Genomic DNA, 57,375 nt, shown 5'->3' on the forward strand with positions numbered 1-57,375 from the left:
GCACCCCTTTTCAGCGCCAGGTCTGGCAGGCGTTACGCGAAATCCCCTGTGGCCAGGTGATGCACTACGGCCAACTGGCCGAGGCGCTCGGTCGTCCCGGCGCCGCGCGCGCGGTGGGCGCCGCCAATGGCGCCAATCCGGTGAGTATCGTGGTGCCCTGCCATCGGGTCATCGGGCGCAACGGCACCATGACCGGCTATGCCGGCGGCGTACAGCGTAAAGAGTGGCTTTTGCGTCATGAGGGCTATCTGTTGCTTTGACTGAAAATGCCTTTTCTGGAATTTTCAGGTAATTTTACAATCAAAAGTGGCGTAATAATCTGTTTTTAATCAAATAGATACACAAGCGATTTGATTTACCCTGCTGATATTACGTGTTTCCGGGCCTGAAGACTTACCTGCTGATCAAAAAGATGTTAAAATTGACCAATATCAATTAAGGCCTGAGCAGACATATGATCCCTGAGAAGCGAATTATTCGACGCATTCAGTCTGGCGGTTGTGCAATCCATTGTCAGGATTGCAGCATTAGCCAGCTCTGCATCCCCTTTACTCTGAACGAGCATGAGCTTGATCAGCTGGATAATATTATCGAGCGGAAAAAGCCTATCCAGAAAGGTCAAACCTTGTTCAAAGCCGGTGATGAGCTGAAGTCGTTGTACGCTATTCGCTCCGGGACCATCAAAAGCTATACCATCACCGAGCAAGGTGATGAGCAGATCACTGGCTTCCATCTGGCGGGCGACCTGGTGGGCTTTGACGCCATCGGCACCGGTCTGCACCCGAGCTTTGCGCAGGCGCTGGAAACCTCAATGGTCTGCGAGATCCCCTTCGAAACTCTTGACGATCTTTCCGGAAAAATGCCCAATCTGCGTCAGCAGATGATGCGCCTGATGAGCGGTGAGATTAAAGGCGACCAGGATATGATCCTGTTGCTTTCCAAAAAGAATGCCGAAGAGCGCCTGGCCGCGTTTATCTATAACCTTTCTCGTCGTTTCGCCCAGCGCGGCTTCTCACCACGTGAGTTCCGGCTGACCATGACCCGCGGCGATATTGGCAACTATCTCGGCCTCACCGTCGAAACCATCAGCCGTCTGCTGGGCCGTTTTCAGAAAAGCGGCATGCTGGCGGTGAAAGGCAAATATATCACTATTGAAAACAGCGATCTGCTGGCCCAGCTGGCCGGACAGGCGCGCAACGTCGCTTAATCTCTGCGCAATACCTGGTCACGATCGGCAATTTTTTCAGATTTGTTGATCTGACCAGGCTCCTCCCCTGTTTCAATTCATCCATATAGGTTATCTTTTTAATAACTGACGGTAGCTGCAGTTGTAAGGAGACCCTGTATGGCGAAGTATCAGAGCATGCTGGTAGTAATCGATCCTAACCAGGACGACCAGCCGGCGCTAAGGCGAGCGGTGTACCTGCACCAACGGATTGGTGGACGCATCAAAGCCTTTTTGCCGATCTATGATTTTTCCTATGAAATGACCACCCTGCTGTCGCCGGACGAGCGGACGGCAATGCGCCAGGGCGTCATTGCCCAACGAACGGCCTGGATCCGCGAGCAGGCGAAATTCTACCTGGAATCGGGCGTGCCGATTGACGTGAAAGTGGTGTGGCACAACCGCCCCTTCGAAGCGATTATTCAGGAGGTGGTCAGTGAGAAACACGATCTGCTGCTGAAGATGGCCCACCAGCACGACAAACTGGAGGCGGTGATCTTTACCCCGACGGACTGGCATCTGCTGCGTAAATGCCCTTGCCCGGTGTGGATGGTCAAAGACCAGCCGTGGCCGGAAGGCGGCAAAGCGCTGGTCGCCGTCAATCTCGCCAGCGAAGAGAATTATCACAACACCCTTAACGAGAAGCTGGTTCGCGAGACGCTGTCGCTGGCGGAAGAAGTCAACCACACTGAAGTGCACCTGATCGGTGCCTACCCGGTGACGCCGATCAATATCGCGATAGAACTGCCGGATTTTGATCCCAGCGTCTACAACGACGCGATCCGCGGCCAGCATCTGCTGGCGATGAAAGCGCTGCGGCAGAAGTTTGGCATCGATGAAAAATTCACCCACGTCGAAAAAGGACTGCCTGAAGAGGTGATCCCGGACCTCGCCGAGCATCTGCAGGCGGGGATCGTGGTGCTGGGAACGGTCGGACGTACCGGCCTGTCGGCGGCGTTCCTCGGCAATACCGCGGAACAGGTTGTCGACCACCTGCGCTGTGACCTGCTGGTGCTGAAACCGGAGGCCTACCAGACGCCGGTGGAACTGGACGACGACGACGACGATTAACCGCTACCACTCATCTTCCCCCGCCTCGCGGGGGATTTTTTTGCTTGCTGCCAGCCAGGCACAAAAAAAGGGCCGTTGGCGGCCCCTGTCACTGTCCAGCGAGAATGGCTTAGTGGATACCCAGACGCCAGGCCAGATCGATCTCTTCTTTCAGCTCCAGCGAGGAGAGCGCCATCAGGTCAGCAAACTCCAGCTCCAGCAGTTTAAGTTTTTTCAGATACTGCGCTGGGGTCATGACGGTAGTGTCGCGGCGTAAGAATTCGATGGCCATCTGCGTTGGGGTTAACTCGGTATCCATAATATCCTCTGTCTGATGTAAGAACCGGAACATTATATCACCTCTTGCCGCTTATTTTGTGAACAATTCCAGGCATCCCCCTGCATATAAAAAAGCCGTCTCACAGGAGACGGCTTATAAACAAACGTTGTAAAACAATTATGTTACATTACAGCGCTTTCAGGATCGCATCGACGCTGGCTTTAGCATCGCCAAACAGCATATGAGTGTTCTCTTTAAAGAACAGCGGGTTCTGTACGCCGGCGTAACCGGTGTTCATTGAACGCTTAAAGACCACCACATTCTGCGCTTTCCACACCTCGAGCACCGGCATGCCGGCGATCGGGCTCTTCGGATCGTCCTGCGCCGCCGGGTTGACGGTATCGTTGGCGCCGATCACCAGCACGGTGTCGGTGTCGCTGAAATCGTCGTTGATCTCATCCATCTCCAGCACGATGTCGTAAGGCACTTTGGCTTCCGCCAGCAGGACGTTCATATGCCCCGGGAGGCGCCCGGCCACCGGATGAATACCAAAGCGTACTTTGATACCCCGCGCCCGCAGCTTCTCGGTAATTTCTGCTACCGGATACTGCGCCTGAGCCACCGCCATACCGTAGCCCGGGGTGATGATCACCGAGTGCGAGTTTTTCAGCATCTCCGCCGTCTCTTCGGCACTAATCTCGCGATGCTCGCCCACTTCTTCATCGCCGCCGCTTGAGGAACCATCGGTGCCGAAGCCCCCGGCGATCACGCTGATAAAGGAGCGGTTCATCGCCTTACACATAATGTAAGAGAGGATGGCGCCGGAAGAGCCCACCAGCGCGCCGGTGACGATCAGCAGGTCATTACTCAGCATAAAGCCCGCCGCCGCTGCCGCCCAGCCCGAGTAGGAGTTGAGCATCGAGACCACCACCGGCATGTCCGCACCGCCGATAGAGGCCACCAGGTGCCAGCCAAAGGCCAGCGCGATCGCGGTCATCACCAGCAGGCACAGGACCTGGGTGCCGGTGCTGTCAGAGCGAACAAAAATCACCATCAGGATGAAGGAAACCACCAGCGCCGCCAGGTTCAGCTTATGGCGATTGGGCAGCATCAGCGGCCTGGAGGAAATTTTGCCGCGCAGTTTACCAAACGCCACCACCGAACCGGTGAAGGTCACCGCGCCGATGAAGATCCCGAGGAACACTTCGGTCAAATGAATATTGACCAGAATTTGCTCCATACCGGTTTCATGCTGCAGGTAGCTGTTGAAACCCACCAGCACCGCTGCCAGACCCACGAAGCTGTGCAGGATAGCCACCAGCTCCGGCATTTCGGTCATCTCGACCTTCTTCGCCAGACGAATACCGATCGCCCCGCCGATCACCATCGCAAGAATAATCCAGCCGACGTTGCCGGCGTCCGGCCCCAGGATGGTAGCGATCAGGGCAATGGCCATCCCGGCGATGCCGAAATAGTTGCCCTGCTGCGACGTTTCGTGTTTCGACAGGCCCGCCAGGCTGAAAATAAACAGGATTGCAGCAACAATGTATGCAGCCGTTACTAATCCACCAGACATGTGCTACCCCTTATCCTTTGCGAAACATTTTCAGCATGCGCTGAGTCACGGTAAAACCACCGAAAATATTAATGCTGGCGATCAGCACCGCGATAAAGCTCAGGAAGCTGACCCAGCCGCCGTGGCCTATCTGCAACAACGCGCCAACCACGATAATGCCAGAAATGGCATTGGTCACCGACATCAGCGGCGTATGCAGCGCATGGGAGACGTTCCACACCACGTAGTAACCCACCACGCAGGCCAGCGCGAAGACGGTGAAATGGCCGAGGAACTCTTTTGGCGCCACGTTGGCCAGCCAGCCGAAGAGAATAATCGCCAGCGCCATCAGCGCATATTTGCGCCACGGCGACGCCGGTTTCACCGCTTCTTTCGGCGCTTCCACTTTTTTCGCCGCTGCCTGCGGCTGAGCGGAGACCTGAATCGGCGGCGCCGGCCAGGTGATTTCACCTTCGCGAACAACGGTCACACCGCGCACTACCACGTCATCGAAATCGATAACGATATTGCCGTCTTTCTCTTTGCACAGCAGCTTCAGCAGGTTCACCAGGTTGGTGCCGTAGAGCTGGGAGGACTGGGTCGGCAGACGGCCAGGAAGATCGGTGTAACCGATGATTTTCACGCCGTTGGCGGTGGTCACCACTTCGCCCGGTACGGTGTACTCACAGTTGCCGCCGTTTTGCGAGGCCAGATCGACCACCACGCTGCCCGATTTCATGGAGTCGACCATTTCGCGGGTGATCAGCTTCGGCGCCGGTTTGCCCGGGATTAACGCCGTGGTGACAATGATATCGACCTCTTTCGCCTGCGCGGCGAACAGCGCCATTTCAGCCTTAATAAAGGCCTCAGACATCACCTTGGCGTAGCCATCGCCGCTGCCCGCTTCCTCTTTAAAGTCCAGCTCGAGGAACTCGGCGCCCATACTCTGCACCTGCTCCTTCACTTCCGGACGGGTATCGAAGGCGCGAACAATAGCGCCCAGGCTGTTGGCGGCGCCAATCGCCGCCAGACCGGCTACCCCGGCGCCAATGACCATCACCTTGGCGGGCGGAACCTTGCCTGCCGCCGTAATCTGCCCGGTAAAGAATCGACCAAATTCATGCGCCGCTTCAACGATAGCGCGGTACCCGGCGATGTTGGCCATTGAGCTGAGCGCATCCAGCGACTGGGCGCGGGAAATACGCGGCACGGAATCCATCGCCATTACGTTGATATTACGGGCCGCCAGTTTTTCCATCAGCTGCGGGTTTTGCGCCGGCCAGATAAAACTAATCAGCGTGGTCCCCGGATTCAGCAGGGCAATTTCATCGTCATTCGGAGCATTGACCTTAAGGATGACATCAGACTGCCATACCTCGTCGCCGGTCACGATTTCAGCTCCTGCCTCGGCAAAGGCCTCATCGTCAAAGCTGGCCAGCTTCCCGGCGCCGCTTTCTACCGCGACGCTAAAGCCGAGTTTGAGCAATTGCTCAACGGTCTTCGGCGTGGCGGCGGCCCGGGTCTCCTGGGCTAGCCTTTCTTGTGGTACACCAATACGCATAGTTTTCCCTTCCATCGGTTTTTGATGATGGTTTACTTTTCTGCCCAACAACGCCAGGACGGCAAAATCTTCCTCGCCATCTTTCGCTGTCTACAAAATGAAACAGTAACAAACTTTTTATAACCTACTGAAAATACCGATTGTGATCTACTACGATAAAACACAAATTTTGATTTTATTGCTTATTGTCAGCTCAGATGGGTCCGGGCAGCAATATTTACCTGAATTTGCCGCCCAGGCCTGATAATCCGCTTATCCTGCGGTATAAAACGCCATTTATCGCCATTGAGATCATTGTGTTAACATTACATTAACTAATAAAAGTGGTATTGATTATCGTTTTTGCTGGTCAAGCGCCTGTTTTTTCAACATATCGAAAAATGTTATCTTTCCGTAGTATACGATTCGGGCGGCAAGCAAAAATTGACGCAGACAGTCACGGCGATTAAATGCAATAATCAAACGTTTTCAGTCAACAACAACACCAGTATATGGTTTGCGCAAGGCAAAGGATTATTTTTATGAAGCTTAAAAACACCCTCCTGGCGTCTGCTCTCCTGACAACCGCCACGTTGTCTGCCCATGCAGCGACCGAGTTGACCCCGGAGCAGGCGGCTGCGCTGAAGCCCTACGATCGCGTTGTCGTCACCGGCCGGTTTAATGCCATTGGCGATGCGGTACAGGCAGTATCGCGCAAAGCCGACAAAGACGGCGCGGCCTCATTCTATGTTGTCGACACGTCGGACTACGGCAATGGCGGCAACTGGCGCGTCACGGCTGACCTTTATAAAGAAGACGCGCCGAAAGCGGATGCGCCGAAGAATCGCATTATCAACGGCGTGATGGAGTTGCCGAAAGATCAGGCCGTTGAGCTGATGCCTTACGACACCGTCACCGTTCAGGGCTTCTATCGCAGCCAGCCGGAAGTCAACGACGCCATCACCAAAGCGGCGAAAGCAAAAGGCGCCTATGCGTTCTTTATCGTCCGCCAGGTTGACGCCAACCAGGGCGGCAACCAGCGCATTACCGCTTATATCTACAAAAAAGATGCTGAAAAACGCGTGCTGCAGAGCCCGGACGCTATCCCGGCTGACTCTGAAGCTGGCCGCGCAGCGCTGGCCAAAGGCGGCGAAGCGGCGAAGAACGTGGAAATTCCGGGCGTTGCCACCACCGCCGCGGTGGGTTCGGGTACCGGCGTTGGGCGTTTCTTTGAGACTCAGTCTTCGAAAGGTGGACGTTACACTGTCACTCTGCCGAACGGCACTAAGGTCGAAGAAGTGAACAAAGTGACTGCGGCGCAAATGGTGCCGTTCGATAACATCCAGTTCACCGGCAACTACGGCAACATGACCGAAATCTCCTATCAGACGGCGAAACGCGCGGCGAAGAAAGGGGCGAAGTACTACCACATCACCCGCCAGTGGCAGGAACGCGGCGGCAACATCACCATCAGCGCCGATTTGTACAAATAATCGCTGCTGGCTGGCTAAAAAGGCGGCGCATTGCCGCCTTTTCATTTTTTTTCATCCCCCGCCATTGCATGGCCCCCGGACACTCCGTAAAATCCCGCGCCTTAGCGCAATCCTCCATTTTTATGCGATTTCGCAAAATAAATATTCTGGAACAGCCATTTTCACCTCGGGAATGCAATGGAAAAGAAACTGGGCCTGAGCGCCCTGACCGCCCTGGTCCTTAGCTCAATGCTCGGCGCTGGCGTATTCAGTTTGCCGCAAAATATGGCTGCCGTGGCCAGCCCCTCCGCTCTGCTCATTGGCTGGGCCATCACCGGCGTCGGGATCCTGTTTCTCGCTTTCGCCATGCTGCTGTTGACCCGTATTCGTCCCGACCTCGACGGCGGGATCTTCACCTACGCTCGCGAAGGATTCGGCGAACTGATCGGCTTCTGCTCCGCCTGGGGATACTGGCTGTGCGCGGTGATCGCCAACGTCTCCTATCTGGTTATCGTCTTTTCGGCGCTCAGTTTTTTCACCGATACCCCTGAGCTGCGCCTGTTTGGCGATGGTAATACCTGGCAGTCTATCGTTGGCGCGTCGGTTCTGCTGTGGATCGTCCACTTTCTGGTCCTGCGCGGTGTCCAGACGGCAGCGGGGATTAACCTGGTGGCCACCCTCGCCAAGCTTCTGCCGCTGGGCGCCTTCGTCGCGCTCGCCGCCCTGGCCTTTCAGCTGGATACGTTCCGCCTCGATTTTAGCGGCCTGGCGCTGGGCGTGCCGGTATGGGAACAGGTCAAAAACACCATGCTGATCACCCTGTGGGTGTTTATCGGCGTGGAGGGGGCGGTAGTCGTGTCCGCGCGGGCGCGGCACAAGCGCGACGTTGGCCGCGCGACGCTGCTGGCGGTGCTGTCGGCCCTCGCGGTGTATCTGCTGGTCACCCTGCTGTCGCTGGGCGTTGTGCCGCGCAGCGAACTGGCCGAAATGCGCAACCCGTCGATGGCGGGACTGATGGTCAGGCTGATGGGGTCATGGGGGGAGATCGTCATTGCCGCCGGGCTGATCGTGTCGGTGTGCGGCGCTTATCTCAGCTGGACCATCATGGCCGCGGAGGTGCCTTTCCTCGCCGCCACTCATAAAGCCTTCCCGCGCCTGTTTGCCCGTCAGAATAGCAACAACGCCCCCTCCGCCTCATTGTGGTTGACCAATATCAGCGTTCAGGTATCGCTGGTGCTGATCTGGCTGACCGGATCGGACTACGGCACGCTGCTGACCATTGCCTCTGAGATGATTCTCGTGCCCTATCTGCTGGTCGGCGCCTTTCTGCTGAAAATCGCCACTCGCCCGCTGCATAAAGCGGTGGCTATCGGCGCCTGTATTTATGGCATATGGTTATTATACGCGTCGGGGCCTGTGCATTTGCTGTTGTCGGTGGTACTTTACGCTCCGGGTCTTCTGGTCTTTTTGTACGCCCGACGTACGCACCAGCACGATCGTTCGCTCAAACGCCGCGAAGTGGCGCTAATTGGTTTATTGCTGGTTGCCGCTGTGCCGGCAACGTGGATGCTGGTGGGGTAAGCGGTCGCCCTGCCGCAGAACGCATAGGAGATACCCATGGCTGAACAACAGCCCCGCCCGATTCTGATCACAGGAGCAGGCCGCCGCATCGGCCTCGCTCTGGCACACCATTTTCTGCAGCAGCGCCAGCCGGTCATCGTCAGCTATCGTACGCCCTATCCGGCGATTGACGGCCTGCGCGAAGCGGGCGCGCTCTGCCTGCAGGCCGATTTTAGCAGCGATGACGGCATTCTGACCTTCGCTGAAGCGGTCAAATCACACACCGACGGTCTGCGCGCCATTATCCATAACGCCAGCGACTGGATGGCGGAAAAGCCGGGCGTCCCGCTGAGCACCGTCATCAACCGCATGATGCAGATCCACGTCAACGCCCCCTATCTGCTCAACCATGCGCTGGAGGCGTTGCTGCGCGGCCACGGCCATGCCGCCAGCGACATTATCCATATCACCGATTACGTGGTGGAGCGCGGGAGCGACAAACATATCGCCTATGCCGCCAGCAAAGCCGCCCTGGATAACATGACCCGCTCCTTCGCTCGCAAGCTGGCGCCAGAGGTTAAGGTCAACGCCATCGCGCCGTCGCTAATCATGTTTAATGAGGGTGACGACGAGGCCTATCGTCAGCAGGCGCTGGATAAATCGCTGATGAAAATCGCCCCTGGCGAAAAAGAGATTAGCGATCTCATCGATTACCTGTTTACCAGCCGCTACGTTACCGGCCGCTCATTCGCTGTCGACGGCGGCCGCCCGCTGCGCTAGTGGAAACGGCTCCAGCCGAGGATTAACAGCCAGGCGCACAGCCCCCAGCATCCCACCGCGCCTGCCAGCGCCAACGGCAGGCGCATGATCCCGGTGAAATACCACAGTGACAGCAGATAGATAAAATAGGGAAGAATCGACCACATGCCGAATACGATGGTCGCGCGCAGGGCTTCGATCCCCCGCTCGCTGGCGACAATATAATGGGCGATGAGCGCAAAGGTGGGAAACAGCGGGACCAGGCCAGCGATAGCGTAGTTTTTGGTTTTCGCCAGCACGCCAATCAGCACCACCACCAGCGCTCCCAGCAGCCCTTTGATTAACAGCCCCATGCCCGTATGCCTTAACAGTGAATCAATAAGTTAGGGCAGCATAGCGGATTTAACGCTGTTTATAAAAGAGTAATGGCGGGTAAAATAAGTGCGGTGTATGTTACTTCTTTTACTGATGTGCAATAGACATGAATAAAATCGTTTTTGTTGAGGATGACCCTGAGGTAGGCACGCTGATCGCCGCCTATCTCGGCAAGCATGATATGGATGTGGTGGTCGAGCCTCGCGGCGACCGCGCTGAGGAGGTGATCGCGCGGGAGAAACCGGATCTGGTGCTGCTGGACATTATGCTGCCCGGCAAGGACGGAATGACGCTCTGTCGCGATCTGCGCGGGCAATGGCAAGGGCCGATTGTCCTGCTGACTTCGCTCGACAGCGATATGAACCATATCCTCTCCCTGGAGATGGGCGCCAGCGATTATATTCTGAAAACCACCCCGCCAGCGGTCCTGCTGGCGCGACTGCGTCTGCATTTGCGCCAGCATATTGCTCCGGCAGGCGCCGGATCCGCCTCCTCAACGCTCACGCCACATAAAACCATCTCCTTCGGCTCGCTGACCATTGACCCGGTCAACCGCCAGGTGCTGCTTGGCGGAGAAAACGTCGCCCTGTCGACCGCCGATTTCGATCTGCTGTGGGAGTTGGCCACCCACGCCGGGCAGATTATGGACCGCGACGCACTGCTGAAAAATTTACGCGGCGTTACCTATGACGGGATGGATCGCAGCGTCGACGTGGCTATCTCCCGCCTGCGCAAAAAACTGCTCGACAACGCCACGGAGCCCTATCGTATTAAGACCGTTCGCAACAAAGGCTACCTGTTCGCCCCTCACGCCTGGGATAACTAAGCAGCCCTTCTGCGGCCCTGCGAGGGGCCCGCTCATCGCGCGCTCGCCGGCGGCAAAGTTATCACGTTTGCTGCCTGCTGCGTTCGTCCCTGGCGCGCACATTCATCACCGGAACTTGTCATATTGATTAAATCAATAGAATTAGCCGTACAGAACCCCATCACATAACTCCTCAATATGATTGTGCTCAAGGACTTACCGCTGTCAGAGTGGCATAAAGCCTGAAAACACAGGACTTTTACATGATGAAATACGTTGTACTTTTGGCACTCTCACTGTTCACTTCTCTCTCTGGCTGGGCTTTTTCCCTCGACAACGCCGATATTCGACTCCTCTGTCCGCAGCGCGGGCAAATCGAGGTGATCCTTCATCGCTATGAACATACCCAGCAATCCTGGGGGCAGCATCACTTTGAAACCGGCGGCGGCCACGTTCGCCAGGGGCCGCTGCTGGTGATCCCGTTTGCCAACCTCGATCAGATGATTTACCACCAGACCACCGGCGAGTTTGCTTACTGGTATGCCGAAACGGAAAAACTGGTGCGCTGTCGGCTGCTGAGTCTGACGACCACCTATCCGGTAGACATTCCTTATTATCGTGAGTAGCGTATCCATCGACGCACAAAATACGATTGCCCTGCTCCCACCGAGGGTGAAGAAATCACCGCATCGAGTGACACTGTCACCTTTTCACCGTTCTGTCTCCAGGCTGGCTATTGTCAGGGGGCATAAACCCTGCTTTGATAGCGTATCGATGATTTCCCCGCGCCTCGCCCGGGGATATCGATAACATTGACTCCCCGACGCGCAGAAGATGCCCCTGGGGCGCCAGACAGGTTTCTCTTGAATACGCGGTAATGTAATGAAAAAGCTGTTCGTGCAGTTCTATCTTCTGCTCTTCGTCTGCTTTCTGGTGATGACCATGCTGGTCGGTCTGGTCTATAAATTTACCGCGGAGCGCGCCGGACGGCAGTCGCTTGACGATTTGATGAAAAGCTCGCTGTATCTGATGCGCAGCGAGCTGCGGGAGATACCGCCGCGCGACTGGAGCAAGACCCTTAAAGAGCTGGACCTGAATTTATCGTTTGATCTGCACATCGAGCCGATCAGCAAATTTAAGCTGTCGGAAAGCTCGATGCAGCACCTGCGCGCCGGCGATATCGTCGCCCTCGACGATCAGTACACCTTTATTCAGCGCATTCCCCGCAGCCACTATGTGCTGTCGGTGGGCCCGGTGCCCTATCTCTATTTTCTGCATGAGATGCGCCTGCTGGACGTGGCGCTAATGGCGTTTATTGCTATCTCTCTGGCCTTTCCGGTGTTTATCTGGATGCGCCCGCACTGGCAGGACATGCTGCGCATTGAGACGGCCGCCCAGCGCTTTGGCGAAGGTCACCTCAGCGAGCGCATTCACTTCGACAGTATGTCCAGCTTCGAGCGGCTCGGGGTGGCCTTTAACCAAATGGCCGATAACATTAATGCGCTTATTGCCAGCAAAAAGCAGCTGATTGACGGCATCGCCCATGAACTCAGGACACCGCTGGTACGCCTGCGCTACCGTCTGGAGATGAGCGAGAATCTCACCGAGGCGGAATCGCAGGCGCTGAACCGCGATATCGGTCAGCTGGAGGCGCTGATTGAAGAGCTCCTGACCTACGCCCGCCTCGACCGCCCGCAGACGGAGCTCAGCCTGACGACTCCCGATTTTCCCGCCTGGATCAGCGATCACGTCGAGGATATCCAGATGGTTAACCCACAGCGCGAGGTCGCCCTGGCGACGCTGACCCACGGTAACTACGGCGCGCTGGATATGCGACTGATGGAGCGGGTGCTGGATAATTTGGTCAATAACGCCCTGCGCTACAGCAGCCAGCGGGTGGCGGTCAGCCTGACGCTGCAGGGTTCGCGCGCTTCGTTGCTGGTTGAGGATGACGGCCCGGGAATCGCCCCCGAGGAGCGCGAGCGGGTGTTTGAGCCCTTTGTCCGCCTTGACCCCAGCCGGGACCGGGCGACAGGAGGCTGCGGCCTCGGCCTGGCGATTGTCCACAGTATCGCCCAGGCGATGGGCGGCGAAGTGCGCTGCGAGGCCAGCCCTCTCGGCGGCGCCCGCTTCTGCTTTAGCTGGCCGGTCTATCATCAGCTGCCTGATTTCACCTCTGCCTGAATAAAACTTGCGCAGAAGCCGCGGGCTGGGTATGCTGCAAAAATCTAATAGTATGTTGTAACTAAGGTGGTAATAATGGCCAGCTACGACCTCGTTGAACGTCTGAATAATACCTTTCGCCAGATCGAGCTGGAGCTGCAGGCGCTCCAGCAGGCGTTAAGTGACTGCCGTCTGCTGGCGGGCCGGGTATTTGAACTGCCGGCGATCGGTAAGGATGCCGAGCACGATCCGCTGGCCACTATTCCGGTGGTGCAGCACATCGGCAAGACGGCCCTGGCGCGCGCCCTGCGCCACTACAGCCATCTGTTTATCCAGCAGCAATCGGAAAACCGCAGCAGCAAGGCCGCCGTACGCCTGCCGGGGGCTATCTGCCTGCAGGTTACCGCCGCGGAGCAGCAGGATCTGCTGGCGCGTATTCAGCATATCAATGCCCTGAAGGCCACCTTCGAGAAGATCGTCACCGTCGACTCCGGCCTGCCCCCCACCGCCCGTTTTGAGTGGGTACACCGTCATTTGCCGGGGTTGATCACCCTAAGCGCCTACCGCACGCTGACGCCCCTCGTCGACCCGAGCACCATCCGCTTCGGCTGGGCCAATAAGCACGTCATCAAGAATCTGACCCGCGACCAGGTGTTGATGATGCTGGAGAAAAGCCTGCAAGCGCCGCGGGCGGTGCCGCCGTGGACCCGGGAGCAGTGGCAGAGCAAACTGGAAAGGGAGTATCAGGATATCGCCGCCCTGCCGCAGCGGGCGCGGCTGAAAATAAAACGACCGGTGAAAGTCCAGCCGATCGCCCGCGTCTGGTACGCCGGCGAGCAGAAACAGGTACAGTACGCCTGCCCCAGCCCGCTGATCGCCCTGATGTCCGGCAGCCGGGGGGTCAGCGTACCGGATATTGGCGAGCTGCTGAACTATGATGCCGACAATGTGCAGTATCGCTACAAACCGGAGGCGCAGTCGCTGAGATTGCTTATCCCGCGCCTGCACCTCTGGCTGGCTAGCGAATAGCCAGGCTGCCGACCATCTCTTCCGGGCGCACCCAGCTGTCGAATTCGGCTTCCGTCAGGTAGCCCAGCGCCAGCGCCGAGGCTTTGAGAGTCAGCCCCTCATGGTGCGCTTTTTTAGCGATTTCCGCCGCCTTGTCGTAGCCGATATGGGTATTCAGCGCAGTAACCAGCATTAGCGACTCATTGAGCAACTGACTGATCCGCTCGCGATTCGGTTCAATACCCACCGCACAGTGCTCGTTAAAGCTCGCCATACCGTCCGCCAGCAGACGCACCGACTGCAGGAAGTTGTGGATGACCATCGGGCGATAGACGTTAAGCTCAAAGTTGCCGGAAGCACCGCCGATATTCACTGCCACGTCGTTGCCCATCACCTGGCAGCAGACCATGGTCAGAGCTTCGCACTGGGTTGGGTTAACCTTGCCCGGCATAATCGATGACCCTGGCTCGTTTTCCGGGATGGCGATTTCACCAATGCCGCAGCGGGGGCCGGAGGCCAGCCAGCGGACATCGTTAGCGATTTTCATCAGCGAGGCCGCCAGGCCTTTCAGCGCGCCGTGGGCATGGACCAGGGCATCCACAGTGGCCAGCGCTTCGAATTTGTTCGGCGCGGTGACAAATGGCTGTCCGCTGAGCGACGCCAGCTCGGCCGCCACCCGTACGGCATATTCCGGATGGGTATTCAGCCCGGTTCCTACCGCCGTCCCGCCCAGCGCCAGCTCGGCAAGATGCGGCTGACTGGCTTCAATGTGCTTCAGGCTATGGTCCAGCATCGCCACCCAGCCGGAGATCTCCTGGCCTAAGGTGAGCGGCGTGGCGTCCTGCAGATGGGTGCGGCCGATCTTGACGATATCCCTGAAGGCCACCGCTTTTTCATTGAGCGTCGCCCGCAGCGCCTGCAGCGACGGGATCACTTTTTCCCGCAGGGCAATCAGCGCCGCGACGTGCATGGCGGTGGGGAATACATCATTTGAGCTCTGGCTCTTATTCACATCGTCATTGGGATGAATTTTTCGCGCCATCCCCCGTTCTCCGCCGAGCAGTTCACTGGCGCGGTTGGCCAGCACCTCGTTCATATTCATATTGCTTTGGGTGCCGGAGCCGGTCTGCCAGATAGCCAGGGGGAACTCCTGCGCGTGCTTTCCGGCCAGCACTTCGTCAGCGGCGGCGACGATCGCCCCGGCTTTCTCCGCCGTCAACAGTCCGAGATCCTGGTTAACCTTCGCCGCCGCCCGCTTGGTCAGCGCCAGGGCGTATATCAGCTCCCCGGGCATTTTTTCGGTCGAGATGCGGAAATGCTCCAGCGAGCGCTGGGTCTGGGCGCCCCAGAGTTTATCGGCCGGGACCTCGATGGCGCCCATCGAGTCTTTTTCACTGCGATGCGTTGTCATTACTTTCTCCTTGGATGAAAAGTGCGTCATAGCGACAAAGCTCACCTGCTTAAAAGACTAAGTATTGGCCAGATTGATAAGTTGTTTTGGTGGTTCGTGCCGCGAAGCGACATAAAAAAAGCCGCCCCGAGGGGCGGCCCAGACCGCTGACAAAATGCAATCGTCGGGATTGCCCGGCGGCGCTACGCTTGCGCGGGCCTACAGAGAACTGCATAACTTATTGATATTGCTGTCTTTCGTAGGCCGGGTAAGGCGAAAGCCGCCGCCCGGCAGAAAGGCGCTCACCCTAACGAAATCAGGTTTGTCATCGACCAGCGCCGCCCCGAAGGGCGGCCTGGGTTACTTCACGCAGCGGGCGCACTGCGAGGTCTGGATCTGCTGGAAGAAGTCATTGCCTTTATCATCAACGAGGATAAAGGCCGGGAAATCCTCCACTTCAATTTTCCAGATAGCCTCCATACCCAGCTCCGGATAGGCCACGCACTCGAGGCTCTTGATGCTCTGCTGGGCCAGCACTGCCGCTGGGCCGCCGATGCTGCCGAGGTAGAAGCCGCCGTGTTTGTGGCAGGCGTCGGTGACCTGCTGGCTGCGGTTGCCTTTCGCCAGCATGATCTTGCTCGCCCCATGGGACTGCAGCAGATCAACGTAAGAGTCCATGCGGCCTGCGGTGGTCGGCCCCAAAGAGCCGGAGGCGTAACCGTCCGGCGTCTTGGCCGGACCTGCGTAGTAGATCGGGTGATCTTTGACGTACTGCGGCAGCGCCTCGCCGTTGTCGATAAGCTCCTTCAGCTTAGCGTGGGCGATATCGCGGGCGACGATGATAGTCCCGCTCAGCGACAGGAGGGTGGACACCGGATACTGTGACAGCTGCGCCAGGATCTCGCTCATCGGCTGGTTAAGATTTACCTTCACCGCTTCGCCTTCCCCGGCCTGGCGCAGATGCTCAGGGATATATTTCCCCGGGTTGCTCTCCAGCTTCTCGATCCAGATGCCGTCGCGGTTAATCTTGGCTTTGATGTTGCGGTCGGCGGAACAGGAAACCCCCATCCCTACCGGGCAGGAAGCGCCGTGACGCGGCAGACGGATCACGCGGATATCGTGGGCAAAGTATTTGCCGCCGAACTGCGCGCCGAGACCAAGGTTCTGCGCCTCCAGCAGCAGCTCCTGCTCCAGTTGCACGTCGCGGAACGCCTGGCCGTGCTCGTTACCTTCGGTCGGCAGGCCATCGTAGTATTTGGTGGACGCCAGCTTCACGGTCTTCAGCGTCGCTTCCGCCGAGGTACCGCCGATCACGAAGGCGATATGGTACGGTGGACAGGCGGCAGTACCGAGGGTGCGCATCTTCTCGACGAGGTAATTTTTCAGCTTCGCCGGGGTGATCAGCGCTTTGGTTTCCTGGTACAGATAGGTTTTGTTCGCCGAGCCGCCGCCCTTGGCGATGCAGAGGAATTTGTACTCATCGCCATCGGTAGCATAGAGATCGATCTGCGCCGGCAGGTTGGTGCCAGTGTTAACCTCTTTATACATATCCAGCGGCGCGTTCTGCGAGTAGCGCAGGTTGTCCTGGATATAGGTGTTATACACCCCCTGCGCCAGGGCGGCTTCATCGCCGCCGCCGGTCCACACGCGCTGGCCTTTTTTACCCATGATGATCGCGGTGCCGGTGTCCTGGCAGGTGGGCAGAATACCTTTGGCGGCGATATCCGAGTTGCGCAGGAACTGCAGCGCGACGTATTTATCGTTTTCGCTGGCTTCCGGATCGTTAAGGATATCCGCCACCTGCTGCTGATGCGCAGGGCGAAGCATAAAGGAGGCGTCGTGGAAAGCATGCTGCGCCAGAAGGGTCAGCGCCTGAGGGTCAACTTTTAGCACTTCCTGGCCGGCGAATTCGGCGACGGAGACGTAATCACTGCTGAGGAGATAATACTCGGTGTCATCCTTTTTGAGCGGAAAAGGATCCTGGTAAACAAACGGTTTATTCGACATTGTACTCTCACTTACTGCTTTGGCTGATTATGTTTCAGGCAGGGACTCCATGTGCCTGTAGAAAAGCGAGTCGAACAATCTTACACAATTTTTTAACAAAAACTGAGACAAGGACGACTTTTTCTTTCAGCAGTTGCTTCTCCACCGTTTGCTGGTTTAATAGGGCGATAAAATTTACTTTGTTTGAAACAGGGATTGAGAATGCAAAAGCTGATTAACGCCGTGCAGAACTATGCATGGGGAAGCCACACCGCCTTAACCGAACTGTATGGCATCGCCAACCCGGACAATCTGCCGATGGCAGAGCTGTGGATGGGGGCGCATCCGAAGAGCAGCTCGCAGATCCTGGCGGCCGACGGCCAGCCGCGTTCACTGCGCGAGGTGATTGACGCGGATAAAGCCGCTCTGCTCGGCGACAAGGTTGCCGCCCGCTTTGGTGAACTGCCGTTCCTGTTTAAGGTACTGTGCGCCGCTCAGCCGCTCTCAATTCAGGTGCATCCCAACAAGCAGGCCTCGGAGGAAGGTTTCGCCCGCGAGAACGCCGCCGGTATCCCGCTCTCCGCCGCCGAGCGTAACTACAAAGATCCGAACCACAAACCGGAGCTGGTTTTTGCCCTGACGCCGTTCCTGGCGATGAATGCATTTCGCGAGTTCAGCGAGATTGTCACCCTGCTGCAGCCGGTGGCTAGCGCGCATCCGGCAATCGGCGCCTTCCTGCAGCAGCCGGACGCGACTCACCTGAGCCAGCTGTTTGCCAGCCTGCTAAATATGCAGGGTGAGGAAAAGGCCAAGGCGCTGCAGGTGCTGCGCGACGTACTGGCCCGTGAACAAGGCGAACCGTGGCAGACTATCCGCCTGATCGCGGAATTCTATCCGGACGACAGCGGCCTCTTCTCCCCGCTGCTGCTGAACGTGGTGAAGCTGAACCCAGGCGAAGCGATGTTCCTGTTTGCTGAAACGCCGCACGCCTATCTGCAGGGGGTGGCGCTGGAGGTGATGGCCAACTCGGATAACGTACTGCGCGCCGGCCTGACGCCGAAATACATTGATATTCCTGAGCTGGTTGCTAACGTCAAGTTCGAGGCTAAACCGGCGGGTGAGCTGTTGACCCAGCCGCAGCGTCACGGCGCGGAACTCGACTTCCCGATCCCGGTGGAAGATTTTGCCTTCTCCCTGCATGACCTCTCCGCCGAGGCCAGCGATTTGGCCCAGGCAAGCGCGGCGATCGTGTTCTGCGTCGACGGCGAAGCCGTACTGCGCAAAGGCGACCAGAGCCTGACCCTCAAGCCGGGCGAGTCGGCCTTCGTGGCCGCCAGTGAATCGCCGGTGCAGGTCAGCGGCCGCGGCCGCGTGGCGCGCGTTTTCAATAAGCTCTAGTAAGCGACTGACCCTTCAGGTCGCGCTTACTGTTGGTGATAACTCAGCCAGGCGGTCTCTCCGCCTGGCTTCATTTATGGATAAATGCTATGAAAAAATCGCTGGTCGCAGCAGGAGTCATCGTGGCGCTGGGCGTGGTATGGACAGGCGGCGCCTGGTTCACCGGTAAACAGCTGGAAGGCCGGATCGCCGATATGGTGCAGCAGGCAAACGCCCAGCTGCGCAGCAGCGCGCCGGAGTCAGGTCTGGAGCTGAGCTATCAGGACTACCAGCGCGGGCTGTTCAGCAGCCATCTGCAGCTGGTGGTGAAGCCGATCGCCGGTCAGGCTAACGGCTGGCTGGCCGCCGGGCAGAGCGTGGTGCTTGACGAAGTGGTCGATCATGGCCCCTTCCCGCTGGCCTCGTTAAAAGCCTTTAATCTGGCGCCGGCAATGGCTTCCGTCCACACCACGCTGGTGAAAAACGACGCCAGCCAGGCGCTGTTCGAGATAGCCAAAGGCGACACCCCCTTTACCGTCGATACGCGCATTGCCTACAGCGGCGACAGCCAGTCGGCTATCGTCCTTAACGCCCTCGACTACGCTAAAGGCGATGAGAAAGTCACCTTCAGCGGCGGTCAGTTCCAGCTCGACGCCGACCGCGACGGCAAAAACATCAGCCTGAAGGGCCAGGCCGGCAGCGGGCAGATCGATGCGCTCAACGAATATAACCAGAAGGTACAGCTGCGCTTCGTCAACCTGACCACCGACGGCGCCACCGAGCTGGCCAGCTTCAACGAACGTATCGGCCAGCAAAAAATGACCCTCGATAAACTGGCCATCAGCGTCGAAGGCAAAGAGCTGGCGCTGATCGACGGCATGGCGCTGGACGGCGGCTCGACGCTGACCCAGGACGGCAAAGGCGTGAACAGCCAGGTGAACTACACCGTCAACAGCCTCAAGCTGCAGGGGCAGGATATGGGCAGCGGCAAACTCACGCTGAAAGTGGATAACGTCGACGGTCAGGCGTGGCACCAGTTCAGTCAGCAGTACAGCGCGCAGTCTCAGGCGCTGCTGGCGAAACCGGAGCTGGCGCAGAATCCGGAGCTGTATCAGCAGGCCCTCACCGAAACGCTGTTCAATGCGCTGCCGATCCTGCTCAAAGGCAACCCGTCGGTGACCATCTCTCCGCTGAGCTGGCGCAATGCCAAAGGCGAAAGCACCCTCAACCTCTCGGTTCTGCTGAAAGATCCGGCCCAGGTGACCGCTCCGCCGCAGACCCTGGCGGACAGCCTGGATCGCGTGGTGCAGTCCCTGGACGGCAAAGTGGAGATCCCGGTGGATATGGCGACGGAGTTTATGACTAAGATCGCCGGTCTGGAAGGCTATCAGCCGGCCGATGCCGCCAAGCTTGCCGATCAGCAGGTCAAAGGCCTGGCGGCGATGGGCCAGATGTTCCGCATTACCACCATGGAAGATAACGCCATCAGCAGCAGTCTGCAGTACGCGAACGGCCAGGTGACGCTGAACGGACAGAAAATGCCGCTGCAAGATTTTGCCGCGATGTTTGGTCTGGAAGCGCCTTCGCTGCCGGACAGCGCGCCGCAGGAAGGCCAGCCGCAGCAGGATGACGCCGCCCCGCAGCCGTAACTTATCGGTACAGGAGACGGCCAGCGCGCGCCGTCTCCCTCATTTTCGCGTCACCAGCCGCGGGGGCATAATCTGGTTTCGCGTCTCGCCAGTCCCCTCTTCCAGCCGCCGCAGCATCGAATCCGCCAGGCTTTTCCCCATCTCCCGCGCCGGGGTGGTCACCCAGGTGAGAGGCAGGTCGTCGAGGGCGGCCTCCGGCACGTCGGCAAACGCCGCCAGCGCCACCCGCTGCTCAAAGTAGCTCTCGACGCCATCTTCCCCGCTCTGTCTTCCAGCCCGTAACAGACCGAACCACGCGCCGGTGGCTACCACGTTGTTGTAGCACAGCACCGCGGTGATGGTCGGATTCTGGCGCAGCAGGCCGGTCATCGCCTCCGCCGCCTGCTTCTGGCTGGACTCGCACTCCAGCACCCATTCGCTGTGAAACGGCAGGCCGTATTTCAGCAAGGTGGCGCAATAGCCGCCGACCCGCTCGGCGCGCGTCAGCGAAGCACTCTGCCCGCCGAGCCAGGCGATCCGCTGATGGCCGCGGCGGATAAGATGCTCCGTCACCAGCTGCGCCGCCTGCATGTTGTCCGGGCGGATCAGGTCGACATCGTCAAGATAGCTGGCGCGGGAAGCAAACACCAGCGGCACCCCCGCCTCCGCCGCACGCTCGCGCAGCTCGCTCCCGCGGTCGATCGCCCCGGCGATAATCACCCCGTCCACCCCCTGCGCCGCCAGCGTATCAAACCGCTGGGCCATCTTCTCGCCGCTGCGGCCTCCCTGGGTGAGAAATACCATTTTCCCCTGCCTCTCCAGGGCATCGGTGAGGCCGGCGGTTAATTCAGCATAAAACGGTTTTGACAGGTCGCTGACGATAAGGCCAATCACCCCGCTCTGCCCACCGCGCAGCGAGGCCGCCTGACGATTGCGCACAAATCCCAGCTGTTCGATAGCCTGATTAACCCGCTCGCCGGTGGCGCTGGAGATGCGCCCTTTGCCGCTCAGTACCAGTGAAACGGTACTCACGGAGACGCCGGCAGCCAGCGCCACATCATTGATGGTGATCTTTTTTGCGATTGCCATAACCTGCTGGCTGACTCCCTTGCCTGTCGATAAATCGTTTTATCATTGTGCGATCTTTATAAACCTTATTATCGCTTGAATATGTGATTTTTATCGCACTAAAAAGTGGTAAAACGTTTTATCTTGCCGTGGCGTTAGTTCTCCCGACCACTTATGAATCAGGAGCCGTGCTATGACGGCGAAAACAGCACCAAAAATCACCTTATGGGAATTTTTCCAGCAGCTGGGAAAAACCTTCATGCTGCCCGTAGCGTTGCTCTCGTTTTGCGGGATCATGCTGGGGATCGGCAGCTCGCTAAGCAGTCACGATGTTTTGACTCTGCTGCCGTGGCTGGATATGCCGCTGCTGCAGGCCATCTTTATCTGGATGAGCAAGGTCGGCTCCTTTGCCTTCAGCTTCCTGCCGGTCATGTTTTGTATCGCCATCCCGCTGGGTCTGGCGCGAGAGAACAAAGGCGTCGCCGCCTTCGCCGGCTTCGTTGGCTACGCGGTCATGAACCTGGCGGTCAACTTCTGGCTGACCGCGAAGGGTATTCTGCCCACCACCGACGCCGCGATCCTGAAGGCCAACAATATCCAGAACATTATCGGCATTCCGTCAATCGATACCGGGATCCTCGGGGCGGTGATCGCCGGAATTATCGTCTGGCTGCTGCATGAACGCTTCCATAACATTCGCCTGCCGGACGCCCTGGCCTTCTTCGGCGGCACCCGCTTCGTGCCGATCGTCACCACCGTGGTGCTGGGGCTGGTTGGGCTGGCGATCCCGCTGGTGTGGCCAGTCTTCGCTATGGGGATCAACGCCCTCGGGAAGATGATCAACAGCGCCGGGGATTTTGGGCCGATGATCTTTGGCACCGGCGAGCGACTGCTGCTGCCGTTTGGCCTGCACCATATTCTGGTGGCGCTGATCCGCTTTACCGAAGCCGGCGGCACCCTCGACGTCTGCGGCCACAGCGTCAGCGGCGCGCTGACCATCTTCCAGGCGCAGCTGAGCTGTCCGACGACCCACGGCTTCGCCGAAAGCGCCACCCGTTTCCTGTCGCAGGGTAAAATGCCGGCATTCCTCGGCGGCCTGCCGGGAGCCGCGCTGGCGATGTACCACTGCGCCCGTCCGGAAAACCGACATAAAATTAAAGGCCTGCTGATCTCCGGGGTCATCGCCTGCGTGGTCGGCGGCACCACCGAGCCGCTGGAGTTCTTGTTCTTGTTTGTCGCGCCGGTCCTGTATGTCATCCACGCGCTGCTGACCGGTCTCGGCTTTACCATCATGGCGGTGCTCGGGGTAACCATCGGCAACACCGACGGCAATATCATCGACTTCGTGGTGTTTGGCATTCTGCATGGCCTGGCGACCAAGTGGTATCTGGTGCCGGTAGTGGCGGCTATCTGGTTCGCGGTCTACTATGCCATCTTCCGCTTCGCCATCACCCGCTTCAATCTGAAAACGCCGGGCCGCGACATCGACACTGCCGCCAGCGTGGAGAAAGCCGTAGCCGGTACCATCGGCAAATCCGGGTATAACGTACCGGCGATTCTGACGGCGCTCGGCGGCGCAGAGAACATTGTTTCGCTGGATAACTGCATTACCCGTCTGCGCCTGTCGGTGCACGATATGAGCAAAGTGGACGCCGCCGCGCTGAAAGCCCATCGCGCCATCGGGGTGGTACAGCTCAACCAGCATAATCTGCAGGTGGTTATTGGCCCGCAGGTACAGTCGGTAAAAGATGAGATGGCCACGCTGATGAATACCGTGCAGGCCTGATCCCACTAGTCCCCCCCCGCTACGGAGGGGGCGCTCGCTAAGGAAGCTCCAATGTTTGATTTTGCCACCCCTATCGATCGCCACGGCACCTGGTGCACGCAATGGGACTATGTCGCCGACCGGTTTGGCGCCGCCGATCTGCTGCCGTTCACTATTTCCGATATGGATTTCGCCACCGCGCCCTGTATTCTCGACGCCGTTAGCCAGCGGCTGGCCCACGGGGTGTTCGGCTACAGCCGCTGGCGCAACGAGGCGTTTCTCGGGGCGATTGCCCACTGGTACGCCAGTCGCTTTAACAGCGACATCGATCCGCAATCTGTGGTCTACGGACCGTCTGTTATCTACATGGTGGCGGAAACCATCCGCCAGTGGTCGAAAGAAGGCGACGGCGTCGTGGTCCACACCCCTGCCTACGATGCGTTCTATAACACCATCACCGCTAACCGGCGGCGGATTGCCCCGGTGCCATTGATCCTGAAGGATAATCGGTGGCGCTGCGATATGGACCGCCTGGAGGCGGCGCTGGCGGAGCCAAAGAATACCCTGCTGCTGCTGTGCAGCCCGCACAACCCAACGGGGAAAGTCTGGCGTCGCGAGGAGCTGGAGACCATGGCGGCCCTGTGTCAAAAACATGGCGTCAGGGTGATTAGCGACGAAATTCATATGGACATGACCTGGAGCGAACACCGCCATATCCCGTGGAGCGAGGTCGCTCAGGGACCATGGGCGCTGTTCACCTCCGGTTCGAAGAGCTTCAATATTCCGGCCTTTACCGGGGCCTACGGCTTTATCCCCGAAGAGAACGAGCGCGACAGCTACCTGCAGGCGCTAAAGGGTCGCGACGGGCTCTCTTCCCCTTCCGTGCCGGCGCTGGTCGCCCATATCGCCGCCTACCGCGACGGGGCTCCCTGGCTCGATGCCCTGCGCGACTACCTGCAGGCGAATATGCGCTATGTCGCCGACACGCTCAACAACGCCTTCCCCGCGCTCGGCTGGCAGCCGCCGGAGGCCACCTACCTGGCATGGATCGACCTGCGCCCGCTCAACGTTGACGATCGCGCGCTACAGCAGGCGCTGATCGCCGAACAGAAGGTGGCGATTATGCCGGGTTATACCTATGGTCCTGAGGGCAACGGCTTTCTGCGACTCAACGTCGGCTGCCCGCGCGAGAAGCTGGAACGCGGTGTCGAAGGACTGATTGCCGCCCTGCGCAGCCTCAGCTGATTCGACGCGCAATCTACAGGTCATCGCGCCGGCGAAACGCCAGGTAACCGGCGCCGAGGGTAAAGACAGCGACAATCACCACCAGCAGGATAAACCCGTGGTGGTTGCTTGCCAGCGGGATCCCACCGACGTTCATGCCGAAAAAACCGGCGACGATGTTAATCGGCAGCGCGAGGACGGTGATCACCGTCAGGGTATAGAGGGTGCGATTGCTCTGCTCCAGCTGGCGGGCGCCAATCTCCTCCTGCAGCAGACTGATGCGCTCGATCAGGCCCGACAGATCGTTGAGCACCACGCTAAACTCTTCGGTGAACTGACGAAACGCCTGCACCACCGCGCGATCCATCCACGCCGGCGGCCGGTTAAGCAGCCGGAACATCGCCGCCGGCTCCGGCGCCAGCAGCCGCTGGAAGCGTAAAAGCATCCGCCGTAGCCGCGCCAGATCGGCCCGGTTGCGCTGCACGTGATTGCTCAGAAGACGCTCTTCAATAAGGTCAACATGGCGGCTGGCCTGGCGGACGACCTGCTCCAGCACCTCCTCCTGCTCCTCCAGCAGAAAGGCCAGCAGCTCAGTAGACGTGTTCACCCTGAGCGTCTGCAAGCGCGGCAGCATCCATTCGATAAACCGCAACGGTTTGAAGCGCGCCGTCACCACCAGCCTGGGGCTACAGTAGAGCCACAGCGTGGCGGTTTCCGCGCTGGTATCCTGCGGACGAAACAGCACATCGTTAAGCACAGCGAACAGATTTTCCCCCTGTCGCTCAATGCGGGTGGTGTGCGAGCCGCTGCGGATCTCCTCGAAGAAAAAATCGGCCACCGGAAAGTGGCTGGTTAACCATTTCTCGGCGGTGGCATGATTAAGATTCAGGTGTAACCAGATAAACGCCTTGTCATCGGCGAGCGCCTGATAGCGGGCGCATACCTCGCCAGAGGCGATCGGCTGCGGGGGGCGCTGTTCATGAAACAAATAGCCATGCACCAGGCCGGAAACTTCACTATCAAAATCGGGCTTTAACATCTTCGCGGTGACGTCTTGACTCATGGCTCCCTCAGGACAGGCACTGGCACCGTTGATGCCCGAATATTGTCATCTTTCGCTATTTTCCGCGGGCTGGCAAGGTTAATAATCTGGTCATAAAACAGTAACCTGGCTGACATATGACGGCCAGTATCACGCTTCATCCCCTCGCCGCGCAGGCGATGCGATGGAGGCGAACAGAAGGTCTTCTTGCCTTTATGCTCAGGCGGTTATTAAAATAAATTTGATTATCCTCAAAACTTTTTTAGGCAGAAAGCGGTATTAATTTGCGCGCTTAATCATTGCTTTCACCCAGGTTTATTGAGGAGGAGACCATGAAAACCTATGACCGTAATCGTAACGCTATTGCTACCGGCAGCATGGTAATGATCGCCGGTAACGGGACGACGGGCGTGATTAAAGCTATCCATGGCGAGGGGAAAACCGCTGAGCAGCTGCGCCGGGCGGACTGCGTTGAAATCGACGGCTGCGAGGGCCGCTTCTGCCCGTTGGATCTGATCCGTCTCGGCTTCCATTAATTCCTGCCGCCAGGTCGTTAGTATCAGGCCACCTGTGGTGGCCTGCTCTTTTCCCGGGAAATAAAGCGTCTAGCGAAAGCTCCACTGAACACTCATCACAAAGATCGCCGGCACAATAATGCCGCCTTCCACACCGAAATAATCGGTGAAATTATATTGCAGGCCATGATAGAGGTAGGGCGAAAAACCGATGCCGGTGATTTTTTTGGCGGTGCGGTAGGTGCCGGAATCCCCACAGTGGCTGAAGGCATCAAAGAAAAATTCCCCGGTATAGGCATACACCCCTTTCAGTACCCAGCCGGTATCGTTTTTCAGCCAGTCGCGGCGCACGCCGAGGGTCAGGCAACGATCGTCAAAGCTGTTTTTCATCGTTCCGACCAGCACGCTGTATTTTGAATCCTGAGAAAACTTGCGCTCCACCGAGAAAAAGTTGTTATTGAAATGTTCGTTATATTGTCCGTGGTTACCCGTCATATGATAGACATAGGAACCGGTATTCATCGAATAGAGGTTTAATTCCCCGGCCTGCGCCGACGGCATGGCAACCATTAGTAGCGCTGATAACAAAATCCATAATTTATTTACCATTCAGTAACCTATGCCATACCCGTAAAAAGAACCCGGCATGCTAGCACCGCTTAGCTAAACCAAAGGGCAATCAGATAAACCGGCGCTCTTCGCGGCGGGAAAATATGACGCTATCTGCACTATAGCAGTCGTCCTCTCGCCTGGTGAGCGCCTGCGGTTATACTGGAGAAACATTCCCCTAATCGTTAAGGACCGCTGTGTTAGCCACTCTCCTCGTTGCGCTGGTCGCTATTATTCATCTCGCCATCCTGGTGCTGGAGATGTTTCTCTGGGAAGGCTCCGCCGGGCGCCGGGCCTTTAACCTCAGCGCCGATTTCGCCCGGCAGACCCGGGTGCTGGCGGCCAACCAGGGCTTGTATAACGGCTTTCTGGCCGCCGGCCTGGCATGGGGGCTGTGGCTGGGGGCGCCGGGGGTGCAGGTGGTTATCTTTTTCCTGGCCTGCGTGCTGGCCGCCGGGATTTTCGGCGCGCTGACCGCCAGCCGCAAAATTCTCTATATTCAGGCGCTGCCCGCGCTGCTGGCGCTGGTTGCCGTGCTGACGCAAGCGTAGGGCCTTGATCCAAAACAGAGAAAGCAGGCGCTAAGGCGGGTACTATTTGCCCCCTTTGGTCGGTAATCGACCGTTAATACCTTCTGAGTTCAGAGGCATTTTTATGACATGGCAATCCTTCAAACAGGCCTGGCTTATCCGGTTCTGGTCTCCTGTCCCGGCGGTCATTGCCGCGGGCATTCTCTCTACCTACTATTTTGGCATCACCGGCACCTTCTGGGCGGTGACCGGCGAATTCACCCGCTGGGGTGGTCAGCTGCTGCAGCTGCTGGGCGTCCACAGCGAACAGTGGGGCTATTACCAGCTGATACATCTCGAAGGGTCGCCGCTGACCCGCATCGATGGCAGGATGATCATCGGCATGTTCGGCGGCTGCCTGGCCGCCGCGCTGTGGGCGAATAACGTCAAACTGCGCTTGCCACGCAGCCGGATCCGCATTGCGCAGGCCGTGGCGGGCGGCATCATCGCCGGGTTCGGCGCACGGCTGGCGATGGGCTGCAACCTGGCGGCCTTCTTCACCGGCATTCCGCAGTTCTCCCTGCACGCCTGGCTGTTTGCCATCGCCACCGCCATCGGCTCCTGGTTTGGCGCCCGCTTCACGCTGCTGCCCCTTTTTCGCATCCCGGTAAAAATACAAAAGGTGTCCACCGCCTCGCCGTTAACCCAAAAACCGCAGCAGGCGCGCCGCCGTTTCCGCCTGGGGATGGTGGTCTTTTTCGCCATGATCGGCTGGGGCCTGCTCACCGCCGCAGACCACCCGGCGCTCGGCCTGGCGATGCTGTTCGGTATTGGCTTTGGTCTGCTTATCGAGCGCGCGCAGATCTGCTTTACCTCCGCCTTTCGCGATATGTGGATCACCGGCCGGACGGTGATGGCGAAGGCGATTATCTTCGGCATGGCGGCGAGCGCCATCGGTATCTTCAGCTATGTGCAATTGGGGATGGCGCCGAAAATTATGTGGGCCGGTCCTAATGCGGCGATTGGCGGGCTACTATTTGGCTTTGGCATCGTGCTGGCCGGCGGCTGTGAGACCGGCTGGATGTACCGGGCGGTGGAGGGCCAGGTTCACTACTGGTGGGTTGGGCTGGGCAACGTCATCGGCTCAACGCTGCTCGCCTGGTGCTGGAACGATATCGCCGCCCCGCTCGCCACCCACTGGCAGAAAGTCAACCTGCTGAACGCCTTCGGTCCCTTTGGCGGACTACTGGCCACCTATCTACTGCTGCTGATCGCCCTGCTGCTGGTGATCGCCTGGGAGAGACATTTTTTCCGCCGCCAGGCGGCGATCCGGACCGTGAAGGAGAGCGCATGAAAAACATCATCCCTGATTATCGCCTGGATATGGTCGGCGAGCCCTGCCCCTATCCGGCGGTTGCCACCCTGGAGGCAATGCCCTCCCTGCAAAAAGGCGAGATCCTCGAAGTGGTCAGCGACTGTCCGCAGTCAATCAATAACATTCCGCTCGATGCCAAAAATCATGGCTATACGGTGCTGGATATTCAGCAGGATGGCCCAACCATTCGCTATTTGATTCAGAAGTAGCGCCGTTTTCCCGCCGGCGGCCTTCCCCGCCGGCGCTTGTCTCCTCGTTCCCGCCTCGCCGTTCGCTTACGCATCGCTGACCAGGTAGCCAAACGATTGCAATAGATTGTAACACTTGAAACCGTGTTCCAGTTACGCAATAACCATTAATATAACGCGCCTATATTATTAAAATGCGAATAAGTTATTTAGTGAATGGTTTCTGCCGCTATCGGCCAAAGCCGCACACAGCGACACGATAAGGATCGAAATGGAACTGCTGGTCAGGCTGGGTCATTTTTTTGAGCAAGCGCGTTCTGACGCCGACTATGCCACCTTCGCCAATGAACTGCGTCGGCATCAGGTCTCCTACTACATCTATTTTGTTTCCACCGGCAATATGAATTTCGTAATGGCAAACGACGAGGTAGTCTCGGTAAAAAGCGCCCGCGGGCTGCTGCGCGTTCGCGCTGAGGCCAGCCATTGTCTGACCAGGGCCGCCGTTATCCGCCACTTTGCCCGGGCCATTAACTTTGAACAGTACTGCCGGGATCTTGCCAGCGCCGGGGTATTTAAGTGGATCGTCGATCTGGAAGAGGAGACCCGGCACTACTGGTCGAAGGATAATACGCTGTTATATAAAGAGTGCCTGATGCCCCCCTGAACAGGTCTCAGGGGGAGGCGGCGAGGGTCAGCCTTTAATCGCGGGTCTGCACCCAAAAGGCGTGGATCAGGCCAGGAATATAGCCCAGCAGGGTCAAAATGATATTGAGAATAAACGCCCAGCCGAAGCCTTTTCCCAGCAGCACCCCCAGCGGCGGCAGAATGATAGTGAAAACGATTCTCCAGAATCCCATAACCTCTCCCTTCGTCTAACGTCAATTTTTTACTAAGCTATTCAATAGTTAAGCATAGACGCTTTTCGTCGTTTCGCCAGCAGGCAGCCCCCTCATCTCTGGTAACAAAAATCATTCCCTGCCGTCACGGGCAAAAAAGACCGGGAAAACATTCACTTTTCCCCTCTCCGGCCCGCAGGCCCTGGCAAAGCGCACAGATTGTCAGTTGACCAATCAGGGGGACAGGGCTAAGCCTGGAGGAGTTTCATCACATCGAGTCGTTTTACCAACCGGAGAATATCCATGAGTAAACTTGGGATTAATGGATTTGGTCGTATCGGACGTCTGGTGTTACGTCGTTTATTAGAAGTCGACAGCAGCCTGGAAGTGGTGGCTATCAACGACCTCACTTCGCCAAAGGTGCTGGCCTACCTGTTGAAGCATGATTCAAACTACGGCCCCTTCCCGTGGAGCGTCGACTTTACCGAAGATGCGCTGATCGTCAACGGCAAAACCATTACGGTGTATGCCGAAAAAGAGGCGCAGCATATTCCATGGCAGGCGGCAGGCGCCGAGGTGATTGTGGAGTGTACCGGGTTCTACACCTCGGCCGAGAAATCGCAAGCCCATCTCCAGGCCGGCGCGCGCAAAGTGCTGATTTCCGCCCCCGCCGGCGAGATGAAAACCATCGTCTACAACGTCAACGATGACACCCTGACCCCGGATGACACCATCATCTCCGTGGCCTCCTGCACCACCAACTGCCTGGCGCCGATGGCCAAAGTTCTGCAGGATGCCTTCGGCATCACCGTAGGCACCATGACCACCATCCACGCCTATACCGGCACCCAGTCGCTGGTGGACGGGCCGCGCGGAAAAGATCTGCGCGCCTCCAGGGCGGCGGCGGAAAACGTTATCCCGCACACTACCGGCGCGGCAAAAGCCATTGGCCTGGTGATCCCTGCCCTGAGCGGTAAGCTGAAAGGCCATGCCCAGCGTGTACCGACCAAAACCGGCTCAGTGACGGAGCTGGTATCGGTGCTGGAGAAAAAGGTGACTGCGGATGAGGTCAATCAGGCGATGAGGCAGGCGGCCGAGGGTAACGAATCCTTTGGTTACACCGAAGAGGAGATCGTCTCTTCCGATATCATCGGCAGCCATTTCGGTTCGATCTACGATGCTACCCAGCTGGAGATTGTGGAGGCCGGCGGCGTACAGCTGGTGAAAACCGTCGCCTGGTACGATAACGAATACGGCTTTGTCACCCAACTGATCCGCGTGCTGGAGAAATTTGCCCGCTAAGTGAACGGCGGACAGCCTGCGCTGTCCGCCGGTTCTGTGTGGAGTGCCTCAGGCCTGCAGATAGACCACCTGGGTCTGCAGGTACTCATTCAGGCCGTGGCGGCCATCTGCGCCGCCGATCCCCGACTTACGCCAGCCGGCGTGGAACCCCTGCATCGCCTCAAAGTTCTCACGGTTGATATAGGTTTCGCCAAACTTCAGTCCCTTAATCGCTTTCATCGCCACGTTCAGATCGCGGGTATAGATTGAGGAGGTCAGGCCATAATCGCTGTCATTGGCCATCGCCAGCGCCTCATCGAGGGTCGAAAAGGCCACCACCGGCAGCACCGGACCGAAGGTTTCCTCATGGATAATGTCCATCTCCTGACGTACATCCAGCAGCAGGGTCGGCGGATAAAAATAGCCTTTGCCATCCAGCGGCTGACCGCCCAGCGCCACCCGCGCCCCCTGCGCCACCGCCTTCGCCACTTTGCCCGCCACCTGGTCCCGCGCCGCCGCGTTGATCAGCGGCCCCATCGCGATGTCATCTCGCGTCGCCGGGTCGCCAAACTGGACGGCCTTCATCGCCTCACCGAGGCGGTTGACGAAGCGGTCGTATATTCCCTGCTGAACATAGACCCGCTCGACGCAGTTACACACCTGCCCGGTGTTAATCACCCGCGAGTCCACTACCGCTTTCACCGCCAGCTCCAGATCCGCATCATCCATTACAATGGCAGGCGCTTTGCCGCCGAGCTCGAGGCACACTTTGGTGATATTTTTCGCCGCAGCGGCCATAATTTTTTCTCCCGCCGCCACGCTGCCGGTCATGCTGACCATCGCCACCTTCGGATTGCCGGCCAGCTCCTGGCCAACGGTTTCTCCGCGGCCAAGCACAAGGTTAAAGACCCCTTTCGGCAACCCAACCTGATGGACAATCTCGGCAAAGGCGATGGCATTGTTGGGCGTAAATTCGCTGGGCTTAATGACGATGGTATTTCCAGTGATCAGGGCCGGCGCCAGCTTGCGGGCGATAAGAAAGAACGGGAAGTTCCACGGCAGGATCCCGGTGGTCACCCCCAGCGCGCGTTTAAAGACAAGGATATTCTCCCCCGGGCGATCGCTCTGCACGATCTCACCTTCGTAACGGCGCGCCCATTCTGCCATATAGTCGAGATAGTCCGCGGTGAACGCAACCTCCACCGCCGCCAGCTGCTGGATCTTGCCGCCTTCAGCGACAATCAGCCCGGCGATCTCGTCGGCACGGTGACGGATACCGGCGGCAATTTTGCGCAGCCAGCCCGCGCGCTCAATCGCCGGCAGCGCTTCCCAGCCGGGCTGGGCGCGCTCGGCGGCGTCAATCGCCAGTCGCGCCTCTTCGGCAGTCCCGTCCGGGATCCGCGACAGCAGCGCTTCGGTCGCCGGGTTAAGCACGTCGATCCAGCCGTCGCCGCGACCGGAAACGAACTGGCCATCAATATACATCGGGTGTTGAACGGGTGCTGTCATGGCTGCTCCTGTGGTGCATTTGTATTTAACAGGTGATTTTTTTGTTAAATATCGGGCGGATAAGCCGCTGTTCGGCAGCACATTGACGCAGTTCTGTGAGCTGATTCATAAAAACGGGCCAAAAATGCCCGCTTGAGGTTACATTTTAATAACACAAATTGCCCGTTTGCGACGAATCTGCCGTAAACGGGCATTTTTCAGCCGAGGGTGCGGGCCTGCAGCGCCCCGGCAAGCTGGGCGTCCTCCCGCAGCTGTCGCCAGGCGTCGAGGATCTCCGGCGGGAAGGTGACATGGCTGATGAAGTCTTTTCCCCGCGGACCGTACCCTTCAGGGGTATCCTGCAGGCGCGGCAGCTCGCCCAGCAGCAGCGCCAGGTAGCGGGTGACCGGCCAGAGCCCCGCTCCGCCGCCCGCGAACCCCAGTTGGCCATCGGTCTGCTCCAGCACCGGCGAGCAGCCGGGAAAGCTCAACCACTGCGGCGGCGTCGTCTCCCCCTGCCAGACGCGGGCGAAGGTAGCCATGGTTCGCCGCTGCATAGTCGGGTCCTGAATGACGATCCCGCGACAATGGGCGAGCCCCCGGCTCTCCAGCGTGGTCCGGGTAAAACGGGCGTTCTCACCGCAGTTGGTTGACTGGTCCTCCACCACCAGCCGCGAATGGGGGATGTGCCAGTAGTCATGAGCAATGTCGGCCAGAATATGCGCTTCCGGGCGGCCATCCACCAGCAACGTACGGTAACGGGGATCCTGGCGCACCGCCTCGTAGAGATAGCCCGTAGAATGTCCCACGCCGCCGCTGATCAGCAGCGGGACCACCTGCGCCGCCGCCAGACGGCAGGCGGCGTCGATGGTTGGGATCACGGCGTTGCCGGCCAGCACTACCACGTCCACCTGCGGCAGCGCGGGCAGCGTCGCCAGATCGTCCTGCGCCAGCCAGGCGCCGACCTGGTTAGCCGCCGCCAGCGTCGCTGCCGACAGCGGAGGAAATTGTTCTGCCATTCTGTCTCCTTAATCCTCTCTCAGCCGAGCGGAGAGGATGCTTTCGCTATCATAAACGCCGCCTACCGGAAGGCATAGCGGCGTCGATTTGTAACCATTTTGAAATAACAAGAAACATCTAAAAACAGGCAGGTTGCACCTGAACAACTCACTATGAAAATAACAAAAAACAGCAAAATCAGGTGGAAAATAAAAAATAGCGTCGCGGTTATACCAGTTCAAAGCGCGCCATAACGCCCAGTTTGCCAGCGATAAATTTGCCAATTGTAACCTTCAACCCTAAGTTGCTTAACAATTACACAACCTTTTCACATCAGGTTGCACCCTGCTCGTACAGAGTGACACCTGACCTATCTACCGTGGCGGGAGAACGTTTCGTAATGAGCAATCCACAAGACAACACTGCATCCATTCTGCAGAAAAACAAGAAGGTACTGATCGCGAGCCTGACAGGCAGCGCCATCGAATGGTTCGATTATTTTCTCTATGGCACCGCCGCCGCGCTGGTGTTCAACAAAATCTTCTTTCCGATGGTCGACCCGGTTATCGGCCTGATCCTCTCCTGGCTCTCCTTCTCGCTGACGTTTTTTATCCGCCCCATCGGCGGCGTGATTTTCGCCCATATCGGCGATCGCATCGGCCGCAAGAAGACGCTGGTGCTGACCCTGTCGCTGATGGGGAGCGCCACGGTGGCGATCGGCCTGCTGCCCACCTACGAGATGGTGGGCCTCTGGGCGCCGGCCCTGCTGATTACTCTGCGCATTATTCAGGGCATGGGTATCGGCGGCGAATGGGGCGGCGCGCTGCTGCTGGCCTATGAATACGCGCCGGAAAAGCGGAAAGGCTTTTTCGGCAGCATTCCCCAGGCCGGGGTGACCATCGGCATGTTGATGGCGACATTTATCGTCTCGCTGATGACGCTGTTCGATGAGGCGCAGTTTCTCGCCTGGGGCTGGCGCATACCGTTCCTGCTCAGCTCCGTCCTCGTTTTTCTCGGCCTGTGGATCCGCAAAGATATCGACGAAACGCCCGCCTTTAAGCAGGTGAAAAAATCCGGCCAGGTGGCGAAGGCCCCGCTGCGCGATACGCTCAAGCACCACTGGCGGGAAGTGCTGATCGCCGCCGGCCTGAAAGTGGTGGAGACCGCCCCCTTCTATATCTTCTCCACCTTTGTGGTCAGCTACGCCACCACCACCCTGAGCTATCAGAAGTCGCAGGCGCTGGAATCCGTGACCCTGGGCGCGCTGGTGGCCACCGTGATGATCCCGCTGATGGGGCTGCTGTCAGACAAGGTGGGTCGGCAAAAGATGTACACCCTGAGCGTGGTGCTGCTGGGGCTGTTTATCGTCCCGTGGTTCCTTCTGCTCGACACCGGCACCGGCTGGGGCATCATGCTGGCGACGATCGTTGCCTTCGGCATCCTGTGGGCGCCGGTAACCGCGGTGCTCGGCACCCTGTGCTCTGAGATTTTCAGCGCCAATGTGCGCTATACCGGGATCACCCTCGGCTACCAGCTGGGCGCCGCGCTGGCCGGGGGCACCGCGCCGCTTATCGCCACCGGTCTGCTGGCGAAATATGACGGTGACTGGCGGCCGGTGGCCGTTTATCTGGGCGTTACGGTGGTGATTTCGCTGCTGGCGATATTCTGCGCCAGCCGGATGAAGTCCGCGTTGGGCACGGCCCCCTCCCGGGCGGAAAGCGCCTGACCGCCGCCCGCCAGGGCTACTACGGCGCCGACTATCCCGCCCGGCGGCGCTGCGCGTGCGCGGGCCTGGGGAGAGATCGCGCGGCGGGGGAAACCGCTTATCCCAGGTCCGGTAAGCATGTAGGCCCGGTAAGGCGCCAGCCGCCACCGGGCAGAAACAGGCGTCAAGTCTTCCCCCCTGCTTAGCCGGCCGCCAGGGCCGGCGGGTGTCAGGCGCTCTGGTTGTCCAGCTGAAGCTGCCCCTCGCGCCGCTGCTTCAGCTTCCAGAAGCCCCACAGCGCGATAAACCACAGCGGAGAAGCCAACAGCGCCAGCAGCGTGTCCGGGTCAAAGATCATGATGAAGATAGCGAACGCGAAGAACAGCAGGCTCACCCAGCTCATCACTACCCCGGCGGGCATCTTAAAGATCGACCCGGCGTGCAGGTCCGGACGCTGACGGCGGTAAACCAGATAGGCCACGAGGATCATCCCCCAGCTGAACACCACCATAATCGCCGCCAGGGTCGAGACGATGGTGAACAGGGTCATCACGTTCGGCACCAGAAACAGCAACAGCGTGCCGATCAGCATGCAGAAGCAGGAGAACAGCAGGCTGCGCACCGGAATGCGGGTACTGCGCGACAGGATACGAAACTGCCAGTGCGCATGCTTCTCCACCGACAGGCCGTACAGCATGCGGGTGCTGGAGAAGACCCCGCTGTTGGCCGAGGACATCGCCGAGGTCAGCGCCACAAAGTTAATCACCGCCGCGGCTGCAGGCAGCCCGGCCTTGGCGAACAGCGTCACGAAGGGGCTGGTCTCCGCCGACACCCCCGGCCACGAGGCGACAGCGATGATCACCACCATCGACAGCAGATAGAAGATGATAATCCGCAGCGGCAGAGCATTGATCGCCTTGGGCAAAATGCGCTGCGGATCGCGGGTCTCCGCCGTCATGGTGCCCAGCAGCTCAATGCCGGTAAAGGAGAAGATCGCTATCTGGAAGCCGGCGAAAAAGCCGGTGATGCCGTGGGGCATAAAGGCCGTCGGGTCGGTGAGATGGCTGAGGGAGGCCGTCACGCCGTCCGGGGAGGTCCAGCCGGTGGCAATCATCCAGCCGCCGGTGCCGATCAGGGCGATAATGGTGATCACCTTGATCAGGGCGAACCAGAACTCCGCCTCGCCAAACATTTTCACCGACAGCAGGTTAAGCAGGAACAGGATCGCCAGCATGCTGAGGGCCGGCATCCACGCCGACAGTTCCGGGAACCAGTACTGCATATAGCTCCCGCAGACCACCACGTCGGCGATACAGGTCACCACCCAGCTTAGCCAGTAGGTCCAGCCGAGGTAAAAGCTGGCCTGCGGCCCGAGATACTCGCCGACAAAGTCGGCAAACGAGCGGTAGTCATGGCGGGTGAGCAGCAGCTCGCCCATCGCCCGCATCACCATATAGGTAAAGAACCCGACCAGCACATAGATAACCAGGATCGAGGTGCCGGCGACGGCGATGTTGCGCCCCGCCCCCATAAACAGCCCGGTGCCGATGGCGCCCCCGAGGGCAATCATCTGGATATGGCGGGCGCTGAGCCCGCGCTTAAGCTGTGACGCGCCTTCACCTCCGGCGGCAGGTGACGCCTGATGTTGATGTTCAGTCATGGTGTTTCCTCAGGCTGGTTGCGGGAGACGAAGGGCAGCGGCGCGGAGCAACAGCCCGGCGCGCTGGCCGGTGGCGACCCCGGCGTTGGGAAAGAGGATATAGGGGGCCCGGGCCTGCACCACCCAACGTTTCTCTGCCTGGCGGGCGATCTCATACCCTGCCGGGAGCGCGGTGAAGTTTTCAACGTCTGCCGCGAGATTAAGCGTAAATTCCCCCTCGCGCTTGATGATGCTCTCCTCGACCAGGAAGTAGTCCACCGGCGCTTTGTCGCGCGGCGGCAGCGGCGCATCAGCGATCCAGGACCGGATCGCCGCGTCGGCGGCGGCGAACAGGCTGAGATCGTTGGCGCCGAACGGCATCACTTTCCCCAGCTCCAGGGTGGCGCTTTGCGCGGCGAACTTTTCGCAGGTGAAATGGGTGAAGGTGCCGCCCGCTTCGGTATGGCGCACGACGGCGTCCATCCCGCTGGCCTGCAGCAGCTGATAGAAATCGGGCGAAAAATCCCCGGCGTGGGCCGGGAGCAGCGCAAACTGGCGATACAGCGATCCGCGAATGGCGGTGTGCATATCGAGATGACCACGGTTGACCGGCCCCGCCGCATCGGCGGCGCGATAAAAAGCCTGCACCGCCTGCTCCAGCGCAAAAGCCCGCCGCGACTCATTTCCCGGGGTGACCGCCAGATGGCGGCCGCCGAACAGGCGATTCAGGTCGTTATGCAGATAGCGGCGCGCGGCGCGGATCGCCGGCAGATTACCAAAGACGATCAGCAGCGCCTGCGTGAGCGGCTGCCGCCCCTGGCTCAGATCGTGGGTTAGCTGCAGCAGCAGTTCAATCGGCGCGGTCTCATTGCCATGCACGCCGGCGGAGAGGATCGTCGCCTGGCGCCACGGCGCCGTCGGCAGCAGCTGTAAAATGCCCTCGCCCAGCCAGCGGGCCTCGATGCCCGCCGGAAAGGTCCACGCCTGCAGGCGGCAGTGCAGTAAATCGTTAACCAGGTGCTCCATCTGCCGCTCCTTAACGCTGAAAATCATAGACCGCGCCGAGGCGCAGGATCTGCGTCAGCTCATCCAGCGCCTGATAAACCTCGCGCAGCAGCTGCGGGTCCGCCAGATCGCGGGCATGCAGCCGGTCGCGATAGTGTTTTTCCACCCATGCCGTCAGCTGCTGATAACGTTCGTCGTTCATCAGGCTATGGGCGTTGACCGCCTGGCGCTCCGCCTCGTTGAGTACCACTCGCAGCCGCAGACAGGCCGGGCCGCCGCCGTTGCGCATGCTTTCCCGCAGGTCAAAGACCGCCACTTCATCGATCGGCGATGCGCTGTCGACGGCGAGATCGCTGAGATAGCGCCAGACGTTTTCCCGCTGGCGGCACTCCTCCGGCACCACGATCAGCATCTTGCCGTCTGGTTTGCTCAGCAGCTGGCTGTTGAACAGGTATGAGGCCACGGCGTCATCGAGCGAAACCCGCTCGTCCGGCACTTCCACGCTGGTGAACGGGATATCCAGACTGTCGCTTTTAGCCCGCAGCGTGGCCAGCACTGTCGCCTGATCGACAAACGCCTGCTGATGGTGAAACAGCACATGGCGATTGCTGACCGCGATGACGTCGTTATGAAACACGCCGCGATCGATAGCCTGCGGCGCCTGCTGGGCAAACACCGTGTAGCGCGGATCCAGCTGATGCAGGCGGGCCACCGCTTCGCTGGCCTCGAGGGTCTGCCGCGCCGGATACTTCACCGGGGCGATACCGCCGCTGGCGCGTCGACCATAGACGAAAAACTGCACCCCCTGCCGGTCATATTCCCGGCAGAAGCGGTTATGGTTGGCCGCCCCTTCATCGCCGAGGTCGCCATGCTGCGGCAGCGCCGCATGGTGGGCAAAGTAGCGCGGATCGGCGAACGTGGCGCCAAGGATCGCCGAGGTGGTGGGTGCCTCCTGCATACGGTGCAGCTTATTGTTCAGGTTGGCGACGGTGAAATGGACTTTGCCATCGGCGCTGTCCGCCGACGGTGAGACGGTCGCCGCGTTGGCGGTCCACATCGACGAGGCGGAGCTGAAGGCGGAGAGCAGCTGCGGCGCCGCGTGGGCCGCCTGCCGGATAACCTGCTCATCGCTGCCCTGGAAACCCACTTCACGCAGCAGACGCAGATTCGGCCGCGGCTGCGGCGGCAGAATGCCCTGCACGAAGCCGCGATCGGCCAGGGCTTTCATTTTATACAGCCCCTGCAGCGCCGCCTTTTTAGGGTTAGAGAGACCATCGCGGTTATTTTGCGAGGCTTCATTGCCGACGGAGAGTCCGGCGTAGTGGTGCGTCGGGCCGACCAGGCCATCAAAGTTTGCTTCAAAACCAGACATATGTCCTCACAGGATCCGTTATCAGAATGGCAGGCCCGGCGATACCGTCGCCGGAAGCGTCAGCGTATCGCTGACCAGAGAGGCCATCGGCCAGGCACAGTAATCGGCGGCGTACCACGCTGCCGCGCGATGGTTGCCGGAGGCGCCCACCCCGCCAAACGGCGCTTTACTCGATGCGCCGGTCAGCGGCTTGTTCCAGTTGACGATCCCGGCTCGCGCCTCGTCCGCCAGCTGATCAAACTGCGCCGCATCGCTGGAGATCAGCCCGACGGCCAGGCCATAGCGGGTCTGATTGGCGAGGCGAATCGCCTCCGGGAAGCCGTCGTAACGGATAATCGTCAGCAGCGGGCCAAAGTACTCTTCATCCGGCACCTCAATACCGGTGACGTCGACGATCCCCGGGGTCAGCACCGTGGAGCGCGGGTCAGGCTGGCGCATGCGCAGCAGCACCTTGCCGCCGAGCCCCTCCAGTTTTTGCTGCGCCGCCAGCATGTTCTGCGCAGCGTCGAGAGAGATCACCCCGCCCATAAACGGCGCCGGCTGATCATCCCACTTGCCGGCGCGGATCTGCGCGCTGGCCTCTACCAGCCGCTGCAGCAGCGCATCCCCCTGCTCGCCGCGCGGCACGAGCAGCCGGCGCGCGCAGGTGCAGCGCTGCCCGGCAGAGATAAACGCCGACTGGATAATCACATGCAGCGCCGCATCGATATCGGCCACGTCGGCGACGATCAGTGCGTTGTTGCCGCCCATCTCGAGGGCCAGCATCTTCTCCGGCTGGCCGCCGAAGTAGCGATGGAAGTGGAAACCGGCCGCCGCGCTGCCGGTGAACAGCACGCCGTCGATATCACGATTTTCCAGCAGCGCCTGGCCGGTGGCTTTTCCGCCCTGCAGCAGGTTGATCGCCCCGTCGGGGATGCCCGCCTGCTGCCACAGCTGGACGGTCATTTCAGCGGTAGCCGGCGTCAGCTCGCTGGGTTTAAACACAATGGTGTTCCCGGCGATCAGCGCCGGAATGATATGTCCGTTGGGCAGGTGGCCCGGGAAGTTGTAGGGGCCAAAGACCGCCATCACGCCGTGCGGTTTGTGGCGCAGCAGCGCTTTACCGTCCGGCAGCGTCGACTCATGAAAGCCCGTCCGCTGGTGATAGGCCTCGATGGAGATCGCGGCCTTGCCGATCATCGCCTGCACTTCGGTGCGGGTCTCCCACAGCGGCTTGCTGGTCTCGCGGGAAATCAGGGTCGCCAGCGCCTCTTTATGCGTCTCCAGCAGCGCGGCAAAACGCTGTACGACGTCAATACGCTCGGCCAGCGGCCGGTGCGACCAAGGATAAAACCCCGCGCGCGCCGCGGCGCAGGCCGCCTGGACGTCGTCAGCCCCCGCGCTGGCCGCCTGCCACAGCAGCGACTGATCCTCCGGGGCCAGTTTGCTCATCGTTGCGCCGCTGCCTGGCAGCCACTGCCCGGCTATAAACTGTGCTTTTACCGCCATGATCTGTTGTCCTCTGGATTCAGGGTTACCGTATAAACGCGGTCGGTTTCACTGACCTGCAGCGCGTCCAGCGCGGCGCTGTCAAGCGAGACCTGCTCTTCGTGGGCCACCAGCAGCGCCCGAAAGTTGTCGAATTGACCGTTGGCGACGAGGGTCGGCGCCGGCAGGTCGCCCATCAGCTGCCGGACAGGCAGACGCTGGCTGTCGCGCACGGCGCGGATCTGATCGGTGTCCGCCTCCAGCACCGGACCGGCATCGAAAATATCCACCGAGCCGCGCCAGCTGAAACCCTCTTTCTCGAGGATCGCCCGCGCCGGGGCGGTATTGGGATGCACCTGACCGATGACCCCGCGGGCCGCTTCCGGCAGCAGTGAGATATAGATCGGGTACGCCGGCATCAGTTCGGCAATAAAGGTTTTCATGCCGGTGCCGGTCAGCCGGTCGGCATCGGCGAACGGGATGTCGAAGAAATGATGGCCCAGCGCATCCCAGAACGGCGACTGACCCTGCTCATCGCTGCAGCCGCGCAGTTCGGCAAACAGGTGCGGGGAGAACCACTCGCGAAAGGCGGCGATAAATAAAAAGCGCGCCTTGGAGAGCAGCAGACCATTGCGGTTGCGCTGATACGCCGGGTCGAGAAACAGCGTACACAGCTCACTATGCCCGGTGTGGTCATAGCTGAGATTAAGTAGCTCCTGGGGCTTATAGACTCCCAGCGCTTTCGAGGCGCGCACCGTTTTCTGAATGCGAAAATTGTAAAACGGCTCGTCCAGGCCCACTGCGACCTCAATGGCGCTCACCCCCACCACCCGCGCCAGCGCGGTGTCCTCCAGCACAAACAGGAAACCCTGCTGGCTGCGCGGCAGTTCGCCGGCGAAGGTCTCGATACTGCGCCGGATCCGGGCCGCCAGACGCCCGACGTCATGCGGTAAGGAGGTCATGCCGACCCCCGCCCGCGCGGCGAGGCGGACGATGTCGTCGAGATCGTTTTCCCGTACGGGACGAAATAGCATCACAGGCCGTCCTCCCGATTAGCGGGTTAAGCGAGCAACGGCGCGATCAAGGCGCACGAAGGCTTCCGCAATATCCGCCAGCGGGATATTGAGCGCCGGCGCGAAGCGCAGCACGTCCGGGCCGGCAATCAGGGCGATCAGCCCCTCTTCCGCCGCCAGGTTGGTCAATGTTTTGGCCTTGCCGCGCAGCGGCCCCGCCAGCTCAGCGCCGATCAGCAGACCGGTGCCGCGCACGGCGCTGAACGCATCGTAACGGGCAGAGATCGCATTCAACTGGTCAACGATCAGCGCATGGCGCTCGCCAACGCCCGCCAGCAGCGGCGCATCGAGATGGGCCAGCACGGCGTTAGCGACGGTTGCCGCCAGCGGGTTGCCGCCGAAGGTGGTGCCATGGGTGCCTGGCTGGAAGACCTGCGCCCAGGCCTCTTTCGCCAGCATCGCGCCGATCGGGAAGCCGCCCCCCAGCCCTTTGGCGCTGGTGAGAATGTCCGGGACGACGTTGTAATGCTGGTAGGCGTAGAGATGGCCGGTACGCCCGGCGCCGGTCTGCACCTCATCGAATATCAGAGTGGCATGATGGCGATCGCAGAGGGTACGCAGCGCCTGCAGGAACGCCGGGTCCGCCGGGATCACCCCGCCTTCGCCGATAATCGGCTCGACGATCACCGCGCAGGTGCGCGAGGAGATCGCCGCGGTGACCGCCTCGATATCGTTATAGGGCAGATGGGTAATGCCCTGCGGCAGCGGAGCATAATCGCTGGAATATTTCGGCTGGCCGCCAACGGAGACGGTGAACAGCGTGCGGCCATGGAAGGCGAGGTTGAAGGCGATGATTTCGCTTTTTTCACCGCCAAACTTATCGTGGGCATATTTCCGCGCCAGCTTAAGGGCCGCCTCGTTGGCTTCGGCGCCGGAGTTGCAGAAAAACACCTTGTCGGCAAAGGTCGACTGCACGAGGGTTTTTGCCAGCTGCAGCACCGGCTCGTTGGTATAGCCATTGCCGATATGCCACAGTTTCGCCAGTTGATCCTGCAGGGCCTGAGCCAGCGCCGGGTGAGCATGGCCCAGGGCGTTCACTGCGATGCCGCCCGCCATATCGATATACTCTTTCCCCTGCTGGTCCCAGACGCGGGAGCCCGCCGCTCTGACCGGAATAAACGGCGCGGGGGCAAAACAGGGAACCAGGTAAGCGTCAAAATCTTCGCGAGTCATACTGCCTGACATAATTTATCTCCGGAACGTAAGACGACGGAAAACGCTCCCGTCGCGTTGGACAATCGACATTAACCCTGCCCCTCGGCTTATTTTGGGCACGAGCGCGCCCGCTGCGATGGTAAAAATATTCACCACAGAAAAATAAAGCCCTATTCTTTTTGCGGGTAATTGTTAATTCATGGTTAATGCCATGTTGTTGTGTGGGCTAATGCTGGCCTGTGAACAACAAGATTGTCAATACGGAAAAAAGCAATTTATTCACTTTTTGAAGATCATCAAGATAATGAAAAACATAGAAAAAATATTTTCTTATGCACTTAAGTGAATAAAAAGTGAATTAAAATGCACAGCTTGCGGGTGGTTGACGTGCGTAGTTATTCACTTAAAAAATAAAAAATCTAACAAAAATTTAAAAATCGGAATTGCCGTCAAATACCGCTTTATAAAATTGGTGATACCATTCATTGCACAGAGTTTACTGCTGTAGCTATTCCACGGTTTTACACGACATAAATAACACTGAGAAACAGGACTCTTATGGAAAAGTTATCTTACGCATCTGAAAGTAGTACATCTCCATGGACCACCTACCTGCGCCAGATCGACCGCGTCGCGCCTTATCTCGGCGATCTTGCCTACTGGGTGGAAACCCTGCGCCATCCGAAGCGCGCGCTGATCGTCGACATTCCTGTGCAAATGGACGACGGCACCATCCGCCACTTCGAGGGCTATCGCGTTCAGCACAATCTGTCGCGCGGACCGGGTAAAGGTGGTGTTCGCTACCATCCGGATGTCGATCTTAACGAAGTCATGGCACTTTCTGCCTGGATGACCATTAAGTGCGCCGCGGTCAATATTCCTTACGGCGGGGCCAAAGGCGGCATCCGCGTCGACCCCTTCTCCTTGTCGGAAGGTGAACTGGAGCGTCTGACCCGCCGCTACACCAGCGAAATCGGCATTATTATCGGGCCGCAGAAAGATATTCCGGCGCCGGACGTCGGCACCAATGGCAAAGTGATGGCATGGATGATGGACACCTACTCCATGAACCATGGCACCACCATCACCGGCGTGGTCACTGGCAAACCGATCCACCTCGGCGGCTCCCTCGGTCGTGAAAAAGCCACCGGACGCGGCGTGTTTGTCACCGGCCGGGAAGTTGCCCGTCGCGCCGGTATCGAAATTGAAGGCGCCAAAGTGGCGCTGCAGGGCTTTGGTAACGTCGGTAGCGAAGCGGCCCGCCTGTTCGCCGGCGTCGGCGCTCGTATCGTGGTTATTCAGGATCATACCGCGACCCTGTATAACGAAGGCGGAATCGATATGGCCGCCCTCACCGCCTGGCAGGCGGAGAAAAAGCAGATTGCCGGTTTCCCGGGCGCCCAGGAGATCGATAAAGACGCCTTCTGGACCACTCCGATGGACATCCTGATCCCGGCGGCGCTGGAAGGGCAAATCACCCGCGAGCGCGCGGAGAAGCTGACCTGCAAACTGGTGCTGGAAGGGGCCAACGGCCCAACCTATCCGGAAGCGGACGACGTGCTGGCCGAGCGCGGCGTGATCGTGGTGCCGGACGTTATCTGCAACGCCGGCGGGGTGACCGTCAGCTACTTTGAGTGGGTACAGGACATGGCCAGCTTCTTCTGGAGCGAAGAGGAGATCAACGCCAAGATGGACCGCATTATGACCGACGCTATCGTGCACGTCTGGGATAAAGCCGCCGAGAAAGAGTGTACGCTGCGCACCGCCGCCTATATCGTGGCCTGCGAGCGCATCCTGATGGCGCGTAAAGACCGCGGCATCTACCCGGGCTGATCCCCATCAGCAACCGCATCAGGGGTGGCCTTGCGCCGCCCCTTTTTTTCTTTGCCGCGCCGTTAACCGCCGAGAATGTGCGCTATCTGACGAGGAGTTGTTCGGCAAAGGTGACAACGTCACGCAAGTGATAACCATCCGCTGCCCGTAGGGGATTATTTTTCGATTAAATCAAAGTCGCCCTGGGTATAGCGTAAGCCAGTGATGTTGTCGGCAGTGAAAATATGTTCGATGGTGAGGATGTCCTCCGCCGCGAGGGTAATATTCGCGGCGCCGGCATTGTCGCGCAGGTGAGCAATTTTCCTCGCCCCCGGGATAGGCACGATATCCTCGCCTTTGCTCATCACCCAGGCAAGGGCAATCTGCGCAAGGGTCGCGTCATAGCGGGTGGCCACCTGCTGCAGGCGCTCAAGCAGCAGCTGGTTTTTGCGCATGGTTTCGGCCTGGAAGCGCGGCAGATGGCGGCGGAAATCATCCGCTGCCAAAACGCCGGGATCGGTAATTGTCCCCGTCAGGAAGCCGCGGCCAAGCGGGCTGTATGGCACAAAGCCGACCCCCAGCTCGCGGCAGGTGTGGAGAATACCGGCCTCCGGCTCGCGGCTCCATAGCGAATATTCCGTCTGCACGGCAGCGATCGGATGTACCTTGCAGGCCCGGCGCAGCGTCTGAGCAGATACTTCCGACAGACCGATATGGCGAATTTTACCCTCTTTAACCAGATCGGCCATAGTGCCCACCACCTCTTCCACCGGTACCGCGGGATCGACGCGGTGCTGATAGAGCAGATCGATGGTCTCGACATTCAGTCGCTTCAGCGACCCTTCCACTGATTCGCGAATATGTGCCGGACGGCTGTCAACGCCGGCCATCCGCTCCAGACCCTGGCCGGTCGGCAAAATACGAAATCCAAATTTGGTGGCAATCTGCACCTTATCGCGAAAACCTTTAATCGCTTTTCCGACCAGAACTTCATTATCGAAAGGACCATATACTTCGGCGGTATCCAGGAAGGTCACGCCCATGTCCATGGCGGCATGGATCGTATTTATCGCCTGCGACGTTTCAGCGCCGCCATAGGCAAAACTCATCCCCATACATCCGAGACCTAATGCGGAAACCTGAAACTTCTCTTTTCCAAGATAACGTATTTTCATCTTATTTTCCTTAATTGCTGAATGGCATTAAATATATACTTCCCTTTCATATTGATAACAATTAATCTATTCCGAACGCGGTGTTAGCTGGAAATTAACAATGAAAACCTTGCCCGATCTGCAACAAATAGAAATATTAATACTCATAGTGAAACATGGCAGTTTTCGTCAGGCCGCTAAAGCGTTAAACCTTTCCCCACCGGCCCTTACCGTCGCTATTAATCATCTGGAAGAAAAGTTAGGCGTGCGCCTGCTAAATCGCTCAACACGCAGTTTGTCATTAACCGCAGTGGGTGAGGAATTTCTTAATAATATAACGCCGGTGGTCAATGATTATCGCCGGGTGGTGGACAGTCTGAATTATCACCGTCTGACTCCGGAAGGCGTGGTGAAAGTTAATTTACCGCGCATTGTTATTGACCTGTTTTTTCAAGACTATTTTATCGCCTTTAAAAACGCCTGTCCCAATGTGACGCTCGAACTGTATGCCACCGATCGGAAAGTCAATATTATCGAGTCCGGTTTTGACGCCGGCATTCGCTATTCGCAGGATGTGCCCAAAGAGATGATTGCCATCCCCTTTGGCGAGAAACTATCGCTGATCCCGGTGGCCAGCCCGGACTATATACGCGAAGCCGGAGAGCCCGACACCCCGCAGTCATTAGTTAATTTCCGCTGCATTAACCGCTGTTTTCCTGGTGGTGAGAAGTACCGCTGGGAGTTTATTGGCCCCAGCGGCGAGCTTAGCGAGGTAGCGGTTAAAGGCGATCTGGTCGTCGATGCCGATAGCGCAATGATCCAGGCCGCGGAGAGCGGATTAGGCATCGCCTTTGTCTATCAGTCGCTGGTGACGCAGCAGCTGAGCGCGGGCAGCCTGGTCCATTTGTTACCCGACTACCGCTATCCTGCCGACCATTTTTGCGTCTACTACCCAAGCCGGAAACATATTCCCGCCCCCCTGCGGGCCTTTATCGCCTGGGTGATGGCGCAGAATAAAAATATCCTTGGTCAGCAGACCGCACGACACGGATCGCGGCCGGAAGATTAACTACAATTAACGTACATACCGTTAACCAATTTCTATCTTTCATCTTGAACTCCGGCGGTTATCCGGCATAAAATCGTTAGAGCTCTAACGATATTGACAGACGACCTATGGACAATCGACAGCTTACCTTCTCCCATCTTTTATACCTCACCGCGCACCACTGGCGGCTGGCGGTCAATCGTCGGCTGAAAAATCTCGGTCTCAGCCAGGCCAGCTGGGTGGCGGTAGCGTCCATCGCCCGCCACCAGCAGCCGCTGTCGCAAAGCGAACTGGCGCAGGAGCTGGGGGTGGAGAGCCCGACCATTGTGCCGTTGATCCATCGTCTGGTCGCCCTCGGACTGGTGGAGCGCATCACCACCGCCAGCGACAAACGTAAGCGACTGCTGGTGGTCACCGACAAAGGGAAGGCCCTCTATGCACAGGTCAAAACGGTGGCTGACGATCTGCGCGAAGAGATCCTGACGGCGATTACCCCACAGGAGCAGGAGCAAACCCAGCGGGTGCTGGAAAAGCTGTTGCGCGAAGTGGAGAAGAAATAATGCCCCGTCGCCAGGATAACCCCTACGCCCCGCATGACTGGGCGCCGCATGAAAAACCGGCTCTGCTCGGTTCGCCGTCGACGCCGCTGCACAGTCCGGCGAAACGCCTTGCCTACGGCGTGGTCGGTCTGCTGGTATGTCTCACCGGCGCGCTGGGCAACGCAGTGGTCACCGCCAACCTGCAGCTGCTGCAGGGTACCTTCGCCGCCTGGTCGACAGAAATCGCCTGGCTGCCGGCGGTATACGTGATGACCAACGTCTCCATCAACCTGCTGCTGGTGAAATTCCGCCAGCAGTTTGGCCTGCGCGCTTTCACCGAAGGCTTTCTGGTGCTCTATGTGCTGGTCACCTTTTTCCACCTCTTCGTCAACGATCTCAGCTCAGCGATGATGGTTCGCGCCGCCCACGGCATGGTGGCCGCGGCGCTCAGCTCGCTGGGGATTTACTACCAGGTACAGGCCTGGCCTGCGCGCCATCGCCTGAAAGGGCTAACTATCGGCATCACCGGCTCGTCGCTAGCCATTCCCCTGGCGCGCCTCTTTTCCACCGAACTGCTGCAGACCGATGAATGGCGCGGTCTCTACTTCTTTGAGCTGGGCCTGGCGCTGGTGTCGCTGGCCTGCGTCATCGCGCTAAAACTGCCGCCAAGCGATCGTAAAAAAGTGTTCGAAAAAAAGGATTTCATTACCTTCTTTCTGCTGGCGCCCGGCATGGCGCTGGTGTGCGCCGTGCTGTCGCTGGGGCGGCTCGAGTGGTGGTTTGAAGCGCCGTGGATCGGCTGGGCGCTGGCGGCGGCGGTAATACTGATCGTCGCTGCGATTACCTTCGAGCATAACCGCAGCAACCCCCTGCTCAATACCAAATGGCTCTCCAGCGGCAGCATCGTGCGTCTGGGCCTGATTATGCTGTTGATCCGCATCGTGCTGGCGGAGCAGAACACCGGGGTCATCGGCTGGCTGCAGTGCGTTGGCCTGCAAAACGAACAGATGACTAACCTCGCGTGGTCGATTTTCGCCGGTATTCTGTGCGGGATCATTGCCAGCTGTCTGACGCTCAACCCGCAGAAGCTCTACTGGCCGACCGCCACCGCGCTGGCGCTGATCATGATAGCCTCGCTGCTCGACAGCCAGTCCAACGCCCTCACCCGTCCGGAACAATTAATGTTCAGCCAGTTTTTACTCGGCTTCGGCAGCGCCTTCTTTCTGGCCCCGGCGATGCTCGCCGGGATTGGGGGCGTGTTTGCCGACCCGCGCAACCTGGTCAGCTTCTCGGTGCTGTTCGGTATGAGCCAGAACATTGGCGGGCTGCTCGGCTCGGCGATCCTCGGCACCTTCCAGACCTGGCGTGAGAAATTCCACTCCAGCCAGCTGGCGGACCAGATAACCACCCTGAACCCGCTGATCGTCGAGCGGCTGCAGCAGTACAGCCAGATGTATCAGAGCCAGATTGGCGACAGTACGCTACTCAACGTTCAGGCCACCACCCTGCTGCAAAACGCCGCGACGCTGCAGGCCAATATTCTCGCCTGGAATGATACCTATCTGCTGACGGCGGCGATCTCCGCCGGGACACTAGTGTGGGTTTTCTGGCGCTTAATTCGCTTACGACTGACTGCCCGTATCGCGTTGCAACGCGCTACCGGCAGCAAATAATTATCATCATTTCATCTCTGGAGTCGTTATGAGTCAGCAGGATGCGGCCAAACAACAGGCCAACACCCGGAATAATATTCGCGTGGTTTCCATTTTTACCGCCGCGGCGATAGGCCTCGTCGGCGTGCTGGTGATCCTCTACGCCTGGCAACTGCCGCCGTTCACTCGCCATAGCCAGTTTACCGACAACGCCTATGTGCGCGGGCAGACCACCTTTATTAGCCCGCAGGTCAACGGCTATATCACCGCCGTCAACGTCAAAGATTTCGCGATTGTCCAGCCGGGCGAGGTGCTGTTCCAGATAGACGATCGCATCTATAAACAGCGGGTGCATCAGGCCCAGGCTACCCTGGCGATGAAAGAGGCCGCGCTGCGCAATAACCTGCAACAGCGCAAAAGCGCCGAGGCGACGATCGCCAAGAATGAAGCCGTGCTGCAAAACGCCCGCGCGCAGAATCTGAAAATCCAGACCGATTTAAAACGCATCCAGCAGTTAACCGCCGACGGTTCGCTGTCGATCCGCGAACGTGATTCGGCGCGGGCCAGCGCGGCGCAAGGGGCGGCGGATATTGAGCAGGCGAAAGCGGCGCTGGAGATGTCGCGCCAGGACCGTGAATCGACCATCGTCAATCGCGATTCGCTGGAGGCCGACGTGGCCAGCGCCAAAGCGGCGCTTGAGCTGGCGCAGATCGACCTGCAGAATACCCAGATTATCGCCCCCACCGGCGGCCAGCTGGGGCAGATCTCGGTGCGTCTTGGCGCCTATGTCAGCGCCGGAACCCATCTGACCTCGCTGGTTCCGCCGCAGCACTGGGTGATTGCCAACCTCAAAGAGACCCAGTTGGCCGAAGTACGCGTTGGCCAGCCGGTCACCTTCACCGTAGACGCGCTCAACGGCGAGACCTTCCACGGCAAGGTGCAGAGTATCTCCCCGGCGACCGGGGTGGAGTTCAGCGCCATCTCTCCGGACAACGCCACCGGCAATTTCGTCAAGATCGCCCAGCGCATCCCGGTGCGTATTACGGTCAACGACGGGCAAAACAACAGCGAACGCCTGCGGCCGGGGATGTCGGTGCAGGTGACTATTGATACCCGTGCGGAGAAACAACCATGATCCGCCCGGTCGCCCTTGCTATCGTTCTGGCGCTGGTCGGCTGTCAATCCGCCGATGTGCAACGCGCGCAGCCGACCCTGACCATTCCTGCCGCCTGGCGGGCCGACGTTGGCCCGGCCAGCCCGGTGGAGGGTGTATGGTGGCGCAATTTTCATGACAGTACCCTCAATCAGTATGTCGACCAGGCGCTGCGCTATAACAGCGATGTGCTGATCGCCCGCGAGCGGGTGAATGAGTATCAGGCGCGCGCTTACGCCGCCGACAGCAGCCTGTTTCCGTCACTGGACGCCAGCCTCACCGGCACCCGCGCCCGGACGCAGTCCGCCGCCACCGGCCTGCCGATCCACAGCACACTGTATAAGGGCGGCCTGACCGCCAGCTATGATGTCGATATCTGGGGAGCGAACCGCAGCGCGGCCAACGCCGCCGGGGCCAGCCTTGAGGCGCAGAAAGCCGCCGCCGCCGCCGCCAATTTGAGCGTCGCCAGCTCGGTGGCCGTTGGCTACGTCACGCTGCTGTCGCTGGATGAGCAGCTGCGGGTGACCCAGCAGACGCTAACATCAAGGGAAGACGCGTGGCGCCTGGCCAAACGTCAGTTTGAAACCGGGTATACTTCACGCCTTGAGCTGATGCAGGCGGATTCGGAGCTGCGGTCAACGCGGGCGCAGATCCCGCCGCTACAGCACCAGATTGCGCAGCAGGAAAATGCGCTCAGCGTGCTGCTCGGCGATAACCCTGGCGCGGTAAAACGCGGCGAATTCGCCCAGCTTACCCCGCTGCGTCTGCCGTCGCAGCTGCCGTCCACCTTGCTCAACCGCCGTCCGGACATCGCTCAGGCCGAGCGCCAGCTGGTGGCTGCCGACGCCACGCTGGCCTCGTCGCAGGCGCAGCTGCTGCCCTCTATTAACCTGACCGCTACCGGCAGCCTGCAGGACCGGACGCTGCCGGATCTGCTGGACAACCCGCTGCGGCTGTGGAGTCTTGGCGGCAGTATTCTGGCGCCGCTGCTAAACCGCCAGGCGTTAAATGCCCAGGTGGACGTCTCCATGGCCCAGCGCAACCAGGCGCTCTATAGCTATGAGAAAACGGTGCGCAGCGCGTTCAAAGAGGTCAATGACAGCCTGGACGCCATCAGTCGCTATGGCGAACAGTTAACCGAGCTTCAGGAACAAGAGACCGTTGCCCAGGAAACCTTACGTATTGCACAAAACCGCTACCGTAACGGCTACTCTTCTTATCTGGATGTGCTTGATGCCCAGCGAACGCTGTTCTCCACCCAGCTTAGCGTGGTGCAGGTGAAGAACAACCTGCTGCTGGCGCAGATCGATCTGTACCGGGCGCTGGGAGGCGGCTGGTCTGACTCATCAGGGAGCTAAATGGGGAAGCGTCATATGCAACAACAGTGGTCGGCAGTAGACAATTATTTGATTAAGGCCTTAATTCCCGGCGATCCTGTGCTCGATCGGGTACTGGAAAACAACCATCGTGCCGGGCTCCCGGCACACGATGTCGCCGCCAATCAGGGTCAGTTTCTCGCCCTGCTGGTACGGCTAACCCAGGCTAAGCGGATACTGGAGATCGGCACCCTCGGCGGCTATAGCACCATCTGGATGGCGCGCGAGCTTCCTGCCGACGGCCAACTCCTCACCCTGGAGGCCGACGCGCATCATGCCCAGGTGGCGCGGGAGAATCTGCAGCTGGCGGGCGTTGACCAGCGGGTCACGCTACGGGAGGGACCCGCGCTACAGTCCCTGGAGGCGCTTGGCGAATGTCCCGCTTTCGACCTGATCTTCATCGATGCCGATAAGCCGAATAACCCCCATTATCTGCGCTGGGCGCTACGTTATTCCCGCCCAGGAACCTTAATTATTGGCGATAACGTGGTACGCGACGGCGAAGTGGTCAACCCACAGAGCGCCGACGAGCGCGTTCAGGGTGTGCGTCAGTTCATTGAGATGATGGGCGCCGAGCCGCGGTTGACGGCAACGGCGCTGCAAACCGTGGGCACTAAAGGCTGGGACGGCTTTACTCTGGCGTGGGTAAACGCTTAAGCGTGGACGCCTGACCAGTAGCCCCGGTAAGCGCAGCGCCACCGGGGACAACCAGCCAGGCTATGGGATAATTTGCTCCATCGCCTGCAACACTCGCTTGTCCGAGATAGGATACGGGGTGCCCAGCTGCTGGGCGAAGAAGCTGACCCGCAGCTCCTCGATCATCCAGCGGATCTCCCGGACATCGTCGTCCTCACGGCGGTTCGGCGGTAGCTTATTCAGCCACTGCTGCCACGCCTGCTGCACGCTCTCCACCTTAAGCATCTGCGCCCGATCGCGGTGCGGATCGATAGCCATCTTCTCCAGACGCTTTTCAATCGCCTGCAGATAGCGCAGCGTATCGCCAAGACGGCGGAAACCGTTGCCGGTAACAAAGCCGCGATACACCAGACCCGCCATCTGCGCTTTGATATCCGACAGCCCCAGCGCCATGGTCATATCCACCCGGCCTTTCAGCCGTTTGTTGATATTGAACACCGCGGTGAGGATCTGCTCGACCTGTTTAGCGATCTCCACCACCGTGTCGTTGAGCTCGGCTCGCACTTTATCGTGCAGCTGACTAAAGCCCTCTTCCGTCCACACCGGACCGCCCGCCTCGTCAATAAGCTTATCAACGCCGCAGGAGATGCAATCGTCAATCAGATCCAGCACTTTGCCGTACGGGTTAAAGTAGAGCCCAAGCTTGGCTTTATTCGGTAGTTTCTCGTGCAGATACTTAATCGGCGACGGGATGTTGAGCAGCAGCAGGCGACGCAGACCGCGCCACATGGCCTGCTGCTGTTCCTGTGGATTATCAAACAGCTTGATGGCCACGCTGTCGCGCTCGTCCACCAGCGCCGGCCAGGCTTTCACCTTATAGTTACCGCGCTTCTGTTCGTAACTTTCCGCCAGGGTGCCAAAGCTCCAGATATGCAGCCCGCTCTGCTCAATACCGTCATCAGCGACCGCCGACAGCGTCTCCTGCACTTTGCCCTTCAGGGCGTCTTTCAACGCCTGCAGCGAGCGCCCTTCCTGCAGCTTCTTGTTTTTATCATCCACCACCCGGAAGGTGATTTTCAGGTGATCGGGCACCTGATCCCACTGCCAGGCTTCGCGGTCGATGGTCACGCCGGTCATCTTACGCAGCTCGCGCTCCAGCGAATCGAGCAGCGGCAGCTCGAGCGGCGCCGCCCGGCCAAGAAACGCTTCCGCATAGTTGGGAGCCGGGACGAAATTGCGCCGTACCGGCTTCGGCAGCGATTTTATCAGCGCGATAATGAGCTCGCGACGCAGGCCAGGGATCTGCCATTCAAACCCGGTTTCCTCTACCTGGTTGAGCAGCGGCAGCGGAATATGCACCGTCACGCCATCGGCGTCAGCGCCCGGTTCAAACTGATAGCTAAGACGCAGCTTGAGGTTGCCCTGATGCCAGAAATTCGGGTAGTCCAGTTTACTGACCTGCTCCGCCCCCTCTTTAATCAGCATGCTCTTTTCAAAATTGAGCAAGTCTGGCGTTTCGCGGCTGGCCTGCTTCCACCACTTATCAAAGTGGCGAGCGGAGATGACATCGTGGCTAATGCGCTGGTCGTAAAACTCGAACAGCGTCTCGTCATCAACCAGGATGTCGCGACGGCGCGACTTATGCTCCAGCTCTTCGATTTCCGCGCGCAGCTTCAGGTTTTCGCGGAAGAAGGCGTGACGCGTCTGCCAGTCGCCCTCCACCAGCGCATGGCGGATAAACAGTTCGCGGCACAGCGCCGGGTCGATCTGGCTGTAGTTGACCTTACGCGCGGCGACGATCGGCAGGCCGTAAACGGTGACCTTTTCCGTCGCCATCACCGCGCCCTGCGCCCGCTCCCAGTGCGGCTCACTGTATGAGCGCTTGATCAGGTGCTGCGCTACCGGCTCCACCCACTCCGGCTCAATGCGGGCGGCAATACGCCCCCACAGGCGGCTGGTCTCCACCAGCTCGGCCACCATCGTCCACTTTGGCGGCTTTTTAAACAGGCCGGAACCCGGGAAAATGGAGAAGCGGGCGTTACGGGCGCCGGTATACTCCTGTTTATCGGCATCCTTCATGCCGATGTGCGACAGCAGACCGGTCAGCAACGCAGTATGGATCTCGCGATATTCCGCCGGCTCACTGTTGATCGGCAGGCCAAGCTCTTTCACCACCTGGCGCAGCTGGGTGTAGATGTCCTGCCACTCGCGCACGCGCAGATAGTTAAGAAAATCGACCCGGCACTGGCGGCGGAACTGATTCGACGACAGCGCCTTTTGCTGCTCGCCGAGGTAGTTCCACAGATTGACGAAGGCGAGGAAATCGGACTCTTTATCGTGGAAGCGGCGATGTTTTTCGTCAGAGGCCTGCTGTTTGTCCATCGGCCGCTCGCGCGGGTCCTGGATCGACAGCGCGGAGGTGATGATCATCGCTTCCCGCACGCAGCCGTGCTTCTGCGCCTCCAGCACCATCCGCGCCAGACGCGGATCCACCGGTAGCTGGCTGAGCTGGCGGCCCAGCGGGGTTAGTTTATAGGCGGTGGCCTGCGCATCGGTGGTGATGGCGCCCAGCTCTTCCAGCAGGCGTACGCCGTCCTGAATATTGCGCTTATCCGGCGCTTCGACAAACGGGAAGGCGGCGATATCGCCTAAGCCCAGGGCGGTCATCTGCAGGATGACCGACGCCAGGTTGGTGCGCAGAATCTCCGGGTCGGTAAATTCCGGGCGCGACAGGAAATCGTCTTCTGAATAAAGACGAATACAGATCCCTTCCGAAACGCGGCCGCAGCGGCCCTTACGCTGGTTGGCGGACGCCTGGGAAACCGGCTCGATCGGCAGGCGCTGCACCTTGGTGCGGTAGCTGTAACGGCTGATACGCGCAGTACCGGGATCGATAACGTATTTAATGCCCGGCACGGTGAGCGAGGTTTCCGCCACGTTGGTCGCCAGCACGATGCGTCGTCCGCTGTGCGGCTGGAAGACGCGGTTCTGCTCGCTGTTGGACAGGCGGGCGTACAGCGGCAGCACTTCGGTATGGCGCAGATCCAGCTTATTCAGCGCATCGGCGGTATCGCGAATTTCCCGCTCACCGCTCATAAAGATCAGAATATCGCCGGGCCCTTCGCGCCCCAGTTCGTCAAGCGCATCAAAGATCGCCTGTAACTGATCGCGCTCGGTATCGTCCGCCTCTTCCACTATCGGCCGATAGCGCACTTCCACCGGGTAAGTCCGCCCGGAGACTTCGATAATCGGCGCATTATTGAAATGCTTTGAGAAACGTTCCGGGTCGATGGTCGCCGAGGTAATGATGATTTTCAGGTCCGGGCGGCGCGGCAGGAGCTCTTTCAGATAGCCGAGCAGAAAGTCAATATTCAGACTGCGCTCGTGCGCCTCATCGATAATGATGGTGTCGTACTGCATCAACAGACGATCCTGCTGGATCTCCGCCAGCAGGATACCGTCGGTCATTAGCTTAACCATGGTGTTTTCGCTGACGTGGTCGCTGAAGCGGACTTTATAGCCGATGCAGCCGCCCGGCTCGCTCTGCAGCTCTTCGGCAATACGATTGGCGACGGTCCGCGCTGCCAGGCGACGCGGCTGGGTATGGCCGATGAGTCCTTTCAGCCCGCGGCCCAGCTCCATGCAGATTTTGGGCAGCTGGGTGGTTTTACCCGAACCGGTCTCCCCGGCGACGATCACCACCTGGTGGTCGCGCACCGCCTCGAGAATCTCTTGTTTTTTCTGGCTAACCGGCAGGTTTTCCGGATAGGTGATGGCCGGACGCGCCGCTTCGCGCAGCAGGACTTTACCGGCTGCCTGGCTTATCTCCAGCGCCATCTCCTGCAGAATGGCCTGTTGCGATTCAGGATTTTTAACCTTCTTCACGCCGTGCAGACGGCGGGCAAAGCGCGTTTTGTCGCGCAGCATCAGGCCGTCGAGCTGTTGATAAAGCTGGGGGAAGGTGATTTTTTGTTGTTCTGTCATAGCGTTATCGGGCAGAGCTCTGCCGGGAAAATCTCTTTTGAAGTATTGCCTTAGAGTACCACATCTGTGTCATTCGTGCCTTGTTCAAAAAATCTGAACATAGGATTCGATATATTGCGCTATCTCTGTGGCGCGATTGTGAATACAGTGTCAACAAGCACCAGGGCATTGACCCGTCAATCACATTAAAAAAAGGAAACACCCATGAGCAAAGTATTAGTTCTGAAATCCAGTATTCTGGCAGGGTACTCACAATCTGGTCAGCTTTCCGACTATTTTGTTGAACAATGGCAGGAAAAACACCCTGGCGATGAGATCACCGTGCGTGACCTGGCCGCCAATCCGATCCCGGTTCTGGATGGCGAACTGGTTGGCGCCCTGCGTCCGAGCGACGCGCCGCTGACTCCGCGTCAGCAGGAAGCGCTGGCCCTTTCCGACGAGCTGATCGCCGAACTGAAAGGCAACGATGTGATTGTTATCGCTGCGCCGATGTACAACTTCAACATCCCGACGCAGTTGAAAAACTATTTCGACCTGGTGGCTCGCGCCGGCGTCACCTTCCGCTACACCGAGAAAGGGCCGGAAGGTCTGGTAACCGGTAAACGCGCGGTCGTCGTTACCAGCCGCGGCGGTATCCATAAAGATACTCCGACCGACCTGGTCACCCCGTACCTGTCCACCTTCCTCGGCTTCATCGGCATCACCGACGTGAACTTTGTGTTCGCCGAAGGTATCGCTTACGGCCCGGAAGTCGCGGCCAAAGCGCAGTCTGACGCGAAAGCGGCCATCGACAGCGTGGTTGCAGCCTAATATTTCACTCCTCTCGCTTCCTGCGGGAGGAGAGTTTTACTTTTTCTCGTAGCGTAAATACCCCACCACGCCTCCGCCGCCATTCTTTGGATGATTCACGCCGTCGTTGACCTCCACGCAAGGGAAATCGAAAGGCGAAACGCCGTCAATGCAGGCCACATTCACCCCATACTGCTGTGGGTTTGATCGCCGTTGATGAAAGGTGTAGATCCCGCATACCGAGCAGAAAAAGTGCACGGCTTCCCCTGTATTAAAGCGATACTCTGTGAGCTTATCCCCTCCGCGTACCACCTCTATTCCTGAACGCGGCGAAGAGACCGCGACCGCCCCACGCATGCGACAATATGAGCAGTTACAGCGCCGAACGGTGTTGAAGCCGTCGCTGAGCTCCACGGTAAACGCCACCGCACCGCAGTGACAGTGAGCGGATAATTTCTCTGCCATAATTTTACCCCTCAGGTTGCGGCTTTTGGCCGCAGGTTTTCATCAAACGCCAGCCGCTTACGCCCTGCTTCGACTTCCCGTAATGGCTCCACCTGGTGCAGCGTCTGCTTACAGCGTTCCACCAGCGCCTGGTATTCACGGGTACCTTGTTTTTTCCACGCCAGCTCCTGTTCGCTCAGGGTGCGAATCGCTTTTGCCGGGCTGCCGATAATCAGATGGTTGGCGGGCATCTCGGCGTTGGCTTTGACAAAGGCCGAAGCGCCGACAATGCTGTTTTCG

General features: G+C 59.0%; 52 protein-coding genes and 1 pseudogene (2 of these 53 only partly in view). 31 read left to right on the plus strand and 22 right to left on the minus strand.

All coding sequences use genetic code 11. The features are described from left to right. From ogt to uspE, 3 genes are all read left to right on the plus strand, one after another. On the plus strand, positions 1-260 hold the 3' portion of the coding sequence (gene ogt, locus KB890_RS02585) for a methylated-DNA--[protein]-cysteine S-methyltransferase (protein WP_004176326.1). It extends 256 nt beyond the left edge of the window; the window shows 260 of its 516 coding nt (coding positions 257-516); the start codon falls outside the window, past its left edge; it ends in the stop codon at positions 258-260. A gap of 194 nt (positions 261-454) precedes the next feature. After that, positions 455-1,207 carry a fumarate/nitrate reduction transcriptional regulator Fnr gene (gene fnr / locus KB890_RS02590; protein WP_002903394.1) on the plus strand — a complete coding sequence of 251 codons (753 nt, stop codon included), beginning with the start codon at positions 455-457 and terminating at the stop codon, positions 1,205-1,207. A 138-nt stretch (positions 1,208-1,345) separates the two neighbouring features. Beyond that, entirely contained in the window at positions 1,346-2,296 is a 951-nt protein-coding gene (gene uspE, locus KB890_RS02595; RefSeq protein WP_002903391.1) for a universal stress protein UspE, read from the plus strand. Between the two features lie 109 nt (positions 2,297-2,405). Here the strand turns inward: uspE and KB890_RS02600 are convergent, their stop codons facing one another. The 3 genes from KB890_RS02600 to pntA all read right to left on the minus strand — a co-directional run bounded on the left by KB890_RS02600 (position 2,406) and on the right by pntA (position 5,671). Continuing rightward, on the minus strand, positions 2,406-2,594 hold the full coding sequence (locus KB890_RS02600; protein WP_004887037.1) for a YdiH family protein: 189 nt from the start codon (positions 2,592-2,594) through the stop codon (positions 2,406-2,408). Between the two features lie 148 nt (positions 2,595-2,742). Continuing rightward, a complete protein-coding gene (gene pntB / locus KB890_RS02605) occupies positions 2,743-4,131 on the minus strand; it encodes a Re/Si-specific NAD(P)(+) transhydrogenase subunit beta (protein WP_002903386.1) in 1,389 nt (462 codons plus the stop codon). 10 nt (positions 4,132-4,141) lie between these two features. Next, complete coding sequence (pntA, locus tag KB890_RS02610) at positions 4,142-5,671, minus strand: Re/Si-specific NAD(P)(+) transhydrogenase subunit alpha (RefSeq protein WP_004148265.1); 1,530 nt, start codon at positions 5,669-5,671, stop codon at positions 4,142-4,144. A 521-nt stretch (positions 5,672-6,192) separates the two neighbouring features. Here pntA and ydgH point away from each other — a divergent pair. The 3 genes from ydgH (at position 6,193) to folM (ending at position 9,462) form a co-directional block, all read left to right on the plus strand. Further along, positions 6,193-7,143 carry a DUF1471 family protein YdgH gene (gene ydgH / locus KB890_RS02620; protein WP_002903384.1) on the plus strand — a complete coding sequence of 317 codons (951 nt, stop codon included), beginning with the start codon at positions 6,193-6,195 and terminating at the stop codon, positions 7,141-7,143. Between the two features lie 177 nt (positions 7,144-7,320). Then, positions 7,321-8,703, plus strand: coding sequence for an amino acid permease (locus KB890_RS02625; RefSeq protein ID WP_004179684.1), 1,383 nt, complete (start codon positions 7,321-7,323; stop codon positions 8,701-8,703). A 36-nt stretch (positions 8,704-8,739) separates the two neighbouring features. Further along, positions 8,740-9,462 carry a dihydromonapterin reductase gene (gene folM, locus KB890_RS02630; protein WP_004179681.1) on the plus strand — a complete coding sequence of 241 codons (723 nt, stop codon included), beginning with the start codon at positions 8,740-8,742 and terminating at the stop codon, positions 9,460-9,462. Here the strand turns inward: folM and KB890_RS02635 are convergent. Continuing rightward, entirely contained in the window at positions 9,459-9,794 is a 336-nt protein-coding gene (locus KB890_RS02635; RefSeq protein WP_002903379.1) for a GlpM family protein, read from the minus strand. The genes folM and KB890_RS02635 overlap by 4 nt on opposite strands. Positions 9,795-9,922: 128 nt before the next feature. Between KB890_RS02635 and rstA the strand changes: the two genes are divergently transcribed. From rstA to tus, 4 genes are all read left to right on the plus strand, one after another. Further along, the gene (gene rstA, locus KB890_RS02640; protein ID WP_002903377.1) at positions 9,923-10,642 is read left to right on the plus strand and encodes a two-component system response regulator RstA; all 720 of its coding nucleotides are present in this window, start codon (positions 9,923-9,925) and stop codon (positions 10,640-10,642) included. Between the two features lie 242 nt (positions 10,643-10,884). Next, a complete protein-coding gene (locus KB890_RS02645) occupies positions 10,885-11,247 on the plus strand; it encodes a hypothetical protein (protein WP_002903374.1) in 363 nt (120 codons plus the stop codon). A gap of 256 nt (positions 11,248-11,503) precedes the next feature. Beyond that, the gene (gene rstB, locus KB890_RS02650; RefSeq protein ID WP_004151564.1) at positions 11,504-12,805 is read left to right on the plus strand and encodes a two-component system sensor histidine kinase RstB; all 1,302 of its coding nucleotides are present in this window, start codon (positions 11,504-11,506) and stop codon (positions 12,803-12,805) included. A gap of 75 nt (positions 12,806-12,880) precedes the next feature. After that, complete coding sequence (gene tus / locus KB890_RS02655; RefSeq protein ID WP_004148259.1) at positions 12,881-13,813, plus strand: DNA replication terminus site-binding protein; 933 nt, start codon at positions 12,881-12,883, stop codon at positions 13,811-13,813. Here the strand turns inward: tus and fumC are convergent. Both fumC and fumA read right to left on the minus strand, forming a co-directional pair. Then, on the minus strand, positions 13,803-15,203 hold the full coding sequence (gene fumC / locus KB890_RS02660) for a class II fumarate hydratase (protein WP_002903315.1): 1,401 nt from the start codon (positions 15,201-15,203) through the stop codon (positions 13,803-13,805). The genes tus and fumC overlap by 11 nt on opposite strands. A gap of 339 nt (positions 15,204-15,542) precedes the next feature. Further along, positions 15,543-17,189, minus strand: coding sequence for a class I fumarate hydratase FumA (fumA, locus tag KB890_RS02665; RefSeq protein ID WP_211778010.1), 1,647 nt, complete (start codon positions 17,187-17,189; stop codon positions 15,543-15,545). 201 nt (positions 17,190-17,390) lie between these two features. Between fumA and manA the strand changes: the two genes are divergently transcribed. After that, on the plus strand, positions 17,391-18,566 hold the full coding sequence (gene manA, locus KB890_RS02670; protein ID WP_004892339.1) for a mannose-6-phosphate isomerase: 1,176 nt from the start codon (positions 17,391-17,393) through the stop codon (positions 18,564-18,566). Between the two features lie 89 nt (positions 18,567-18,655). After that, on the plus strand, positions 18,656-20,194 hold the full coding sequence (locus tag KB890_RS02675; protein ID WP_020324648.1) for a YdgA family protein: 1,539 nt from the start codon (positions 18,656-18,658) through the stop codon (positions 20,192-20,194). Positions 20,195-20,233: 39 nt separating this feature from the next. On the opposite strand, the gene KB890_RS02680 is transcribed toward KB890_RS02675, so the two are convergent. Then, entirely contained in the window at positions 20,234-21,262 is a 1,029-nt protein-coding gene (locus tag KB890_RS02680) for a Mal regulon transcriptional regulator MalI (protein ID WP_004148253.1), read from the minus strand. 172 nt (positions 21,263-21,434) lie between these two features. Here KB890_RS02680 and malX point away from each other — a divergent pair, with 172 nt between their 5' ends. Both malX and KB890_RS02690 read left to right on the plus strand, forming a co-directional pair. After that, entirely contained in the window at positions 21,435-23,027 is a 1,593-nt protein-coding gene (gene malX, locus KB890_RS02685; RefSeq protein ID WP_020324652.1) for a maltose/glucose-specific PTS transporter subunit IIBC, read from the plus strand. 51 nt (positions 23,028-23,078) lie between these two features. Further along, a complete protein-coding gene (locus KB890_RS02690) occupies positions 23,079-24,251 on the plus strand; it encodes a MalY/PatB family protein (protein WP_020324679.1) in 1,173 nt (390 codons plus the stop codon). A gap of 13 nt (positions 24,252-24,264) precedes the next feature. Here the strand turns inward: KB890_RS02690 and KB890_RS02695 are convergent, their stop codons facing one another. Further along, positions 24,265-25,293, minus strand: coding sequence for a CorA family divalent cation transporter (locus KB890_RS02695; RefSeq protein ID WP_004179669.1), 1,029 nt, complete (start codon positions 25,291-25,293; stop codon positions 24,265-24,267). 311 nt (positions 25,294-25,604) lie between these two features. Between KB890_RS02695 and ydfZ the strand changes: the two genes are divergently transcribed. After that, positions 25,605-25,808 (plus strand): putative selenium delivery protein YdfZ, encoded by a 204-nt coding sequence (gene ydfZ, locus KB890_RS02700; RefSeq protein ID WP_004151566.1) that lies wholly within the window; start codon positions 25,605-25,607, stop codon positions 25,806-25,808. Between the two features lie 69 nt (positions 25,809-25,877). Here ydfZ and KB890_RS02705 read toward each other — a convergent pair whose 3' ends face one another. Further along, positions 25,878-26,357, minus strand: a complete 480-nt coding sequence (locus KB890_RS02705) for a hypothetical protein (RefSeq protein ID WP_004179667.1) — start codon at positions 26,355-26,357, stop codon at positions 25,878-25,880. Between the two features lie 236 nt (positions 26,358-26,593). Between KB890_RS02705 and KB890_RS02710 the strand changes: the two genes are divergently transcribed. The 4 genes from KB890_RS02710 to KB890_RS02725 all read left to right on the plus strand — a co-directional run bounded on the left by KB890_RS02710 (position 26,594) and on the right by KB890_RS02725 (position 29,132). Next, positions 26,594-26,947 carry a DUF1304 domain-containing protein gene (locus tag KB890_RS02710; RefSeq protein ID WP_004179665.1) on the plus strand — a complete coding sequence of 118 codons (354 nt, stop codon included), beginning with the start codon at positions 26,594-26,596 and terminating at the stop codon, positions 26,945-26,947. Positions 26,948-27,050: 103 nt separating this feature from the next. Further along, positions 27,051-28,259, plus strand: coding sequence for a selenium metabolism membrane protein YedE/FdhT (gene yedE / locus KB890_RS02715; protein WP_020324666.1), 1,209 nt, complete (start codon positions 27,051-27,053; stop codon positions 28,257-28,259). Next, complete coding sequence (gene yedF, locus KB890_RS02720) at positions 28,256-28,489, plus strand: sulfurtransferase-like selenium metabolism protein YedF (RefSeq protein ID WP_020324676.1); 234 nt, start codon at positions 28,256-28,258, stop codon at positions 28,487-28,489. The genes yedE and yedF overlap by 4 nt, the downstream gene beginning before the upstream one ends. Before the next feature lie 250 nt (positions 28,490-28,739). Beyond that, positions 28,740-29,132 (plus strand): DUF1398 domain-containing protein, encoded by a 393-nt coding sequence (locus KB890_RS02725; RefSeq protein ID WP_004224558.1) that lies wholly within the window; start codon positions 28,740-28,742, stop codon positions 29,130-29,132. A gap of 34 nt (positions 29,133-29,166) precedes the next feature. On the opposite strand, the gene KB890_RS02730 is transcribed toward KB890_RS02725, so the two are convergent. After that, positions 29,167-29,325, minus strand: coding sequence for a YqaE/Pmp3 family membrane protein (locus KB890_RS02730; RefSeq protein WP_002903230.1), 159 nt, complete (start codon positions 29,323-29,325; stop codon positions 29,167-29,169). 282 nt (positions 29,326-29,607) lie between these two features. Here KB890_RS02730 and gap point away from each other — a divergent pair, with 282 nt between their 5' ends. Beyond that, entirely contained in the window at positions 29,608-30,606 is a 999-nt protein-coding gene (gap, locus tag KB890_RS02735) for a type I glyceraldehyde-3-phosphate dehydrogenase (RefSeq protein ID WP_002903227.1), read from the plus strand. A 48-nt stretch (positions 30,607-30,654) separates the two neighbouring features. Here gap and aldA read toward each other — a convergent pair whose 3' ends face one another. Next, positions 30,655-32,094, minus strand: coding sequence for an aldehyde dehydrogenase (gene aldA, locus KB890_RS02740; RefSeq protein ID WP_020324658.1), 1,440 nt, complete (start codon positions 32,092-32,094; stop codon positions 30,655-30,657). Between aldA and KB890_RS02745 the strand changes: the two genes are divergently transcribed. Further along, positions 32,093-32,230 carry a hypothetical protein gene (locus KB890_RS02745; RefSeq protein ID WP_004140057.1) on the plus strand — a complete coding sequence of 46 codons (138 nt, stop codon included), beginning with the start codon at positions 32,093-32,095 and terminating at the stop codon, positions 32,228-32,230. The genes aldA and KB890_RS02745 overlap by 2 nt on opposite strands. A gap of 61 nt (positions 32,231-32,291) precedes the next feature. On the opposite strand, the gene KB890_RS02750 is transcribed toward KB890_RS02745, so the two are convergent. Beyond that, a complete protein-coding gene (locus KB890_RS02750) occupies positions 32,292-33,092 on the minus strand; it encodes a YdcF family protein (RefSeq protein ID WP_020324640.1) in 801 nt (266 codons plus the stop codon). A 380-nt stretch (positions 33,093-33,472) separates the two neighbouring features. Between KB890_RS02750 and KB890_RS02755 the strand changes: the two genes are divergently transcribed. Next, the gene (locus KB890_RS02755) at positions 33,473-34,798 is read left to right on the plus strand and encodes an MFS transporter (RefSeq protein ID WP_020324682.1); all 1,326 of its coding nucleotides are present in this window, start codon (positions 33,473-33,475) and stop codon (positions 34,796-34,798) included. Between the two features lie 208 nt (positions 34,799-35,006). Here KB890_RS02755 and KB890_RS02760 read toward each other — a convergent pair whose 3' ends face one another. From KB890_RS02760 to KB890_RS02785, 6 genes are read right to left on the minus strand one after another with little or no spacing between them, the layout of a single operon-like run. Then, entirely contained in the window at positions 35,007-36,437 is a 1,431-nt protein-coding gene (locus tag KB890_RS02760; protein WP_002903059.1) for an amino acid permease, read from the minus strand. 9 nt (positions 36,438-36,446) lie between these two features. Then, entirely contained in the window at positions 36,447-37,442 is a 996-nt protein-coding gene (astE, locus tag KB890_RS02765) for a succinylglutamate desuccinylase (RefSeq protein ID WP_020324677.1), read from the minus strand. A 10-nt stretch (positions 37,443-37,452) separates the two neighbouring features. Further along, positions 37,453-38,793, minus strand: coding sequence for an N-succinylarginine dihydrolase (astB, locus tag KB890_RS02770; RefSeq protein ID WP_020324654.1), 1,341 nt, complete (start codon positions 38,791-38,793; stop codon positions 37,453-37,455). Positions 38,794-38,814: 21 nt separating this feature from the next. Next, positions 38,815-40,281, minus strand: a complete 1,467-nt coding sequence (gene astD / locus KB890_RS02775; RefSeq protein ID WP_020324645.1) for a succinylglutamate-semialdehyde dehydrogenase — start codon at positions 40,279-40,281, stop codon at positions 38,815-38,817. After that, positions 40,272-41,294, minus strand: a complete 1,023-nt coding sequence (astA, locus tag KB890_RS02780; RefSeq protein ID WP_004140076.1) for an arginine N-succinyltransferase — start codon at positions 41,292-41,294, stop codon at positions 40,272-40,274. Before astA ends, astD begins: the two co-directional genes overlap by 10 nt. 18 nt (positions 41,295-41,312) lie before the next feature. Beyond that, entirely contained in the window at positions 41,313-42,518 is a 1,206-nt protein-coding gene (locus KB890_RS02785; RefSeq protein ID WP_020324624.1) for a bifunctional succinylornithine transaminase/acetylornithine transaminase, read from the minus strand. A 169-nt stretch (positions 42,519-42,687) separates the two neighbouring features. Between KB890_RS02785 and KB890_RS02790 the strand changes: the two genes are divergently transcribed. Together KB890_RS02790 and KB890_RS02795 are read left to right on the plus strand one after the other, a co-directional pair. Beyond that, the gene (locus tag KB890_RS02790) at positions 42,688-42,834 is read left to right on the plus strand and encodes a hypothetical protein (protein WP_004892379.1); all 147 of its coding nucleotides are present in this window, start codon (positions 42,688-42,690) and stop codon (positions 42,832-42,834) included. A gap of 212 nt (positions 42,835-43,046) precedes the next feature. Next, positions 43,047-44,321, plus strand: coding sequence for a Glu/Leu/Phe/Val family dehydrogenase (locus KB890_RS02795; protein WP_004151574.1), 1,275 nt, complete (start codon positions 43,047-43,049; stop codon positions 44,319-44,321). A gap of 155 nt (positions 44,322-44,476) precedes the next feature. On the opposite strand, the gene KB890_RS02800 is transcribed toward KB890_RS02795, so the two are convergent. Beyond that, positions 44,477-45,475 (minus strand): aldo/keto reductase, encoded by a 999-nt coding sequence (locus KB890_RS02800; RefSeq protein WP_020324641.1) that lies wholly within the window; start codon positions 45,473-45,475, stop codon positions 44,477-44,479. 100 nt (positions 45,476-45,575) lie between these two features. Here KB890_RS02800 and KB890_RS02805 point away from each other — a divergent pair, with 100 nt between their 5' ends. The 6 genes and pseudogenes from KB890_RS02805 (at position 45,576) to KB890_RS02830 (ending at position 51,879) form a co-directional block, all read left to right on the plus strand. Further along, the gene (locus KB890_RS02805; RefSeq protein WP_009308991.1) at positions 45,576-46,523 is read left to right on the plus strand and encodes a LysR family transcriptional regulator; all 948 of its coding nucleotides are present in this window, start codon (positions 45,576-45,578) and stop codon (positions 46,521-46,523) included. Positions 46,524-46,630: 107 nt separating this feature from the next. Beyond that, positions 46,631-47,062, plus strand: coding sequence for a MarR family winged helix-turn-helix transcriptional regulator (locus KB890_RS02810; RefSeq protein WP_020324653.1), 432 nt, complete (start codon positions 46,631-46,633; stop codon positions 47,060-47,062). Next, a pseudogene (locus tag KB890_RS02815) lies at positions 47,062-48,714 on the plus strand (MFS transporter). Before KB890_RS02810 ends, KB890_RS02815 begins: the two are co-directional and overlap by 1 nt. 28 nt (positions 48,715-48,742) lie before the next feature. Beyond that, a complete protein-coding gene (locus tag KB890_RS02820; protein WP_020324667.1) occupies positions 48,743-49,828 on the plus strand; it encodes an HlyD family secretion protein in 1,086 nt (361 codons plus the stop codon). Further along, a complete protein-coding gene (locus KB890_RS02825; RefSeq protein WP_004190382.1) occupies positions 49,825-51,204 on the plus strand; it encodes an efflux transporter outer membrane subunit in 1,380 nt (459 codons plus the stop codon). Before KB890_RS02820 ends, KB890_RS02825 begins: the two co-directional genes overlap by 4 nt. Continuing rightward, the gene (locus tag KB890_RS02830; RefSeq protein ID WP_020324670.1) at positions 51,205-51,879 is read left to right on the plus strand and encodes an O-methyltransferase; all 675 of its coding nucleotides are present in this window, start codon (positions 51,205-51,207) and stop codon (positions 51,877-51,879) included. 60 nt (positions 51,880-51,939) lie between these two features. Here the strand turns inward: KB890_RS02830 and hrpA are convergent, their stop codons facing one another. Next, positions 51,940-55,842, minus strand: a complete 3,903-nt coding sequence (hrpA, locus tag KB890_RS02835; RefSeq protein ID WP_004179644.1) for an ATP-dependent RNA helicase HrpA — start codon at positions 55,840-55,842, stop codon at positions 51,940-51,942. A gap of 204 nt (positions 55,843-56,046) precedes the next feature. On the opposite strand from hrpA, the gene azoR reads away from it, so the two are divergent. Then, positions 56,047-56,652 carry an FMN-dependent NADH-azoreductase gene (azoR, locus tag KB890_RS02840; RefSeq protein ID WP_002902889.1) on the plus strand — a complete coding sequence of 202 codons (606 nt, stop codon included), beginning with the start codon at positions 56,047-56,049 and terminating at the stop codon, positions 56,650-56,652. Between the two features lie 36 nt (positions 56,653-56,688). Here the strand turns inward: azoR and KB890_RS02845 are convergent, their stop codons facing one another. Together KB890_RS02845 and paaY are read right to left on the minus strand one after the other, a co-directional pair. Next, complete coding sequence (locus tag KB890_RS02845; RefSeq protein ID WP_031281205.1) at positions 56,689-57,099, minus strand: GFA family protein; 411 nt, start codon at positions 57,097-57,099, stop codon at positions 56,689-56,691. An 8-nt stretch (positions 57,100-57,107) separates the two neighbouring features. Beyond that, on the minus strand, positions 57,108-57,375 hold the end of the coding sequence (gene paaY, locus KB890_RS02850; RefSeq protein WP_002902883.1) for a phenylacetic acid degradation protein PaaY. The gene runs 329 nt beyond the window's last position; only the last 268 of its 597 coding nucleotides appear in the window; its start codon lies off the right edge, out of view; the stop codon is at positions 57,108-57,110.

The sequence above is a fragment of the Klebsiella sp. P1954 genome (genome assembly GCF_018199955.1).
Taxonomy (GTDB): Bacteria; Pseudomonadota; Gammaproteobacteria; order Enterobacterales; family Enterobacteriaceae; genus Klebsiella; species Klebsiella pneumoniae.

Bases quoted from the DNA above. Each gene is read 5' to 3' on its own strand.
- yedE (WP_020324666.1), top strand. From the start codon at position 27,051: ATGACATGGCAATCCTTCAAACAGGCCTGGCTTATCCGGTTCTGGTCT.
- fnr (WP_002903394.1), top strand. From the start codon at position 455: ATGATCCCTGAGAAGCGAATTATTCGACGCATTCAGTCTGGCGGTTGT.
- KB890_RS02805 (WP_009308991.1), top strand. From the start codon at position 45,576: ATGAAAACCTTGCCCGATCTGCAACAAATAGAAATATTAATACTCATA.
- KB890_RS02810 (WP_020324653.1), top strand. From the start codon at position 46,631: ATGGACAATCGACAGCTTACCTTCTCCCATCTTTTATACCTCACCGCG.
- KB890_RS02755 (WP_020324682.1), top strand. From the start codon at position 33,473: ATGAGCAATCCACAAGACAACACTGCATCCATTCTGCAGAAAAACAAG.
- KB890_RS02725 (WP_004224558.1), top strand. From the start codon at position 28,740: ATGGAACTGCTGGTCAGGCTGGGTCATTTTTTTGAGCAAGCGCGTTCT.
- KB890_RS02750 (WP_020324640.1), bottom strand. From the start codon at position 33,092: ATGGCAGAACAATTTCCTCCGCTGTCGGCAGCGACGCTGGCGGCGGCT.
- KB890_RS02760 (WP_002903059.1), bottom strand. From the start codon at position 36,437: ATGACTGAACATCAACATCAGGCGTCACCTGCCGCCGGAGGTGAAGGC.
- KB890_RS02635 (WP_002903379.1), bottom strand. From the start codon at position 9,794: ATGGGGCTGTTAATCAAAGGGCTGCTGGGAGCGCTGGTGGTGGTGCTG.
- fumA (WP_211778010.1), bottom strand. From the start codon at position 17,189: ATGTCGAATAAACCGTTTGTTTACCAGGATCCTTTTCCGCTCAAAAAG.
- yedF (WP_020324676.1), top strand. From the start codon at position 28,256: ATGAAAAACATCATCCCTGATTATCGCCTGGATATGGTCGGCGAGCCC.
- KB890_RS02785 (WP_020324624.1), bottom strand. From the start codon at position 42,518: ATGTCAGGCAGTATGACTCGCGAAGATTTTGACGCTTACCTGGTTCCC.
- KB890_RS02795 (WP_004151574.1), top strand. From the start codon at position 43,047: ATGGAAAAGTTATCTTACGCATCTGAAAGTAGTACATCTCCATGGACC.
- astB (WP_020324654.1), bottom strand. From the start codon at position 38,793: ATGTCTGGTTTTGAAGCAAACTTTGATGGCCTGGTCGGCCCGACGCAC.
- KB890_RS02600 (WP_004887037.1), bottom strand. From the start codon at position 2,594: ATGGATACCGAGTTAACCCCAACGCAGATGGCCATCGAATTCTTACGC.
- uspE (WP_002903391.1), top strand. From the start codon at position 1,346: ATGGCGAAGTATCAGAGCATGCTGGTAGTAATCGATCCTAACCAGGAC.
- gap (WP_002903227.1), top strand. From the start codon at position 29,608: ATGAGTAAACTTGGGATTAATGGATTTGGTCGTATCGGACGTCTGGTG.
- KB890_RS02825 (WP_004190382.1), top strand. From the start codon at position 49,825: ATGATCCGCCCGGTCGCCCTTGCTATCGTTCTGGCGCTGGTCGGCTGT.
- astA (WP_004140076.1), bottom strand. From the start codon at position 41,294: ATGCTATTTCGTCCCGTACGGGAAAACGATCTCGACGACATCGTCCGC.
- tus (WP_004148259.1), top strand. From the start codon at position 12,881: ATGGCCAGCTACGACCTCGTTGAACGTCTGAATAATACCTTTCGCCAG.
- KB890_RS02790 (WP_004892379.1), top strand. From the start codon at position 42,688: ATGGTTAATGCCATGTTGTTGTGTGGGCTAATGCTGGCCTGTGAACAA.
- fumC (WP_002903315.1), bottom strand. From the start codon at position 15,203: ATGACAACGCATCGCAGTGAAAAAGACTCGATGGGCGCCATCGAGGTC.
- aldA (WP_020324658.1), bottom strand. From the start codon at position 32,094: ATGACAGCACCCGTTCAACACCCGATGTATATTGATGGCCAGTTCGTT.
- KB890_RS02800 (WP_020324641.1), bottom strand. From the start codon at position 45,475: ATGAAAATACGTTATCTTGGAAAAGAGAAGTTTCAGGTTTCCGCATTA.
- pntA (WP_004148265.1), bottom strand. From the start codon at position 5,671: ATGCGTATTGGTGTACCACAAGAAAGGCTAGCCCAGGAGACCCGGGCC.
- pntB (WP_002903386.1), bottom strand. From the start codon at position 4,131: ATGTCTGGTGGATTAGTAACGGCTGCATACATTGTTGCTGCAATCCTG.
- ydfZ (WP_004151566.1), top strand. From the start codon at position 25,605: ATGAAAACCTATGACCGTAATCGTAACGCTATTGCTACCGGCAGCATG.
- astE (WP_020324677.1), bottom strand. From the start codon at position 37,442: ATGGAGCACCTGGTTAACGATTTACTGCACTGCCGCCTGCAGGCGTGG.
- manA (WP_004892339.1), top strand. From the start codon at position 17,391: ATGCAAAAGCTGATTAACGCCGTGCAGAACTATGCATGGGGAAGCCAC.
- KB890_RS02830 (WP_020324670.1), top strand. From the start codon at position 51,205: ATGGGGAAGCGTCATATGCAACAACAGTGGTCGGCAGTAGACAATTAT.
- KB890_RS02675 (WP_020324648.1), top strand. From the start codon at position 18,656: ATGAAAAAATCGCTGGTCGCAGCAGGAGTCATCGTGGCGCTGGGCGTG.
- KB890_RS02820 (WP_020324667.1), top strand. From the start codon at position 48,743: ATGAGTCAGCAGGATGCGGCCAAACAACAGGCCAACACCCGGAATAAT.
- KB890_RS02730 (WP_002903230.1), bottom strand. From the start codon at position 29,325: ATGGGATTCTGGAGAATCGTTTTCACTATCATTCTGCCGCCGCTGGGG.
- KB890_RS02745 (WP_004140057.1), top strand. From the start codon at position 32,093: ATGGCTGCTCCTGTGGTGCATTTGTATTTAACAGGTGATTTTTTTGTT.
- ydgH (WP_002903384.1), top strand. From the start codon at position 6,193: ATGAAGCTTAAAAACACCCTCCTGGCGTCTGCTCTCCTGACAACCGCC.
- rstA (WP_002903377.1), top strand. From the start codon at position 9,923: ATGAATAAAATCGTTTTTGTTGAGGATGACCCTGAGGTAGGCACGCTG.
- KB890_RS02645 (WP_002903374.1), top strand. From the start codon at position 10,885: ATGATGAAATACGTTGTACTTTTGGCACTCTCACTGTTCACTTCTCTC.
- hrpA (WP_004179644.1), bottom strand. From the start codon at position 55,842: ATGACAGAACAACAAAAAATCACCTTCCCCCAGCTTTATCAACAGCTC.
- rstB (WP_004151564.1), top strand. From the start codon at position 11,504: ATGAAAAAGCTGTTCGTGCAGTTCTATCTTCTGCTCTTCGTCTGCTTT.
- KB890_RS02690 (WP_020324679.1), top strand. From the start codon at position 23,079: ATGTTTGATTTTGCCACCCCTATCGATCGCCACGGCACCTGGTGCACG.
- KB890_RS02705 (WP_004179667.1), bottom strand. From the start codon at position 26,357: ATGGTTGCCATGCCGTCGGCGCAGGCCGGGGAATTAAACCTCTATTCG.
- KB890_RS02625 (WP_004179684.1), top strand. From the start codon at position 7,321: ATGGAAAAGAAACTGGGCCTGAGCGCCCTGACCGCCCTGGTCCTTAGC.
- folM (WP_004179681.1), top strand. From the start codon at position 8,740: ATGGCTGAACAACAGCCCCGCCCGATTCTGATCACAGGAGCAGGCCGC.
- azoR (WP_002902889.1), top strand. From the start codon at position 56,047: ATGAGCAAAGTATTAGTTCTGAAATCCAGTATTCTGGCAGGGTACTCA.
- KB890_RS02680 (WP_004148253.1), bottom strand. From the start codon at position 21,262: ATGGCAATCGCAAAAAAGATCACCATCAATGATGTGGCGCTGGCTGCC.
- KB890_RS02695 (WP_004179669.1), bottom strand. From the start codon at position 25,293: ATGAGTCAAGACGTCACCGCGAAGATGTTAAAGCCCGATTTTGATAGT.
- malX (WP_020324652.1), top strand. From the start codon at position 21,435: ATGACGGCGAAAACAGCACCAAAAATCACCTTATGGGAATTTTTCCAG.
- astD (WP_020324645.1), bottom strand. From the start codon at position 40,281: ATGGCGGTAAAAGCACAGTTTATAGCCGGGCAGTGGCTGCCAGGCAGC.